Below are 43,348 nucleotides of genomic sequence, written 5' to 3'. Positions count from 1 at the left end.
CATCACCACGCGGGGCGTCGCACCGCGTAGGGACGACGCATGCGTCGTCCCTACCTTCAGCCCGCAGGGCTTCGCCCCTTCAGCCCGATGCTTTAGCGTCGGGCGGGGCACAGGCACACGTCGCCCCCGGCCTTCGGCCTCCCCTTCGCCCGCGGCGGTAGGGGCAACCTGCGGGTTGCCCCTACGAGCGAACCTGCACCCCGCAGGGCTTTGCCCCTTCAGCCCGATGCTTTAGCGTCGGGCGGGGCACAGGCACACGTCGCCCCCGGCCTTCGGCCGAGGGGGTGAGGTGCGTATCACCGCGTCCACCGCCGGCTGTCTACGCCCCGCCTTCCAGCAGGGGCACATCGGCCTCCTGGAAGTCGGGCACCAACTCCCGGAGCGTCCTGCGGATGGCCGCTTCGTCCATTCGTGCCGCGTGTTCGGCCAGCAGGTCAATCATGCGGTACAGGCGGTCGCCGTCCACCGGGGCCGACTGCGCGATGAAGATTTTATCATACACGGTGGCGGTGCGCTGCTCTTCGTGCGTGAACAGTTCTTCATGGAGTTTCTCGCCCGGGCGCAGGCCCGTGTACACGATCTCAATGTCGCGCCCCAGTTTCAGCCCCGACAGTTCCACCAGGTCTTTCGCCAAATCCACAATGCGCACCGGGTCGCCCATGTCCAGCGCGTAGATTTGGCCGGGCGTCGCCAGCGACGCCGCCTGGATCACGAGTTGGACGGCCTCGGGGATGGTCATGAAGAAGCGGGTCATCTCCGGGTGCGTGATGGTGATGGGGCCGCCGGCGGCAATCTGCTCGCGGAACAGGGGAACCACGCTGCCGCGACTGCCCAGCACGTTGCCAAACCGAACGGCCACGAAGGCGCGCCCGCTTCGCATCGCGGCATCCTGCACGATCATCTCGGCGATGCGCTTGGTGGCGCCCATGATGCTCGTGGGGCGGACGGCCTTGTCGGTGGAGATGAGCACGAATCGCTGCACGTCGGCGGCCAACGCAGCCCGCACCACGTTTCGGGTGCCCAGCACGTTGTTGGTGATCGCCTCGTCCACGTTCTGCTCCATCAGAGGCACGTGCTTGTGCGCCGCCGAGTGGAACACGATCTGCGGGCGATAGCGTTGAAGGACCGCCTGAATCTTGTTGCCATCGCGGATGTCGGCGATGATCACATCGCGGGCGAGTGAGGGGAATTTGCGCGCAAGTTCCTGCTCTATGACGTAGATGCTGTTCTCGCCGTGGCCCAGGAGGAGGAGCCGCCCAGGACGGAATCGCGCGATTTGGCGGCACAGTTCGGAGCCGATGGAGCCGCCCGCGCCTGTAACGAGGATCGTGGCCCCCGAGATGAAACCGGCGATCTCCTCCAGGTTGACGCTGGTCGGCTCGCGTCGGAGGAGGTCTTCCAACTGCACGTCGCGGATTTGGCTCAGCCACACCTTGCCGTTCAGGAGTTCAAACAGGCCGGGCAGCGTGCGGAATCGGAGCCCCGCGCTCTCGCAAATGCCCACAATCTCGCGGATGGCCTTGCCAGGGGCGGTGGGCATGGCGATAAGGGCCTCGTCCACATGCAGGCGCCGCGCCAGTTCGGGGATGTCCTTGCGCGCCCCGTACACCTTGACGCCGTGGATGTAGTTGCCGATTTTCCGCTCGTCGTCGTCCACGAACCCCACGGGCAGCATGTTGATGTCGGGGTTATTGTGCATCTCGCGGACGATCATGGCGCCCGCATCGCCCGCGCCGATGATCAGGATTCGGCGTGGCGCGCTGCCCTGGCCGATTTTGCCCTTGCGGCTGGTCGCGATGTCCCACGCGATCTTGGAGGAGAATCGGACGCCGCCGAGGAGAAGGACATTCAGCAGCCAGTCAATGATGAGCATGGGCCGGGAAAAGCCGGAGATGATCTTCAGGGGGCGCATGACGCCGTAGATAAGGATTGCCAGCAGCGCCGATGCGATGCCCGCCGCGGCGATGATGGCCAGCGCCTCGTGGCTGCCCGCGTACTGCCACATGCGCCGATACAGCCCAAACAGATGGAACGTGAGCGGGTAGATGATGAGCAGGGCAGGCGCCACAGGCCACCACCGTCGGAAGTAGTCCCAGGCGGTAAACGTGTCAAAGCGCAGGAAGTAACTCAGGATAAGCGCAAACAGCAGCAGAACCAGATCAGCGACAATCAAATACCGATTCCTGAGCCACATCTTTCTGCAAACGTCCTAACTCAGTGCTTTGCGAACGGCGGCGCTGTGCCGCTGGATACGGCGAATGGCCTCGCAAATGCGGTGCACCGTCTCAGGAAGCATGTGCGAGAAGATGGGAAGGCTCACGCATTCTGTTGCGAGGCGTTCCGTTACGGGCAGCCGACCGCGATATCGCTCGCCCACGTGCCGGTACGCCGTGTGCAGGTGAACGGGAGGGTCGTAGTAGTTGCGGGTGTCCACCCCTTCGGCCCGCAATGCTTTCACCAGCATGTCGCGCGAAAGGCCGAACTCGGCCTCCACGACGCGGATGGACAAATCCTTGTACGAGCAGCGATCCCTCGGGTCAACTTTCTGGAAATAAATGCCACCGATGTCCTGCAACTCCTGCCGATAAATCTGGACGAGTTGATTGCGGCGTCGGGCGTTGTCTTCCAGCATCTGGAGCGAATGGAGGCCCAGGATGGCGCTGAATTCCTGCATGCGGGCGTTGAGGCCGGGGAACTCCGTGTCGTAGTTGCCCGGGTTGCCGTACTCCCTGCCGACCTCTACCCTGCGCGCGATCTCGGCGTCGTTGGTGGCGACGATGCCCCCCTCGCCCGTTACAAGAAGTTTCGTGGGGCTGGAACTGAAGACCTCGGCCACGCCATGGCTGCCCACCGGCTTGCCGCGGTACAGCGCGCCAAAGCCGTGGGCGGCGTCAAACAGGAGTTTGACCCCCGCGCGGCGCGCCACCGCTTCCAGGCCTTCCACGTCGGCGGGGTTGCCGAACACGTGCGTGGCGACGATGGCCGACGTTCTCGGGGTGATGGCCGCCTCCGCGGACGCGGGGTCCAGGTTCCATGTGTCGGGGTCCACGTCGGCGAACACGGGGGTCAGCCCGCACCACGCCAGGGGATGCACCGTGGCCATGAAGGTGAAACTGGGGACGACCACCTCGCCCGTCAGGTCGGCGGCCTTGTAGGCGAGGGTCAGACCGGTGGTGCAACTGGAGACGCCGACGGCATGCGCGGTTCCCACATACTGGGCGACGGCGCGCTCAAAGGCGGCCAGGTACTTGCCTTTGGTTACCATGCCGGTCTGGAAGATTTCGCCGATTTCGTCTGCAACGTCGGAGAACGGGGGCAGCGTCGGCCTCATGAAGGGCACCGGCGACTCAAAAAGAGGGGCACCTCCCAATACCGCAGGCGTGGACATTCCATCTCCTTCAGGCGCAGAATCGTGTGCGTGCAGTATACTCCGCTCTATTCCAAACGTCAAGCACGCGCCGCGGTTACGGGGTATTATGTTAGGCTGCGCGCATGGCGTGCAGGATAGCCTCCAGCACGCCGCCCGCGATGGCCAGCGCCTTGTCCGAGATGGTGAAGCAGTGTTCGCGCTGGGCGCGCGGGTCTACGTCGCCCACCTTCATGTTGGGGAACACCTGCAACCCGTCGTGGAGCAGCCCGCGCAAGACGCCCTTCAGCCGTACACGCACTGGCTCGGCGTCCACATACGCGACGATGTCGCCTTCGTCCACCATGTCGCCGATTTCGCGAACGCCGCGGAATTCGCCCGCGCACGGGGCGCGCACCACCCGCAGTTCGGAGTGGCCCCCCACTTCGCCGGGGATTCCCGTGTTGGGCAAGGCCTGGCCCTTCCAGATGACTCGCCCCAGGGTGTGCCCGCGCATGGTCTCTACGACGGCGTGGGCGTCCTCGCCTGCGGTGAAGCCCGGCCCCAGGCCGATGACCAGCGGCGCGTCGGTGATGCGCGTGCCCAGGTTGCGCTTGGCCAGGATGGCGTCCACCACCACATCCGGGCGCAGTTCGCGCACGATGGCGGCTTCGGGATCCACGACGACGGGCAGAACCCCCTCGGCCCAGGCACGCCTCACGCCTTCCAGCCCCTCCACCCGTCGCGCCCGCACGCCGTCCACCACGGTCTCCCCCTCCCAGACCGCCGTCGCGAAGGCAACTTTGCGGCGGATGACGGTGGGCGCGGGGATTTCCGTAACCACGACCTGGAACCCGCACTGCCACAACCTCCAGGCGACGCCCGAAGCCAGGTCGCCGCCCCCCTTGACCACCACGGCGATGTTCCGGCCCAAGACGGCCATGGCTGCTGCCTCCTTGCGGTGCTACGGCTGGATGGTGGGCGTCGGCGGGAGCGCGGCGTTGTAGCGGGCGGCCAAAGCGGCCAGTTCCGGATCGTCGGCGTACTCCTCCGTGAGGGGAATCACGCCCGCCTTGGCCGAGACGATTTTGCCTTCGGCGTCAAAGTCCACGGTGATCTCGCCCAGCCATTCGCCGCCGTAGCCCGCCTGTCCGATGACCGTGTTGTTCAGTTGCAGCGTCTCCTGGAGCAGGTCGTAGGAGTGCCCGCCCACGATGGCGGTGATGCCGTCCACCTCCATTGCGATCTTGCGATCCATCACGTTGCCCGCGTGCGACAGGATGACGACGGCATCCACGTTCTCGGCGCGGGCCTTGCTCACGTACTCGCGGGCGGTCTCCACGGGGTCTTTGACCGTAACGTCCGACGGAGCGAAGGCCTTGAGCGAGTCGTCGGCCGGAGACAGGCCGATGATGGCGACTTTGTGCCCGCCGACGTCCTGCACGACGTAGGGCGTGAAGACCGGCTTGCCGGTGTTGGCGTAAACCAGGTTCGCCGACAGGAAGGCGAACTTCGCCTCGCGCGAGCGGGCCAGCAATTCGTCCCAATGGCCTGTGTCGCGTTCGCCGATGGCCATGGCGTTGTATCCCATGAGATCCATCGCCTCGGTGAGCGCCTTGCCCTGGCTGACGTCGGAGACGGGCTGGCCGAAGAGCGCGTCGCCCGCGTCCAAGACGAGCAGGTACGGGGTCTTGGCGCGGTAGTCCTTGATGACGGTGGCCCGACGGGCCACACCCCCCTTGGGCGGGCGTCAGCCGCAGGGGTCCAGGTACCCTTCCACGTCGGTGGTGTGCAGGATGGTGAGTGTCCAGGGGCCTGTGGGGCGCGCGGCGTTGCGGCGGATGAGGGCCTGGGCGGTGATGAGAGCCGCGACGACAACCAGCGCCAGCGCAACAGGCGCGATCCACCGCCGAATGGAGCTACGCTCGCCGGCCTTCGGCTTGGGTTTGGGCTCGGCTTTCTTCGCTGCCTGCGCCGTGCGCGGAGCCTGCTTGGGGACCTGTTTCTTCTTGCGTTTCTTCGCCACGACTCACCTCACAAAATCAGGTCATTTGCCCAGGGCGGCCAAGTTTCGCACCAGGCCGGCAAAGGTTCCGGCTGCAACGATATAATACCACGCTTGCCCATCAGCCCAAAATGCTCCCCATTGTAACCGCGAATAACGCCAATCCACGTGAATGGGGAACGGAGCGCAGCCCCCTGCCGCGGCTATGGAAAGCCGCCCTACGAAACTGTAACCGCGAATAACGCCAATCCACGCGAATAGGTTAGGCAATGCAACCGAGCGTAGGGCAGGTTTCCATACCTGCCGCGGCTGTGGAAAGCCACCCTACGAAACTGTAACCGCGAATAACGCCAATCCACGCGAATGGGGAACTACGTGCCTACATTTATTCTCCATTCGTGTAGGTTCGTGCCTACGTGTTCTACAGGAAGGTAATCATCCACGCCGCCAGGAGTGCAAAAAGCCCGGCGGTCGCCAACTTGATTGCGCCGGCGCGCCGACTCACGAATTGGCCCAGTCGCTCCGAGGATGTGCCCCAGTAGGCCAGCAGGAACACCACGACGAGCGGCACCACAAAGACGACGTTGTACAGCAGCAGGTAGACCAGCGCCCGAATCCTCATGGCCGGCACGCCCAGCACGAACAGAATCGTGGGCAGGTACACCTGGCCGGTGCACGCCAGTTCAATGAGCGAGACGACGATGCCCGTGGCGAAGGCCACGCCGGCGACGGCGCGGGCTTGCGCACCCTCGCGGATGACGCGGTTGATCTGGCGCCGCAGTCGGGTCGGCAGTTTCAGGCGCATCTCTTCAGGCCGCCCCCGCCGCGCCTGGTACCAGTCGTACAGGCTGCCCAGCGCCAGCGCCAGGCACAAGGCCGCCGTGAAGCCGTACAGATAGCGGCTGATGGCGGGCAAGAACGGCAGGCTCGCCAGGAACTTGAGAAAGCCCACCCCGACCCCCAGGTAGGTCAGGAAGACGCCGAGGGTAAACATCCCACCCACAAAAACAATGTCGCGGCCCTTGCGCCCCGTGAACGCAAGGTAGGAGATGAAGAACACGATGGTGGCGAAGGCGCACGGGTTGAGGCCGTCTATCAGCCCCGCCGCCGCCACGGTCAGCGCCCCGAAGGATCGGAACCGGCTGAGGATGCTTTCGGCGGCGCTGGCCACATCTTGCTGGCCCTCCCAGTAGGCCCCGCTTCCGCCAGCGAGGTACTTCTGGATGGCGCCCTCAAGCGTGCGGACGTTGACTCCGTCGCCCAGGAGCGCTTCCGAGCCGACAAACGCAACCGGGGCGGTGAGGCGCTTGTTCAGCGGCACGCCGTTGCGTTCGCCCAGCCATTCGGCCAGCGCGGCGTGCTCTTGGATGTCGTATTCGTGAATGCGCAACTGCGGGTACTTGCTCTGCAAATACTGGAGGTCGTAGCGGGCGCGGTCGCATTCGTGGCAGCCCACCTGGAAGAAGTAGGCCAGGTGGATGGCCGGCTGTTGGCCGCTGGGCGCGCCCGACGGCGCGGCGGGACCGGTGAGTTTCGGGAAGTCCACGCCACCCTCGTTCATGTAATATTCCACCAGCGCGGCCAGTTGCTCGCGGGCGGCCTGTTCCCCGTGGAGCACGTGGTCGCCGATGAAGATGACGGGCAGCGCCCCTTCGCCGGTGCCGAACTGCCGCTCCAGCGCCGTGAGCAGGTCGTAGTCGGCGGGCGACTTCTCCACGTCCCTGGCGTCCACCACCAACTGGCGGTCATACCGCTCCTGCAGCGGCTTCAGCACCTCATCCTGCACGCGGTGGCATTCCGGGCACAGGCTGCTCCAGAAGAAGTACATCCGGACCACGGGATCGCCCTCGTCGCAGATGTGGCACGCCTTTGGGGTGGGCCGGGCCGTGGGCAGGGGCCAGGCGGGTGTGGCGGGCGGCTCGGCGTATCCTTCGGGCCAGTCCACGCCGCCCGCCGCCAGGTACGCCTCAATCAGCGCGGGGAGTTGGGCGCGAATCTCGTCCAGGCCGAAAAGGACGCGATCGCCGATGAACATCTCGGGCACCGCGCCCTTGTCGGGCGGGACGTTGTGCACCTGCTCCATGCGCAGGAGGAGTTCGTAGTTCGCGGCGGGCGTGATCTCCACCCGCCTCACCTCAAGCCGATCCCCGTACTGGGCCGTGAGGGGAGGCAGAACTTCTTCCAGCACCTTGTGGCACAGAGGGCAGGTATCGGAATAGAACAGCACGGCGCGAACCCTGGGCTCTTGGGCCTGCACCGTCGCCGACAGCAGCGCCGCGACGACCACCAGCCCCAGTATCCATGCTCTGAGCGATTTTCGCATCCGCGCTAATTCGGGCAGGCACGCGGAGAAGTCCGTTGGAAACAGAATCCGCTCAAACAAGATTTCCCCCTAACGAACGGCCGTCGCCCAAGATGCCGGCGCACCGCGCGACGCTCCCGCTGCTGCAATTCGGAGCGCGCTCACTCCACCAGGCCAAGAATCTGCTCCAGGCGTTCCCGTTGGGCGGCAAATTCGGCCTCGTAGATGCGGACGCAACGGGTCAGGTCCGTCGTGCCCGCCACCAGTTTGCTCGCGAATACGAAACAGGTGGGATCGCCGCACTGCTTGCAATTCCCGCCCGGCAAGAGTTTGTAGATTTCCATCACCGTCGGCTGATGGCGCTTCTCGTAGGAAGGCACGATCTCATGCCGCCGATCCCACACCCTGTTGATCTCGTCCAGGATGCGCTCGGCCACGCGCTGGGCCTCTTCCCGATCTTCCAGGTTGCTGATGGCAACCTCATGGGGGCGGAGCGTGTACCGCCGCCCGCCACGCACCATCGTCAGGATGCGATTCTCGTGGTCGTAGATGGCGTTCTTCCAGATGGTGTTGAGATAGGGCATGACCTCGCTGATGTCCTCTTGGAGCCGCGCGAAGGCGCTCCAGCGCTCCGAACCCGGGTCGCACGGCGGCGAAATGACTTCCAGTTCGTACTCTTTGCACAGCATTGTGCATCCTCCCTCGGTGGCGGTCATGCGCGCAGCGTGGATCCCTCTGCGCGGCAGGTGCAGTATCCCACATCCAGTATACCCGACGTGGCCCTGCTGTCAACTATGCGCGGTTTTGAATATTACGCGGGTAGAGGGAAGGGGCGTCATCCCTTCGTAGAGCACGAGGGGCAGGAGCACCCTGGCAGCGGCCCTTCTTCCACAGGGGGGAATTGCGCCCGCTCGCCGTGCCTGGCCCTTGCCCAGCGACGGCTTGCGGCGATGAGTTCCATCACCTGCTCGTCGGCAAGGCGGTAGTAGATCAATGTGCCGTCGCGGCGCTCGGCGATGAGGTTCGCGTCGCGCAGAACGGCCAACTGCTGTGAGACGTAGGGCTGGCGCCGCCCCAGGGCCACGACGAGATGGCACACGCACGCTTCGCCGCACTGCGCCAGCAACTCCAGGATGCGCAGCCGCGCCGGATGAGATAGCACCTTGTGCAGTTTCGCCATTGCGGCGTAGCCGTTCTCGTGTTCCTGTGCGCTCACGTGCATTAGCATACACCGAGGCGCGGGTTTGTCAAGTCGGGCTGGCGTCAGCGTCATCCACGAATAACACGAATCTGCACGAAGGGCATTCCGCCCGCACGGCGGGCATACCAACCTTACCCCCTCGTTCCCCCTCTCCCCGCCGCGGGCTAGGGGAGGCCGAAGGCCGGGGGTGAGGTGCGCCACCCGACACCGACGAGTGGAACGGGCAAAGCCCGGCGGAGCGCCGGTTCGCTCGTAGGGGCAACCTGCAGGTTGCTCCTACCATTTTCCCCGCCGCGGGGTAGGGAAGGCCCAAGGGTGGGGGTGAGGTGTGCGGCCCGACGCCAGGCGGAACAAACGCGCACCGGGGCGCGTCTCAAACTCGCACACACCGCAAGAAACCTGTCGCAAGGAGGAGAATATGAGATACGCGCGTTGGTTCCGCATCCTGGGCGCCGTGGCGGCGCTGGCCCTGGCCGCATGCTCCGCGGGAAGCAACCTGGCGGCGTCCCTCTCGCCCACGCCCGCGCACGCCGAGTCGCCCGGCGTGGAGTTGACGGTGTACAACTCGGACCTGGGGCTGGTCAAAGAGCACCGTCAGATGACCCTGGAGAAAGGTCTGAACTTCGTCCGCTTCTCCGATGTGGCCGCGGGGATTGACCCCACATCGGTGCACTTCCGCTCGCTGACCGATCCCGAGGGGACCGCGGTGTTGGAGCAGAACTACGAGTACGACGTGGTCGGGTCGGCCAAACTCCTGCGCAAGTACGTGGACCAGCAGATCACGCTGGTTACCGACGACGGCAGTGTGTACACGGGCAAGTTGCTCAGCGGCGCCGATGACATCATCCTTCAGGCCACCGACGGCAAGGTAACCGTCGTCAAGGCGAGCCAGGTGCGCGAATTCCAATTCCCCGCCCTACCGGAAGGGCTCATCACGAAGCCCTCGCTGCTGTGGCAGTTGGAGGCCGCCAAGGCCGGCGCGCATGATGTGGAAGTTACGTACCTGACGAGCGGCATCACGTGGTCGGCCGACTACGTGGTGGTCCTGGCTCCCGACGACGCCTCTCTGGGCCTGAACGGCTGGGTTACCGTGGACAACCGCAGCGGGGCCACGTACAAGGACGCGCGGCTGAAACTCATCGCTGGCGACATCCATCGCGTGCAGCCTGCCCAGGAACTGATGGTTTACGATCTGGCGCGCAAGGGTGCGCCCGCGCCGACCGCCGAACAGGTGGCCGAACGCCAGTTCTTTGAGTACCACCTGTACGAGGTACAGCGGCCCGTTACGGTGAAGGAGCAGCAGACCAAGCAGATTGAGTTTGTGAGCGCCGAGGGCGTGAAGGCCGAGAAGATCTTCGTGTACGACGGCCTGGGCGGAGGCTCCTGGCGCTACTACGGGCCGATCACCGACCCAACCTACGGCCCCACCAGCAACAAGAAGGTCATGGTGCTGGTGGAGTTCAAGAACTCCCAGGCCGGCGGACTGGGCGTCCCACTGCCCAAGGGCCGGGTCCGCGTGTACAAGGAGGACACCGGCGGCGGAACGGAGTTCGTGGGCGAGGACGAGATTGACCACACGCCCAAGGACGAGCGCGTGCGCCTGTACCTGGGCGATGCCTTTGACATCGTAGGCGAGCGCAAGCAGACCGACTTCAAGCAACTGGGCGAGCGGACCATAGAGGAGAGTTTTGAGATCAGCGTCCGCAACCACAAGAGCGAAGCGGTGGAGGTGCGGGTCGTGGAGCACATGTTCCGCTGGAGCGAGTGGGAGATTACGGCCAAGAGCCAGGAGTACACGAAACTGGACTCCAGCAGCGTGGAGTTCCGCGTGAACGTGCCCAAGGATGGCGAGGCGAAGATCACCTACACCGTGCGGTATCGCTGGTAGGCGACGGTCAGCATTCAGCCGCCAGCAATTCGCAAGCCGACTGCCGAGGCACACGGAGCCAGCGCGCCTGTGTGCCTCGGCGTATGGGCGGGGTTGTGCGCGCCCTCGCGATTGGCGAAACCCGCGCCCGCGTGCTAAAATCTGTGCGGTCAAACCGGTTCCGTGAGGCACGCGATGCGACCCATCCGCAAACTCTTCGCCACGGACACGCCCGAACTCCTTGCCGTTCTCCGTGGCGACCCGCGCAACAACCTGTTTCTCATCGGCAACCTGCTGACCATGGGCATACGCGAGCCTGATTTGGAGTATTGGGGGTGCGACGCTCAAGGCCGCCTGGCGGGCGTGCTCATGCGCTACCGCGCCAACTGGGCGCTGTACGACGCGGGCGACGCGGACTTCGCGGCGATGGCGGCGGTGGTTGACCGGCACCCTGCCGGCGCGGGCGACGCGGACTTCGCGGCGATGGCGGCGGTGGTTGACCGGCACCCTGCCGGCGCGAGGGCGATCACGGGCGAGTACGGCCTTGTCAGCCGCCTCTGGGAGCACATCCGCAACTATGAGGCTTCCGAAGACCACCGTTCGCACTTCGCCGTAATGCAGGCGATGAGCGAGGCTCCCCACGCGCAACAAGCCCGCCGCGCCACAGAGCCAGACCTGCCCGGGCTGGCGGCGCTGTACGCCGAGGCGGGCGAGATGTCGCGCGACGAGGTCAGCCTGCGGCGGGTGCTGACCCACGGGCGGATCTTCGTCGCGGAAGACGGCGGCCGCATCGTGTCGGCGGCGCTCACCAACGCCGAGACGCCCGAGATGGCCATGATCGGCGGCGTGTTCACGCTGCCCGCATGGCGCAACCGAGGGCACGCCACGGCCTGCATGCGCGCCCTTTGCCGCGACCTGCTGCGCCAGAGGCTTCAGCCCTGCCTGTTCTACGACAATCCGCGCGCCGGAAGCGTCTACAGGCGGCTCGGATTCCAAGAGGTTGGCACATGGCGGCTGCTTCGGCTCCGTCGGAAACACATGTCATCGGGAGGCGACGATGAGTCATCGTGAGGGAACTTGGCAGCGTAGAGGGGCGATCAAGCCGGGCTTGGGATGGTGGCTCCTTGGCGGCATCCTGGCCATCAGCGCGCCGGTCGTCGTCCGCCGCAAGGTTCGGCCCAGGGTCCGGCCGAGGCGCGAGGTCGTGCGGCTGCGCTTTGACAATGGCGAGGGAATCGCGCTGGCGGCAGATCTCTACGCCTCAGGGCATGAGGATGTGGTCATCGTGGCGCACGGGTTCACCAGCAGCAAGAACGCCCCCGAAATCGTGGAAACGTGCGAATACCTGGCCCGCGACTGTGACGTGTTGGCGCTGGACCTGCGCGGCCACGGCGAGAGCGGGGGCCGCTACGACCTGGGGCTGGACCCGGTGGCCTGCGATGTTGCGGCGGCGGTGCGGCTGGCCCGCGCCCTGCGATACCGCCGCGTGGCCCTGATGGGGTTTTCGCTGGGCGCGGCCGCTTGCGTAGTGTGCGCCGCCGAGGCCGGGGGTGCCGACGCGGTGATCTCCGTCGCCTGTCCGGCGGCCCCGCTGTCCAACAGCCGCTGGGCGCGGTTCAGCGTGCCCTTGTGGCGCGGGTGGGCCCGTCTGATGGGGACGCGCGTCTCCACGGGCGGCACGTGGAGCCGCTTCCCCGCCGATGTGGTGGGGCAGGTGTCGGCCCCCATCCTCATCGTGCACAACGGCGACGACGCCCTGATCCCCAAGGAAATCTCCGAGGCATTCTTCGCGGCGGCGCGGGAGCCCAAGGATTACCTCTTTCTACCGAACACGCCCCATGCGCAGGTGAGCCGCGAGGGGCTGAACGCCATAGCCGAGTACCTGGCCCGGCACCTGCCGCAGCCTGCGCCTCGCACGGCGTGATGGGATTTTGCCCCCGCCGCATTCCCGTATATAATGAATTGTGAATACAGGCTCAAGGCCTTCTGGTGCAGGCACAGATGAGAACCATATTTCCATTCACGGCCATCGTAGATCAACAGACCATGAAGCGGGCGCTGATCCTCAACGCGGTGAACCCGCTTATCGGCGGCGTCCTCATCCGGGGCGAGCGCGGCACGGCCAAATCCACGGCAGCGCGCGCGCTGGCTGCCCTCCTGCCCGAGATTGACGTCGTCGCCGATTGCATATACCGCTGCGACCCGCATAGCCCGGAGGCCATGTGCGACTCCTGCCGCGAGCGGCTGGCGAGGGGCGAGACCTTGCCCATAGGCAGGGCGGTTACGCGCATGGTGGAACTGCCCGTCAGCGCCACCGAGGACAGGGTCGTTGGCACGCTGGACATTGAGCACGCGCTCAAGACGGGCGAGAAGCGCTTTGAGCCGGGAATCCTGGCGGCGGCCAATCGCGGGCTGCTGTACGTGGACGAGGTGAACCTCCTGGACGACCACGTGGTGGACCTGCTGCTGGACTCGGCGGCCATGGGCGTGAACTACGTGGAGCGCGAGGGGATTTCCTTCTCCCATCCGGCGCGCTTCATCCTCGTGGGCACCATGAACCCCGAAGAGGGCGAACTGCGGCCCCAACTGCTGGACCGCTTCGCCCTGTGCGTGGAGATCAAAGGGCTTACAGACCCGCGCCAGCGCATGGAGGTGCTGGAGCGGCGCATCCAGTTTGACGCCGACCCCGAGGGCTTCCGCGCCGAGTGGGAGCCGAGGGAGCGCAAACTCTCCGAGGACATCGCCAGGGCGCGCGTGCTCCTGCCTCGCGTGAGGTATGACGATACGGACCTCTTCACCATCGCGCAACTGACGGCGGCCATGAAGGTGGACGGCCACCGCAGCGACATCGTCATCCTCAAGACGGCCATCGCCAACGCGGCCTTCTCGGGCCGAGACCACATCACCGAGGAGGACATCCTGATGGCCGCCGAGTTGGCCCTGCCGCACCGCATGAAGCGCCAACCGTTCCAGGACGAGGAAATCCGCTTTGAGGAACTGAAGGCCAAACTGGAGAAAGTCCAGGCCGAGGCGTTTGCCCAGGAGCAGGCGAGCCGCCTGGATGCCGAAGCGGACGTAAAAAAAAAGACCAGGTAGCGGAGCCCTCGCCTAATGTCGGCGGCAGCGGCGTCGCCCTGAAAGGCCACGACGCCACCCCGCTGGGATTCAAGGGCGCGCAGGAAGCCATGCTCGCCGTGGACATCGGCCCAGTCTTCAAGCCCCGGCGACTGAGCACCCCCCTGGACCGCCTCACCCGCAGCACGGCGGGCAAGCGAAGCCTCACCAAGACCCGGCGCAAGCGCGGGCGCTACGTGCAAAGCGTGCCGGCCAACGGCAAGCCCGACGATCTGGCGCTGGACGCGACCCTGCGCCACGCCGCCCTGAACCGCACGCGCACCCACTCCGCCGAGCCTGGCATCCAGTTGAAGAAATCCGACTGGCAGAAGAAGGTGCGGGTACGCCGCGCCGCCAACCTCATCCTCTTCGTTGTGGACGCCAGTTGGTCCATGGCGGCCTCGGAGCGGATTGAGGCCACCAAGGGCGCCATCTTCTCCCTGCTCACCGACGCCTACAAGCGCCGCGACCAAGTGGGCCTGGTGGTGTTCCAGCGCGAGGAAGCGCGCCTGGAACTGGCCCCCACGTCCAGCGTGGAACTGGCGAAGGAAGCGCTGAAAGACATCCCTGTTGGTGGCAAGACCCCATTGAGCCACGGCCTGGTGTTGGCCTATCGCGTGATCCAGCAGGCGCGCCGCAAAGACCCGGAGGTCATGCCGCTGATGATCCTGCTGACCGACGGCGCGGGCAACGTCTCGCTCACGCGCTTGCCGCCCCAGGAGGAGGCGCTCCGCGTGGCCCGACTCATCGCCCGCAGCGGCATCCGCTCGGTCGTGATCAACATGGAACACCCCTCGTTTGACCGCGGCCTCACCCAGGAACTGGCGGAGGCGTTGAGGGGGCCCTGCTACACCCTGAAGGAACTCCGCGCCCAGGAACTGTACCAGACGGTGCGCGACGAACTCGCTTCCGAAAGGTAGCCGACGCCCAGGAGAATCCTATGTCCGCGCCATCCCACACATCTGCGCACTCACGCCTATCGGTCTCCGCGCTTCTGGCCGACGCCGGGCTTGCCCTAGTTACGCTCATCTGGGGGCTGACGTTCGTCATCGTGAAGGACGTCGTGGCCCAGGTGCCCGTCATGACCTTCCTGGCGTGGCGGTTTGGCGTGGGGGCGGTGGCGCTGCTGCCGTTGTCGTTCCGCGGGCTTCGGAAGGCCGGCCGGCGCGAATGGATTGCTGGCGCGCTCATCGGCGCGTCGTTGTTCGCGGGGTACGTGTTGCAGACGGCCGGCCTCCAGTGGACAACCGCCAGCAAGACCGGCTTCATCACGGGGCTGTACGTGCCGCTGGTGCCCCTGTTCGCCTGGCCCCTCATGCGCGAGAAGCCCAGCCGCAATGCCGTCGTGGGCCTGATCCTGGCCACCGTGGGGCTGGCGCTCTTATCGCTTCGCGGCGATTTGCGGGTTGAGAAGGGCGACCTTCTGGTGTTAGGGTGCGCGGTGGCCTTCGCGTGGCAGGTGGTGCTCATCGCCTATTTCGCGCCGCGCATGCCCGCGCTGACGCTGGCCCAGGTGCAGATTGCGGTGGTGGCGGTGGCTTCGGCGCTGGTGGCGGCCCTGGCGGGCGAGCAACTCGCGCCGCTGCCGCGCGCCGTGTGGGGCGCTGTGGCGTTCAACGGCGTCCTCGCCACGTCCGTCGCCCTTGCCCTGCAGAACTACCTGCAGGGCAAGACGAGTGCCACCCACGCGGCGCTGATCTTCGTGCTGGAGCCGGTCTTCGCCGCGATGTTCGGCTGGCTCCTCGCCGGCGAGACGCTGGATTTGCGGGGGTGGGTGGGTTCCGCTATGATTCTGGCGGGCATGATTGTGGGCCAGAAAAATCACCGCTCGGGCGATCCGCCTGAGCGACCGGAGGAAGGACTTGGAACTCCCCGATAGTTACGAAGCCATCCATAAACGCGCGGTGGAAATGATCAATCCAAGAGACCTCTCGCCGTCCATTGCGGAATTCAAGCGGCTGGTGGAACGTCTTCTGTCTCTCCCCCCGAAGGTTCGGGAGCGGAAACCCAGCCTGAACACGCTATTGGAATCGGCGGCTGTGGAGTATGTGGCGCTCCTGCGCTGGGCCGGGCGGAATGCGGAGGCTCTGGACGCGATACGCCGCTTCCGAGAGCACTTGCCGCGCATTGAGCCCGACTGGATACGGGAGGAGGCGCTCAACCGCATTGACAGCGGCGACGTGAGCGCGGGGCTGGATGCGCTGCGCGCGCTGCTCTTGAAGCATCCCGACCGGTCCGTTCGTGAGGCGCTGGCCTACGAACTGGTGGGCGCAGGGGAGTACGCCGAGGCCCTGCAGGTGGCGACGCCCCTGCTCCCAGGCGAAAACGTGGAAGCGCACGGGGCCGCGCTGGCCCTGCTCCTGGGGATCGCGGTGGAAAAGGACGATCGGAAAGCAGTAGCGCGCTATACCGAAGAATTGGGTCGGCTGGGAACCCCCACGCCGCTCCGCGTTTGCGAATGGTTGGCCGCCTGCGGCTACTGGGACGACTTGGAGCCCCTGTTGAAGGGCGTACAAGACCCGCATATCAAGCAGGTATATCGGGGTGAACGCCGCCGAGCGCAGGGCAAAGAGGCCGAGGCCAGGAAGATGTGGGAATCTGTTCGCAACGCCGGGGAGGAAGACGACGCCAAGGTGGATCTCTACGCCTATGTGCGGGCCAGCCTTATGCTGAACCAGGCAGACGAGGAAGTAATGAGATACATCAGGACGACCTTTGAGGAACGCCTGACCGACTCCACGGTGCTCTTGGCGCTCCTGGCGGCGCTGGCGCAGACAGGGCGCATTGAAGAAGCCCCACAGGCGATCCGGCAATACACGGAGCCAGGCAGGCTCACTCGCCCGTACTGGAAGCGCCTCCCCTACTCCTACTGGCTGCGGCTTCGGTGCCACCCGATGCCGGACGACGCCGTGGAGGCGCTGCGCCCATACTTTTTGACGGAGCCGGCGAGCCCCACGGCATAGGGCTTGCACCGTCCGTGATGTCGGCTATAATGGACTGGCAAACAGCAGGGGCAAGGTAAGGCTTGCTTTGCTCCGACGCCGGTGAGATTCTCGGAAGATGCGGGTGTGGTTGTCCCGAAGGAGGCGTAACATGAAGAGATCTTGGCTGCTGGCAAGTCTTGTGGTAGTGGCTTTGCTGACAGCGGGGTGCAGCCTGTTGCCGGGGCAGCAGGCGCCGGCCCAACCCACGACCGCGACCCAGGCGACGCAGCCCTCCGCGGGCGGAGATACGATGCCCACGGCGGTCATCCCGACGCCCGGGGCCGAGGTGGGGACCGTGGCCGCGCGCGTGAACGGCCAGGAGATCCCCATGGCCACGTTCCAGAAGCAGTTCTTCCAGTTCAAGGTGGCGCTGACGGATCAGAACGTGGACCTCACCACGGACGAAGGGAAGGCGGCCCTGGCCCAGGTGCGCATCCAGGTACTGAACTCGCTGATTGAACTGGCGCTCATCCAGCAAGCCGCGGCGCGCATGGGCATCTCTATCTCCGACGAGCAGTTGGAAGCCCGCGTGCAGGAGACCGTGGCGGCGGGCGGCGGCGAGGAAAAGTTCCAGGCGTGGCTCGCCGAGAGCGGCATCACGCCCGAGGAGTTCCGCGAACAACTGCGCGCCGAGTTGCTCACCGAGATGGTCATCCAGCAGGTAACCACGTCCGTGCCGGAAACGGCCGAACAGGTGCACGCGCGGCACATCCTATTGAGCACCGAACAGGCCGCCCAAGAGGCTCTACGCCGCATCCAGGCCGGCGAGGATTTCGCCAAAGTGGCCCGCGAGATGTCGCAGGATGAGGTTACGCGCGCCGACGGGGGCGACCTCGGCTTCTTCCCCAAGGGGATGTTGAGCGTGCCCAAGGAGATAGAGGACGCGGCCTTTGCGCTACAGCCCGGCCAGGTCAGCGGCATCGTCCGCAGCCCCTACGGGTATCACATCATCCAGGTGCTGGAGCGGCAGACGGGGAGGACGCTCCCGCCGGATGTGTACCAGGCGATGAAGCAGAAAGCCTTTGACGACTGGCTCCAGCAGCAGCGCGCCGCCGCCCAGGTGGAGATTCTGGTTCCGATGGAATAGACGCCCCTTCACGCGGAGCGCGCGGTTGAGATGGGGCTATCTACTCTCCGCGCGCTTCGCGGTCTCGGCGGTGAACCTTTGACTGAGGAGACTGCATGGCAGAAAAGAAACGAGTCGCCAAGATCGCCATAACCGGCAAGGGCGGCGTCGGCAAGACGACCCTGGCCGGTCTTCTTGCGTACATCTTCGCCGCCCAGGGCGAAAACGTCATCGCCATTGACGCCGACCCCGACGCGAATCTCGCCTCGGCGCTGGGGTTCCCGCCGGAACTGGTGGAGCAGATTACCCCCATCGCCGCCATGGACGACCTCATCTACGAGCGCACCGGCGCGCAGCGCGGCACCACCGGCGGCTTCTTCCAGATCAACCCGCGCGTGGACGACATCCCCGACCGCTTCAGCGCCGTGCATCGGGGCATTCGGCTGCTGGTGCTGGGCACGGTCAAGAAAGGCGGCGCGGGGTGCATCTGCCCCGAAAGCGCGCTCCTGCGCTCGCTGATGGTCAACCTGCTGCTCCACCGCAACGAGGTGGTCATCGCCGACATGGAAGCCGGCATTGAGCACCTGGGGCGCGCCACGGCCCAGGCGGTGGACGCCATGATCGTCGTTGTGGAGCCGGGCCGCCGCAGCCTCCAGACGGCGGAGACGATTCGTCGCCTGGCGGGAGATTTGGGCCTCGCGCGGGTCTTCGTGGTGGGCAACAAGGTGCGCAACGACGAGGATCGCCGCTTCATTGCCGAGAACCTGCCCGACTTCAAGGTGCTGGGGTACCTTCCGTTTTCGGCCGACGCCATCCGCTCGGATCTGGAAGGCAAAGCCGTGTACGACATCGCGCCCGGCCTGGTGGCCGAAGCCGAGAAGATCGCCGCGGCCCTGCGCGGGAACGGGAAGTAGGGCGGCTATCCCTAGCCGCCGGTCAGCATGGAAACCAGACCTACGGCGCGGCGGCGGGCGGCGGGACGCGCCCGGCCTGCTCCGAGGCCGAGAGGAGGTGAGCGATGCCGCGAATTGCCGTGCAAGGGATTTCGCTCCACTACGAAGAGGCTGGCGCCGGCGAGCCTCTGCTCTTCATCCACGGTCTGGGTTCCAGCGGGCGCGACTGGGAGATGCAAATCCCCTTTTTCGCCCAGAACTACCGCGTGGTCGTGTTTGACCTGCGCGGGCATGGCAAGTCCGACAAGCCCCGCGGCCCCTACACCATGTCCCAATTCGCCGCAGACGCCGCCGGCCTGATGCAGGCCCTGGGCATCGCGCCGGCGCACGTGGTGGGCATCTCGCTGGGCGGCATGATCGCGCTGCAACTGGCGGTGGACCGGCCCGATATGGTCAAGAGCCTGGTGATCGTGAACAGCGGCCCCGAGTTCGTGGCGCGGACGCTGAAGGAACGCCTGGCCGTGCTCCAGCGCTTCCTTATCGTGCGCCTGGTCGGGATGCGCAGGATGGGCGAAATCCTGGCGGCACGGCTCTTCCCCAAGCCGGAACAAGAGGCGCTGCGGGCGATGCTGGTGGCACGTTGGGCCGAAAACGACCCCCGCGCCTACCGCGACGCCATGCGGGCGATCGTGGGCTGGAGCGTGGCCGACCGCCTGGGCCAAATCGCCGTCCCCACCCTCGTGGTGGCGGCAGACCAGGATTACACGCCCGTGTCGGCCAAGCAGGCCTACGTCGCCAAGATGCCGCGCGCGGAACTGGCGGTGATTCACGACGCGCGGCACGCCCTGCCCGTGGAGCGCCCCGACGAGTTCAACGCCGTTGTGGCGGCATTCCTCGCCCGTCAGCGCGCGTAGCGCACGGGCAGCCGCCGATTCGGTCCCGACGCATCGCAGGTACGGGAGGCGAGGTGATGAACGTGGCGGTTGGGATCGTGTTCATCGGCTACGTGCTCGGTTCCATCCCGACGGCCGTCATCGTGTCGCGGCGCGTGGCAGGGGTGGACATTCGCACGCTGGGCGACGCCAACATGGGCGCCCGCAACGTTTCGCGGACGTTGGGCTGGAAGCCGGCGGTGGTCGTGGCGGTGGTGGACTTCGCCAAAGGGTTCGCGCCGGTGGTGCTGGCAAAGGCGCTCGGGTTGAGCCTGACCTGGCAGATCGCCGCCGGAGTCGCCGCGCTCTTGGGGCACGACTTCCCGCTGTTCGCAGGGTTCAGCGGGGGGCAGGGCCTGGCCACCACGTTGGGCGTGCTGATGACGCTGGCACCCAGGGAGATGGTCATCGGCCTCATCGTGTACGGCTTGCTCTACCTGCTCACGCGCAATTCGGACCTGGGCGCGGGCGTGGGCATCGGGCTGACCGTGCTGCTGATGGTGCTGGGCGGGCAACCCACGGGCCTTGTGCTCGCCAGCCTGGCGATGATCCTCTCCATTCCGGCGAAGCAGGCGCTGGACCGGCCTCGGCGCATGCGGCTGCAAAAGATGTAGGCGGCGCGCCCATCAGGACCGCGTGATCGTCCCCAACACCTCCCAGCCGCTTTTCTGCGCGTGAGCCGCCAGCGCCCTGTCGGGGTACACGGCCACGGGATGCCCGACCGCTTCCAGCAGCGGGATGTCGGTGCGATTGTCGGCGTAGGAGTAGGAGTGCGGCCAATCCAGGTCCATGCCCTCGCGGGCGGCAAGGCGACGGATGCCCTCCACCTTGCCCCGGCCGGTGATGGCCAGCCCGGTGGGGCGGCCGGTGTACCTACCGTCGCGCACCTCGGCCTCCGTGCCCACCACGTGGGCGATGGACAACTCCGACGCCAGCATCTCCAGGAGTCGGCGGAACCCGCCCGACACCAGCATCACGATGTGGCCTTGCGCCTGGTGCTGGCGCAGGCGCTCCAGCACGTCGGGGCGCAGGCCGGGCAGAATGCGCCACTCCAGGATGAAGCGGAAGAGCGCGTCGCCCTCTTCCAGCGACAACCCTCGCAGAATCCAGGTCAGGTCGCGCGCCCACGAGCCGTAGAACCGTTCGTCGCTGAGGACGCGCATCAGGTTCAGCGGCCACAGGGCCATGTGCGCCAGCAGGTAGGTCCAGATCAGCCCCGTGCGCTCGCGGCGCTCGCGGAAGTAGTCGGACATGTCCTTCCACAGATGCCCCGCATACAGGGTGCCGTCAAAGTCAAAGAACGCCGCAACTTGCATAGCCCTCCCTCCGTTTCCAGCACGCTGACCGCGAGTGGGTGAGGTCAAGAGCACCATCGCTGTTCGCCTTGCCACCGTTGCGCCCGCGTATTATAATATCAACACACCGGAGAAGGAAACTTGGGCGCATGGCGGACTACACGGTACATCCCATCGGGCGCGTGGAGAACGGCATTACCGAACTGGACGGCGTGGTCTGGGAGGATTTGGAGTCCAGGGTTGTGCTTGACCCGGAGTTTGCCGACGGCCTGGACGGGATGGAGGGGTTCTCGCACATCCTCGTGGTCGGCTACTTGCACCGCCAGGGGGACCTGCGCGAGCGTCGCCTGCACGTGCACCCGCAAGGGCGCGAAGACTTGCCGCTGGTGGGCGTGTTCGCAACCCGAAGCCCGAAGCGACCCAACCCCATCGCCATCACAGTGGTGCCCCTTCTCCGGCGAGAGGGCAATGTGCTGTACGTCAGGGGTCTGGACATGGCCGACGGCACCCCCGTGCTGGACATCAAGCCATACCTGACCCGAGGGGACCGGGTGGAGGATGCCCGAGTGGCCGAATGGCTGCACCGCCTGTGGGAGGCGAACGATAGGGAACGCGCGGATTCTCGGAAGAAGGGAGGCAACCCATGCTGATCCGAGACTTTGAGGTCAAAGACTGCGACCGACTTGTGGAAATCCTCAAGGCGAACCAACAGTACGGGCACCCCGAGATGGACGGCCCCGAAGCGATGAAGCGGGTGGCCGAGTGCCAGGCGGCCGAGTTCCTGGTGGCCGAGGAGGACGGCCAGGTTGTGGGCATGATTCGCGGCGTGTTTGACGGCTCGCGCGCCATCATCTACATCGCCTCGGTGCACCCGGACTATCAGCGGCGGGGCATCGGGCGCGCCCTGGTTCGCGCCATTGCCGAACGATTCAAGGCGCGGGGCGCCCAGACCCTGTCGGTGGTGATTCCGGGCGAGGTGGGGTTCTGGGCCAAGATGCACTTCCGCCAGACGACCCGCATCATGACCGCCCACCCGATAGACTCGGTCTTTGAAAAGTGAGGCCGACGCGGGCGCGCCTACGGCAAAGGCAAGCCCCTTTGCACCCGCCGACAGCGCCGGTCGCCGAAGATGAGCCACCTGCCTGTCTTTGGCGTTCTCCCGACAGGCGGATATAATCACGCCGGCAGCCTCCCCGATGCTGCCCTAGAAATGAGACGAGATGCACCGAACCTACGTCGCCCTGGATCTGGAGACCACCGGGCTGGACGCGGAACGGGATTCCATCATAGAGGTCGGCGCGGTGAAGTTCCGGGGCAAGGAAGTCCTCGGCACCTGGTCATCGCTGGTCAACCCCTCGCGCCCGATTCCCTACAGGATCACCCAATTGACGGGCCTCCGCGACGAGGACGTGCAGAATGCGCCCGCCCTGAAGTCGGTCCTGCCCGACCTGGTGCGGTTCGTGGGGAATGGGCCCATCGTGGGGCACAGCGTGCAGTTTGACCTGGAGTTCCTCGCCAAACAGGACGTCCTGACCAACGCGGACGCCATAGACACCTTTGAACTGGCCAGCATCCTGGTGCCCCACGCCCCGCGCTACAGCCTGGAGATTCTGGCGCAGACATTGGGCGTGCCGGCGACGGTGCACCACCGCGCCCTGGACGATGCCAAGACAGCGATGGATTTGTTCAACATGTTGGTGGAGCGCGCCTTGTCGCTGGACACGCGCCTGCTTGAGGAGATCGTCGGGCTGACGCAGCGCAGTGGATGGGCGCTCCGAGACCTGTTCCGCGACATCTTGTCCTACAAGGGGCGGTCGGCATTCGTTACGGGCAGCCTGGGGCAGCAGGTGCAGTCCAAGGTCGGCGACGACGCCTACGGCCTGGGCATTCTCCTCCTACAAGAGGACGAGGAGCCGCCCCTGCGCCCCACCGCGCGCAAGGTTCCCGTGGATGTGGAGCGCGTGGCGCGGATGCTGGAGGAGGACGGAGCCTTTGCGCGGCGCTTCCCGCATTTTGAGCATCGCCCCCAGCAGGTGGAGATGCTCCGCGCCGTTGCCCGTAGCCTGAACGAAGGGCATCACCTCATGGTGGAGGCTGGCACCGGCACGGGCAAGTCGCTGGCCTACCTCCTGCCGGCCATGCACTTCGCCCTTGAAAACGAGCGCCCCGTCGTGATCTCCACCAACACCATCAACCTGCAAGAGCAACTGTACCTGAAGGACATTCCGGACATCCAGAAGGTGCTGTCGCTTGACGTGCGGGTGGCGCTGCTCAAGGGGCGCAGCAACTACCTGTGCCTGCGCCGCCTGGCGGCCATGCGCGCCCGCGACAACCTGAACGGGGACGAACTCCGCGTCCTGGCCAAGGTCCTCATCTGGCAGCAAACCACGGCCACCGGCGACGTTACCGAGTTGTTCCTGCCCAGCCAGCAAGAGCGGGCCGTCTGGTCGCAGATTTCGTCCGAGCAGGAGAGTTGCCTGGCCGAGGACTGCCCCCATCGGCAGAAGGGCCGCTGCTTCTTCCACCGCGCGCGTCGCCGCGCCGAGCGCGCCCACATCCTCATCGTCAACCATGCGCTCCTGGTGTCGGATGTGGCCGTGGAGAATCGCGTCCTCCCCGAATACAAGTACCTGATCGTGGACGAGGCGCACCACTTTGAGGACGCCATCACCCGGCAACTCAGTTTCCAGGCCGACCGCATGGGGCTGGACCGCCAACTGGGGGAAATCAGCCAGAAGACAGCCCCGGGCCGGCATCGGGGGCTCCTCACCGACGTGGCCATGCGGTGCCGCAATGCGATCCCTGGGCCCAACCTGCGCGACCTGGAGGCGCTCCTGGCAGACGCACGCAACGACGTGGACCTGGCCCAGCGGGCCTTGGGGGACTTCTTCGCCATCGCCGACGACTTCCTGCGCGAGCATTCCAACGACGCCGACAACTCGGGCTACAGCCAGCGCCTGCGCATCACGCCTGGGGTGCGGGCGCAACCGGCCTGGAATCTCGTGGAGACGGCCTGGCAGGACTGCGCCACAATCCTCGCCAGGGTAGAGCGAGACCTCCAGCAAGTGGGCCAGACTCTGGAGGGCATGGAAGCCTACGACGTGCCCGAACTGGACGATATGCTCCAGGATTTGGCTGCGCAAATCCTGCGGTTGCGCACCGTCCGCGATCAAATCGGGCAGGTCATCTTCAAGCCCTCCGAGAATCAGGTCTGCTGGTTTGAGCGGAACACGGAGCGGAACATCCTGTCGCTGAACGCGGCCCCGTTGCAGGTGGGCGACCTGGTGCGCCAGCATATCTTCAGCCAGAAGGAGGCGGTCATCCTCACGTCGGCGACCCTGTGCGTCAGCGGGAAGTTTGACTACATGCGCAACCGACTGGGGGCGTGGGAAGCCGAAGAACTGGCGGTGGGTTCGCCGTTTGACTACAAGGCGTCTACCCTGGTCTATGTGCCGATGGACATGCCCGAGCCGCACGCACCTTTCTACCAGCGCACCGTGGAGGATGCGCTTATCCAGTTGTGTAAGGCGATGGGCGGGCGAACGCTCGCGCTGTTCACCTCGTACAGCCAGTTGAAGGCCACCGCGCGGGCCATCACCAAGCCCCTGGCCGAAGAGGACATCCTGGTGCTGGAACACGGCGACGGCGCGTCGCGCCAGCAGTTGCTCACAACCTTCCGCGAGACGCCGCGCGCCGTGCTCTTGGGCACGCGCTCCTTCTGGGAAGGGATTGACGTCATGGGCGAAGCGTTGAGTTGCCTGGTCATCGCCCGCCTGCCCTTCGCCGTGCCCACCGAGCCGATTTTCGCCGCCCGCAGCGAGACGTTTGAGGACCCGTTCAACCAGTACGCGGTCCCCGAGAGCGTCCTGCGGTTTCGCCAGGGGTTCGGCAGGCTCATCCGCAGCCGCACCGACCGAGGCGTGTTCGTGGTGCTGGACAAGCGCATCATCAGCAAGGCGTATGGCCGTATGTTCCTGGACTCCCTGCCGCCGTGCACCGTGCGCAAGGGCGCACTGGCCGAGTTGCCAGAAGCGGCGCGGCGCTGGGTGGACGGCCCCGCGCAGCCTCGGAGCGGCCCGCAACAAGCGGACGCATGACGGCGCGGAGGGCCTGCGTGACCAAACGGGTGTGGAGAATCGTGCGGCTCGGCATCATCTTGGCCCTGGCGGTCGCGGCGGCCGCCCTTGTGGCGCTGTGGAATATCCTCGGCGCGGCGCGGGCGGAGAAGAAAGCCCCCGCCGACGTGATCCTGGTCCTGGGCGCGCCGGTCTGGCCCGGCGAGCAGCCCAGCCCCATCCTGCGCAGCCGCATTGAAGCCGGCGTGGCGCTCTACATGCAAGGCTACGCGCCGCGCATCATCGTGAGCGGGGGCCTGGGGAAACTCCCGCCCTCCGAGGCCGAGGCCATGCGGCGGGTGGCCGTCGGCATGGGCGTGCCGCCGGAGGCCATTCTGTTGGAAGATCGGTCGCACTCCACGCTGGACAACATCCGCAACACCGCGCAAATCATGGCGGCGCACGGCTGGCGCTCGGTCCTGGTGGTGTCCGATCCCTACCACATGTTCCGCGCATGTCGCATGGCCGCCGACGCGGGGCTTGAAGCCTACCCGGTCCCCGTCGCCGACAGCCCAGGCTGGACGATTCCCAGGCTGCGCGCGTACTTCACGTTTCGCGAGACCTTCGCCGTGATGGCATATGAAATCACCCGCGTCGGGAGATGGCTACGTGGACACGTATTCTGATGCCCTGCGTTATCTGTACGGACTCCCCAGTTGGCAGTATTGGGTAACGGATCGTGAGGTTGTGCCTCCGAACTTGGACCGGTTCCGCACCCTGCTCAAGCGCCTGGGTTCGCCGCATCGCGCCTTCCAGTCGGTGCACGTCGCCGGCACCAAGGGCAAAGGCTCCACCAGCGCCATGATCGCCTCCATCCTGGCCCAGGCGGGATACCGGACGGGGCTGTACACGTCGCCGCACTTGCACACGTTCCGCGAGCGCATCCAGGTGAATGGCGAGATGATCTCCGAGGCGGAGGTCGTGGAACTGGCGAACTGGATTCGCCCCACGTTGGAGCGCACCCCCGGCACGACCTTTGAGGCCATCACGGCGATTGCGTTTGAGCATTTTCGTCGCCGTGGCGTCCAGATCGCGGTGTTGGAGGTGGGGCTGGGCGGCAGGTTTGACGCCACCAATGTAGTGCGGCCCCTAATCTCGGTCATCACGTCCATCGGCATGGACCACATGAACGTGCTGGGCAACACCCTGGATCGCATCGCCGCCGAAAAGGCCGGCATCATCAAGCGGGGTGTGCCCGTCGTCTTCACGCCGCAGAAGGCGTCGGCGGCGGCGGTCCTGGCCGAGCGGGCGCGGCAGCGGCGGGCGCGGCAGGTCTGGGTGGGCCGAGACTGGCGCTGGCAGTTGGAGGGCCAGACCCACGAGGGGCAGCATTTCCTCGCGTCTTCCGCGCGCGGGCCGCGGGCCGGATGGCCGGTGCCTCTGGCGGATTTGTTCATCCCGCTCATCGGGCGACACCAACTGGACAACGCCACCGCCGCCATCGCCGCCGTGGCCGAGTTGGAGCCGCGGGGGTTCCCGGTGTCCGAGGACGCGCTGCGGCGCGGGCTGGCCGAGGTGCGGTGGCCCGCACGGCTGGAGGTGATGCAGTCCTCGCCGTGGCTCATCGTGGATTCGGCGCACACGGTGGAATCCGTGGAAGCGGCCCTCGCGACGGTTCGGGAGATTCTGGGCCGCGCGCCCGACGTGGTGATCTTCGGCGCGTCCGCCGACAAGGACGTGGCGAGCATGTTGCGTCTCATTCCGTCCGCGACGCGCCTGGTGTTCGCGCAGGCCCCCCACGAGAGGGCCATGGACGTGGCCGAGTTGCAGCGCACCGCGCGCGCCCTTGGGCGAGAGTCGGCGGGCGTTCGCTCGCCGCGCCAGGCGCTGGACCATGCGCTCACGGACGTTGGTCAAGGCGGCATGGTCCTGGCGCTTGGTTCCATCTTCCTGGCGGCCGCCGTGCGCGAGGCGTGGCTGGAACGGGAAGGTCGCCCGCTGCCGCCGAAGGATCCGGTGTAGGGCCGCGCGGGCCTACTCCACGCCCACCTCGCTCTCGGGCGGGCGTTTGCGGCGCAGGCGGTACAGCAGGTGGCGCAGCCTGGGCCACAACATCATGCCCGCCACGTACACCAGCGGCGCGTAGGCGAAGTCGTAAGCGCCCAGGTAGCGCACCACCCGCCCGCCAAAACCCTCCTTGAACCGATACACGCCCCAAAGGCCATCGCTGCGCTGCGCGGCGAGGGCTGCCGACGCGGGATCCTGCCCCACCTCGTCGGGGATGCCCCAGAAGTCGTACACCTTGCACCCGCGCGCCCGCGCCCACTGGATGGCGCGCCACTGGAGCAGATGATTGGGCATCAGGTTGCGGTAGCGGTTGGACGACGCGCCGTACATGTACCAGGCCGACGCGCCGAACGCGAAGACCATCAGGCCGGCGATGACCTCGCCATCGTACTCGGCCAGCAGGAGCCGCGCCATGTCCGCGGGCACGAACGTGCGATACGCGTCGCGGTAGTACTTCTCGGCGTGGATGGGGAAATCGTCGCGCAGGCTGGTGATCTGCGACAGGCGGTAGAAGACGGCCACATCGGCCTCCGTGCCCTCGCGCACCCGCACGCCCTTGCGCTCGGCCAGTCGGATGTTGTAGCGGGTCTTGGGCTTCATGCCCGCGAGAATCTCCTCGGGGTCGCGGTCAATGTCCAGATGCAGGGTGCTCAACGGCTGCACCTTGCCTGCGAACCGAAAGCGCATGGCGGCCAACTGCCGCGCCAAATCCGGGCTGTAGGGCAGGTCAGGCTCCAGGCGCAGGAAGACGGCCCGCCGCCGACGACACAGGTCGTGAAGCCCGCCCACCACGGCCTCAACGAGGGCCGCATTCTCCCAGTCCACAACCGGGCCTTTTGGCACGTAGGCCACGGAGACGGGGCCCACCTGTCGGAACAGGACCTGCGCCCCGGCCACCGGCTCGCGCCCCTCGCGCACGATGACCCTGCACGCCGACCACGCGTGCCGCGACTTGAACTGCGCCCACTGGCAGGATTGCAGCAAGTGGCCGTGCCTGTGGCGCTCCACGAAGCGGTTCCATTCTTCGTCCAGCCAGGGAGCCGGAGCCTGGATGTCAACGGCGATCGTCATGTTTGCGGGTTCCCTCGGTGGTTTGCTTGCGCCATTATATCACAATAGCGGCGAGAAACGGGAATCGCGAACACAACAGGCTCGGTGCGGTTTGCGTTTGTGAGCAAGGCGCGACGCGCTTCGGAAGGTGTGCTTCCGAAGGTGGGTCGCACCTGCTCACGCTCGCTTTTTCATAAGAACGCACGATGTGGTAGCATAGCGCCAGGAGGCCCATGGGGAGGTCGCACATTCGGTTGGCGCTGCTCTCTCGGCGGCCATCGTAGGGCAAATTGGCAATTTGCCCTACGTCTAGCGGCTCCCTGTTCTGACGGGCCGAACTGAAGATGCGAGTGTTCTATTGGAGTAGCGAGATTCAATAACAGGAATCGTGAACAAAACAACAAGGCTTTGACAAGGGGGCTGTTCTGGGGTAAAATGCACGCGAAACCTGCGAATCTTGGGACAGGATGTTTGGTGAGTACAATGGTTGGGCACGTTGCGCTCTTCGCTTCCTATTGAGATGCCCCGAGCAGGGCCAGCCGCCGACAGGCGAACTGCCCTTATTTTTGTGCCTTTCGCATTGACCATCCAAACACAACATCATGGCTTGCCGTGCGCAGCGACAGGCAAGAGGAGGAACTATGAGCAAGTTGGTTGAAGTACGTTGGCATGGCCGTGGCGGCCAGGGCGCGGTTACGGCAGGCAAGGTCCTCGCCGAGGCCGCGCTGGATGCAGGGCTGTACTTCCAGGCCTTCCCCGAGTACGGTCCGGAGCGCATGGGCGCGCCGATTCAGGCGTTCACCCGCATCAGCGATCACCCCGTTGACCTCCACTGCCAGATTCAGGAGCCCGACGTGGTCGTGGTGCTGGACCCCACGCTCCTGGGCACGGTGAAGGTAACCGAGGGCCTGAAGCCCGACGGGATTCTGCTCGTCAACACGAGCGCGTCGCCCGCCGAAATCCGCGAGCAACTCAACCTTCGCACCGGGCGCGTGTTCACGGTGGACGCCAGCCGCATCGCCATTGAGACGCTGGGGCGCGAAATCACCAATACGCCCATGCTCGGCGCGCTGGTCAAGGCCACCGGCCTGTTTGAGGTGGACGCCATTGTGGAGCAGACGCGCCAGCGGTTCGCCAAGAAGCACATGAAGGCGGACATCGTAGAGGCCAACGTCGCCGCGATTCGTCGCGCAGCCGAAGAAGTCAAAGAGGGCTAGCCCTCGTCGGAAAGGAGGACACTGTGGCTAAGGGTTGGAAAGACCTCCCCATCGGAGGCATGATTGTGGAAGCGGGTAACTCCGCGCAGTACAATACAGGCGCGTGGCGAGCCTTCCGCCCCGTGCGCGATGTCAGCCGTTGCACCAACTGCATGTTCTGCTGGGTCTATTGCCCCGATTCCAGCATTCGGGTCAAGGACCAGAAGATGGTGGGCTTTGACCTGCTCCACTGCAAGGGCTGCGGCATCTGCGCCAACGTGTGCCCCGTCAAGTGCATTGAGATGCACGACGAAGCCGAGTTCGGGGGCTCCATAGAGATGGTGGATGAGCCTGGCCGCGCGGGAGGTGCCAAATGAGCGAGTTCAAAGCATTGGATGGGACCGGCGCCGTCGCCGAGGCGATGCGCCAGATCAATCCGGATGTCGTTGCAGCGTACCCCATCACGCCCCAGACCGCGATTGTGCAGACGTTCTCGGAGTTCGTCGCCGACGGGCTGGTGGACACCGAATTCATCACCGTGGAAAGCGAGCACAGCGCCATGAGCGCGTGCGTGGGCGCTTCGGCTGCGGGCGCGCGCGTGATGACGGCCACCTCGTCGGCGGGCCTGGCGTTCATGTGGGAAATCCTGTACGTGGCCGCGTCCAACCGCCTGCCGATTGTGATGACCAACGTGAACCGCGCCCTGTCCGCGCCCATCAACATCCACTGCGACCATTCCGATTCCATGGGCGCGCGGGATGCGGGCTGGATTCACCTCTTCTGCGAGAACGCCCAGGAAGCCTACGACACGGTAATCCAGGCCGTGCGCATCGCCGAGCACCCCGACGTGCTCCTGCCGGTCATGATCCTGTTTGACGGCTTCATCACGTCCCACGCCGAGGAGCGCGTGGAAATCTTTGACGACGCCAAGGTCAAGGCATTCGTCGGCGAGTATCGGCCCAAGTACTCGCTGCTGGACCTGGATCACCCGGTAACCTACGGGCCGCTGGACTTCACCGACTACTACTTTGAGCACAAGCGCCAGCAGGTGGAAGCCATGCGCCACGCCCAGAAGGTCATCCTGGATGTGGCCGATGAATTCGCCAAGACGTTTGGCCGCAAGTACGGCCTGTTTGAGACGTACCGCCTGGACGACGCCGAGGCGGCGATTGTGGTGTCGTCGTCCACCGCAGGGACGGCGCGCGCGGCCGTGGACAAACTGCGGGCGCAGGGGGCCAAGGTGGGCCTGCTGAAGCCTCGCGTCTTCCGCCCGTTCCCGGCCCAGGAGATGGTGTCCGCCCTACGGCATGTCAAAGCCGTGGGCGTGATGGACCGCGCCATCTCCTTCGGCTCCATGGGGAACGCCGGGCCGCTGTTCCTGGAACTGGCCGCGGCGATGAAGATTTACGACGCCAACGTGCCCATGGCCGACTTCGTCTTCGGCCTGGGCGGGCGCGACATCGTCCCCTCCCAGATTGAGGGCGTATTCCACGACCTGCTCCAAATCGCCAAGACCGGCAAGGTAACCGACCTGGTCTCCTATGTCGGCGTGCGCGAGTAGGCGGGAAAGGAGAGCATCATGGCAACGAAACTGAACCTTAAAGAACTGTCCAAGCGCGAAGATCGGCTGGCCCCAGGACACCGCCTGTGCGCGGGGTGCGGCGCGGGCATCGTCGTGCGCCAGATTCTGGCCGCCATTGACGAGCCTGTGGTCCTGGCCAACGCCACCGGCTGCCTGGAGGTCTCCACCACCATCTTCCCCTACACTTCCTGGCGCGTGCCCTGGATTCACAACGCCTTTGAGAACGCCGCCTCTACCATGAGCGGCGTGGAGACGGCCTATCGCGCGCTGGTCAAGCGAGGCAAGATCCCCGAGCAGAACGTGAAGTTCATCGCTTTCGGCGGCGACGGCGGCACCTACGACATCGGCATCCAGGCGCTGTCGGGCGCGTTGGAGCGCGGGCACAAGATGATGTACGTCTGCTACAACAACGAGGCGTACATGAACACCGGCATCCAGCGTTCCAGCGCCACGCCCATGGGCGCCAACACGACGACATCGCCCGCGGGCAAGGTCATCCCGGGCAAGATGCAGCCCCGCAAGGACCTGACGGCCATCTGCGCGGCGCACAACATCCCCTACGTGGCCCAGGCGTCGCCCCACAACTGGCGCGACCTGATGGAGAAGGCCCGCAAGGGCGTGGCCGCCGACGGCCCGGCGTTCCTCAACGTCCTGTCCTCGTGCAACCGCGGCTGGCGGCACGATACGGACACCACCGTGGAGGTCATGAAATTGGCGACCGAGACGTGTGTCTGGCCGCTGTACGAGGTGGAAAACGGCGTCTGGCGCCTGACCTACAAGCCCAAGGTCAAGAAGCCGGTTACCGAATGGCTCCAGGCCCAGGGCCGATTCCGCCACCTGTTCCGCCCGGAGAACCAATACATGATTGAGCGCATCCAGCAGGATGTGGACGAAAGATGGGAGCGCCTGCTGAAACTCTGCGGCGAGGCCTAGCCGACGCCGCGCAACCCCTGACCGAAAAGCCTGCGCACCTCGGGTGTGCAGGCTTTTTCTTGTGCTTGACAGGAGCACCCCAGGGCCTTATAGTGGGCCATGCAGGCGATAGGCAATTCGGGGCAGGCTAGGATGGCGTTCGTATTCGTGTTTGCGGCTTCGTTCCTGGTGTCGCTGGTACTGACGCCGCTTGCGGGACGGCTTGGCCTGCGCCTGGCCATCGCCGACGAGCCGGGCGGTCGGCGCCGCCATACGGGCCGCGTGTCTCGCCTGGGGGGCGTGGCGCTGTTCGCGGCCTTCATGGCGGGACTCGCCGTGATGCAACTTCTGCCCGCGCCCATCCGGCCCGCCACCAACGACCCCAACGAGGCCACGCGGCTGCTCGGCGTCGCCCTCGGGTGCGTGTTCGTGTTCGCGGCCGGGATTTGGGACGACGCCCGCGAACTCCCCTCGTGGCCGCAGTTCGCCGTGCAGGTCATCGCGGCGGGCATCGCCATGCTGTTCCTCATCTTCATTGAGGTCATCAACAACCCGCTGACCAACCGACAAATCTGGTTCCCCTGGTACGTAACAATTCCCGTTACGCTGTTCTGGATCATGGGCGCGATGAACACGGTCAACTTCCTGGACGGCCTGGACGGCCTGGCGGCGGGGGTAACGGCCATTGCCGCGTTGCTCCTCACCGTGCACATGGTGCGCGAAGGCCAGCACAGCGTGGCGCTGCTGCCGCTGGCGCTGCTGGGGAGCACGCTGGGCTTTCTGCCGTACAACTTCCATCCGGCGCGGGTGTTCATGGGCAGCGGAGGGTCGTACTTCCTGGGGTTCGCGCTGGGCACGCTGTCCATCGTGGCGGGGGGCAAGGTGGCGACGCTCCTGCTGGTGCTGGGGATTCCCATCATGGACGTGGCCTGGCAGATGGTGGCGCGCATCCGCAGGGGCCAACCCATCGGCCAGGGCGACCGCGGGCATCTGCACTTCCGCCTGGCCGATATGGGGTGGTCGCAGCGACGCATCGTGCTGGCGTACTACGCCTTCTGCGCGCTGTTCGGCGGCCTGGCGCTACTCATCTCCACGCGGCTGTACAAACTCATCGCGCTGCTCGTGCTGGCAGGGCTGGCGACGGCGGTGTTCGTGTGGGCATCAAGGCGGGGCGGGCCGGCGGGCGTGGGCCGGATGGAGGGGCAAGCGGACGCCGATGAGCGCGAAGGATGACCCCAACGCCCACCGTCGCCGATCCGTTCGGTTGGCTCGCTGGGATTACAGCAGCGCGGGAGCGTATTTCGTAACGATTTGCGTGCGGCAGGGCGAGTCGGTTTTCGGCCAGGTTGTGGGCGAAGAGATGCATCGGAACGCCTGGGGCGACATCCTTGCGGAATATTGGCAAGACTTGCCGCGACATTTCCCGACCGTGCGGTTGGGCGCGTTTATAGTGATGCCCAACCACGTGCATTTCATCGTGTGGTTGAATCCTCCGGCCGAACCCGTAGGGGCGCAATTCAATTGCGCCCCTACGGGGATGGCGGACGCCGGCGTCCTTGTTCCTTTGCGGGGTCGCGAATCGCCTATCGGCAGATCATTCGTGGTGGACAAACAACGTCCCACATTGGGGCAGGTGGTGCGCGCGTTCAATGCGGGGACCGCGCGATTGATCCGCCTGGCCGGGGGTGAAGGGTTTGTGTGGCAGCGCAACTACTATGAACACATCATTCGCGATGAGGCAGACTTGAATCGCATCACCCAGTACATCCTTGACAACCCCACGAAGTGGGCGTTGGACGAACAGAACCCCGACAACCGGCGGCGTTAGGTGCACAATCCGCAGGGGGCGCGATTCGGCGGCGCGCAATCCGGCGGGGTGCAATTCAATTGCGCCCCTACGGCCGCGGCAGGGCGCACACATACAGCGCATCGCCCGCGACGAAATACAGGCGGGCGTTCGCCTCGTCCACGCGCAGGTCGGCGATGCGCGCGAACAAATCCCCCTCCCGAAGGCGGAACTGGCGCACGAACTTGCCGTCCTTGGCGAACTGCACCACGCGCTGGCCGCCGGGGTCGGCCACGTACACGTGCCTGGCCTCATCGTCCACGTCGGTGTAAAGGGCCACCGGCTGCTGGAGTGGCTGGGTCAGGCCCTCCAGGGAGAAGGTCTGCCTGTCGCCCTGCCTGAACTTCTCCAATCGGCCAGTGCCGTAGAGCACGTAGATGGCCCCGTCAATGGCCATGTCCACCGCGCCGCGCAGGTCGCGAGGCTGCGACAGCGCGAACCAATCATCGGGTGGGCTTTCGTAGCCACCTGCCGTGGGTGTATAGCGGAGGATTTGATTGGCGCCCGCGTCCAGGATGTAGAGGTTGCCGCTGTAGGCCGCCATCGCGGCGGGCTGCTGCCAGCGGGCCACGTCTGCCAGCGCGAGCAGGCTTAGCCCCCGCCGCATGTTGTACTCCAGAAGGCGACGGTCGTCGGTCAGGACGAGTAGGGCGCTGAAGGTGCGATTGCCGGCTGCGGCGGCCCACGCCATGCGCCACAGTCCCCCGACGGTGTAGGCCCCGACCGTCGCGCCCCGACTCACGACCGCAGGCGCGCCCTGTTCCGCCTGGAGTCGGACGCCCGTCTCGTCCAGCACCTTGCGGATCACGCGGCCGTTCTTGCCGTCCAGGAGATACAGGTCGGTGCCCGCGATGACCAGCCGTTGCCAGGTCGCCTGCTCGGCGGTAGGCGCCTGGTACAGCAGGACAGGCGCGTCCAGGCGGATCGTCCCCTCCACCTGATCCAGCGTCGCCTGCACCTGCGCGGCCAGTTGCGCCGCGCGCGTGTCCCGCCCGCCTAACGGTCGCGCCTGCTCCAGCAGCGCCAGCGACTCGGTCAGCAGCGCCTGCTTGTCTTGGACGGTCGGCGCGCTCTGGGCCAGGCCGGCCTTGCTCTCGGCCAGGCGCACCAGTTCGTCGTACCGCTGGAGCCGCTGCCGCGACTGGAGGAGTTGCATCACCAGGACAAGTGCGACGATGATCGGGATGGCGATGGCGAGGAGCAGCCAAAGTCGCCGCACCGCGGGCCTGGCGCGTGGGACGTGCGCGGGACGCGGGCCGGCGACGGGGCGTGGCCTTCGGCGGAAAAGCGCCGCCAGCCAGCCCGCGACAACCGCGCCCCCCAGCGCCACATCCGAGAAAAACGCGCCGATGCCCCTGCGCAGCGCGCGGGCCAGGCCCAAGAGGGAGATGCCGCGTCGCGAGGGGCGCCTTGCCGCCACAGGTCGGCCTGTGGGCACCGGTTGCGGCGCTTCTTCGGGCGCGGGGGCCACAGGCTCCGGATAGACCTCGGCCTCGGCGGGTGGGAGCGGCGCCAGGGCCTCCGCGGCGGCTTCCCAATCGGTGACGAGCGCCTCTTCCTCCACCGCGGACGGCGCGGCCTCGCCCACTTCCGCCTCCACGGGCGCTTCCTCCACGACCGGGGGCGGTGCGGCTTCCGCAGCGGGAGCAGGCGGCGCGGGCGCGGCGGGACGCTCGCCTTTGGCGTGGATCAGGATCACCATGCAGGCCACCTCGGCGTCGCCGCACAGGCGCACCATGTTGTAGAGCGCGTCGTCAATGGACTGGAACAGGACCGCATGCTCCACGTCCTTCGTCGCCACCGCATGCGCTAGAGAGGTGGTCCCAAGCACCAGGGCGTCCCCGGGCTGCACCGAGGCGTGGAAGAGGTTCGCGTGGACGGTGGGGTGGACGCCGAGGGGCGCAGGGTACAGCCGTTCGGGAGGACCGGGGAGCGGCCTCTCCAGCCACGGCGAGGATTCGGGGAAGCGGCGCAGCGCCCCCTTCTGCCCCAGGTAAACGACGGCTGGCCCCGCCTGCCCGATGTACACGTCCTGGCCCATGTGGAACACGCAGGTAACGCCCCCGATGAGGCGCTCTTCGGGGAGAAGCGCGGCGTTGGCGTGCGCCAGGAGCGCGTTGGCTTCCTGGATGGCTTCCTGAAGGCGCGCGGTGATGCTCCCAGGGTGGCGGAAATAGGCGTCGCTGATGGCCTGGAGGAGTTCCTCGTACATCTCCTCCTCGCCCAGGGACCGGCCGACCAGTTCCACGGCGATGGCCAGTTGGCCCGCCTCGCGGCTTTGAGGATCCAGCGGCCCGCGCGTTACCAGTAGGTTCGGGGCTTCGTCCTGGACGGCGCCGTCCACGATGCTGAACAGGCCCACAGTTGAGGTGAGGTCCACGGCCATATTTCCGCCTCCTCCATCATCGCGAGTGATGCGAGGCAATCCCGCGCCTGCGCGGAGATGGCTTCGCCCCCACGACGGTGGGCGCCAACAAACTTCGGACCCGAATCCGCATCCGCATCCGCGGAAACCCGTTCCTGTTTCGCCCTACGATACCTGGTGCAATCCCTGTGCCCCGCTCGCGCACCGCGACTCAATCCTGTTGCGAGGCTGCCTGATTCAGGATTTCGCTCCCCTTCTGCAGCAGTCGGTCAAAACGCTCCTTGGGCTCGCCCCTCTGCTCCAGGTAGCGGGCGAGAATCTCCACCGGCGTCAGTTGCTCCAGCGCGCCGACGCCCAGGCGGGTCCGAACCTGGCGCTCCCGCTCAATGTTCACGGCGGCCACGTAGAACGCATCGGCCAGCGCCTCATTCAGGGCCTTCTGGTCCAGGCGTAGGGCCTGATCCTCGCGCGCGCGGATGAAGACGCGGACGATGGCGTCTCGGGTTCTGGCCCGCGCGATGGCGTTCAGCGCCTCTTGGGTGGGGTCGTCGCCCTGGATGTCCACGCTCACGGTTACCATGCGGCGCGCGGGTACGGCGTGAAACTCAAAGCGGGCGCGGCCCTTCTCCACCTCGGCCACGACGAATCCCTTGTCCTCTTTCTCCTCGCCGAAGTCCACGCGTTCCAGGCTCCCCGCGTACACGACCGGCGGGTACTCGCGCAGCACCTGATGCTTGTGGATGTGGCCCAGCGCGACGTAGTCAAACACCGGGTCTGCGATGTCGCCCGCGGGCAGGATCAAATCCTGGCCCAGCATGATGTTGCGCTCCGAGCCGAACGAAGCGCCCTGGATGCTGGCATGGGCCGCCAGAATCGCGGGAACGTCCGGGGACAGGGCCTGCTTCTCCTGGTTCAGGAACGTGAGGATGGCCCCGATGAGCATCTCGTCCGCTTCCCTGACCGACTTTCCCCGCGTGGCATCTTTGGTGAGGTAGCGGCTGCGCAGGACCCAGGGGAGCGTAACGACCTGCACGGGGCCGGCCTTCGTGTCTATGCGGAGCGTCTCAATGGTGCGGCCCACGTACACATTGTCAGCGCTGAACGTGGTGAACACATCCAACGTGCTGGCGCGGCCTTCGGCGGGGGCCAGGTCGTGGTTGCCCACCACCAGGACCACCGGAATGCCCGCCCGCGCCAGTTTCAGGATGCGGGTGTTGAACTCGCGCTGGTAGGTGGGGTTGGGGTCGCGGGTCTTGTAGGCGTCGCCCGCGAAGACGACCAGGTGGACGTCGCCGGCCAGCGCGTAGTCCACCATCGCGTCCAGCGCGGCCAGGAAATCCACCACACGGCTGGGCAGGCCCGTCGTCGCGTCCATGCGGCCGTAGGCTTCGGTCCCCAGGTGAAAGTCCGCAAAATGCACAAGGCGTATCATCTCACTCCCACTCTATGGTTGCCGGCGGCTTGCTGGAAATGTCGTACACGACGCGGTTGACGCCGGGGACTTCGTTCACGATGCGGTTGGAAATCCGCGCCAGGACCGTGTAGGGCAGGCGCGCCCAGTCGGCCGTCATGCCGTCCACGCTGGACACGGCGCGCACGGCCACGGTGTTGAGGTAGGTGCGGCCGTCGCCCATGACGCCCACGGAGCGCACGGGCGTTAGGACGGCGAAGTACTGCCAGACCTCGCGGGCCAGCCCTGCCGACTCAATCTCCTCGCGCACGATGGCATCGGCCTTGCGCAGGGTCGCCAGCCGCTCGGCGGTTACCTCGCCGATGATGCGCACGGCCAGCCCCGGCCCCGGGAACGGCTGGCGATGCACGATCTCCGGCGGCAACCCCAGCGCCAGCCCCACCTCGCGCACCTCGTCCTTGAACAGGTACTTGAGCGGCTCCACGAGTTCAAATCGCAGGTCGGCAGGAAGCCCGCCCACGTTGTGATGGGTCTTGATGCGGGCGGCGGCTTTGGTGTCTCGCGTCGTGCTCTCAATAACATCCGGGTACAGCGTGCCCTGGAGCAGGAACCGCGCGTGCCCGATCTTGGCCGCCTCGTCCTCAAACACGCGGATGAACGTCTCGCCGATGATGCGGCGCTTCGCTTCGGGGTCCGCCACGCCCGACAGCGCCGCGAGGAACCGCGCCGAGGCGTCCACGGCGATGATGTTCAGCCCCACCTGCTGGCGCAACTGGCGCAGGATGGCCTCGGCCTCGCCTTCGCGCAGCAGGCCGTGATCCACGAAAATGCACGTCAGGCGGTCGCCGACGGCCCGCTGGACCAGCGTGGCCGCCACCGTGGAGTCCACGCCCCCCGACAGCGCCCCGATGACGCGCTCGTCGCCCACCTGCCGGCGGATGGATTCCACCGCAGACGCGATGAACGATTCCGGCGTCCACGTGCCCAGGCACCCGCATACGCCGTACAAGAAGTTGCGGATGATGTCCTTGCCCAGCGGCGTGTGGACGACCTCCGGGTGGAATTGCACGCCGTAGATGCGGCGCTCTGCATGGCCCATGGCGGCGATGGGCGAGTTGTCGGTGGACGCCAGCGCCTGGAATCCGGGCGGGAGTTCGGTGATGGCGTCGCCGTGACTCATCCAAACCTGAAGGGAGAAAGGCAGCCCTTCCCACAGGGGCGACTCCAGGTCGTTGATGTACAGTTCGGCGGGGCCGTACTCGCGGCGGGCCGACGGGGCGACCTTGCCGCCCAGGGCGTGCGCCAGCAGTTGCATGCCGTAGCAGATGCCCAGCACCGGCAGGCCGCTGCGGAGCACGTAGGGCGGGAGTTGCGGCGCGCCTGGGTCGTACACGCTGGCCGGCCCGCCGGACAGGATAAACCCCACGGGCCGCAGGGCCATGACCTCATCCTCGGGCGCGTCGTGGGGCACGAGCACGGAGTACACATGCTGTTCGCGCACGCGGCGCACGATGAGTTGCGCGTACTGCGACCCGAAGTCCAGCACGACGATGGTTTCGCCGCTTCTCCCCTCTCCGGCATGGAGAGAGGCCGAGGATGCGGTTGGGTTCCCGCTGCTCACTGTCCCACCCCGTTGGCGAAGGTGATCTTACCGTTTTCCATGCTGGTGATGGTAACGAGCGCGTAGATGGGGACGCCGTAGCGCTCCAGCACAGCGCGCCCGCCCTCAAAGGTCTTCTCAATCACCGCGCCGATGCCCACCAGTTCCGCGCCCGCGTCCCGCACGATTTGGACGAGCGCATCTATGGTCTTGCCCGTGGCCAGGAAGTCGTCCACTATGAGGACGCGGTCGCCGGGGCCGAGGAATTCGGGCGACACCATCAGCGCCACCTCGTGCCCCTTGGTGTGCGACGGCGCCGTGCGCACGTAGATTTGCTCGGGCATGGTGATGGGCTTGGTCTTGCGGGCGTAGACGATGGGGACGCCCAGGGCCAGGGCGGTCATCAGGGCGGGGGCGATGCCCGAAATCTCGGCGGTGAGGACTTTGGTAACGCCTTGGTCGACGAAACGCCGGGCCAGCGCCTGCCCCGCCTGGTACATCAGCGCGGCGTCCACTTGGTGGTTGACGAAACTGTCCACCTTCAGGATGCCGCGGCCCATGTTGCGACCTTCCGCCAGGATACGCGCTTTGAGGGATTCCATGGAGAACACCTCCCCGGAGTTTGGCCTATTGTAGCAGAATGCGGCGCGGCGCGCAAGGCGCGGGGCATCGGGTCGTGTACACATTTCGGTGGAAATCGGCCCCTTGCTCCGGCGGCCGCGGAAAGCCGCCTACGTGTCTGTAACCGCGAATGACGCCAATTCACGCGAATGGGCAACGGGGTGTAGCACTATTCTCCATTCGTGTGGATTCGTGTTATTCGTGGATGCCAACAGCCCGCGCGGGTTCAGCGGCGGGCGCAACATGGCCTGCCAATTGCCGCCGTGCTATAATGGGGCAGCGAACATCCGACAGCGGCCTTGCGCCGCAAGGGAGACATGCCATGACCCGAACGAAGATCGTGTGCACGCTGGGGCCGGCCACCGATGCGCCCGAGACGCTGCGCGGGATTCTGGCGGCAGGCGCGCGCGTCCTGCGCCTGAACTACTCGCACGGGACGCAGGCCCAGCAGGCGGCCCGCGCCGAGATGGCCCGCAGCATCGCCCGCGAACTCGGCATTCCCATCGGCATCCTTGCCGACCTGCAAGGGCCCAAGATGCGCATCGGCGACCTGGCGGGGGGAAGCGTCGTCCTGCGCGAAGGGACGACCCTCACGTTGACCGCGCGCCCTGTGCCGGGGAGCGAGCGGGAGATCCCCTTCGCCGAACCCGACGTTCTGGCCGACATCCGACCGGGCGCGCGCATCCTGCTGGACGACGGCCTGCTGGAACTGCGGGCGGTGGGGACGGACGGCGCCGACGTGGTGGCCGAGGTGGTCGTGGGCGGGGAACTGTCCTCGCGCAAGGGGGTTACGCTGCCCGACACCGAGGTGCGCATGGCGTCCATGACGGACAAGGACAGAGGGGATGCCCGCGCGGCCGTGGCTGCGGGCGCCGACTTCATCGCGCTGTCGTTTGTGCGGTCGCCCGAGCACGTGGCAGACCTGCGCCGACTCCTGCGGAGCCTGGGCGCCGAGGATACGCCCATCATCGCCAAGATTGAGAAGCGCGAGGCGCTGGAACGCTTCCCGGAAATCCTGGAGGCCGCCGACGGCATCATGGTGGCGCGCGGCGACCTGGGAGTAGAGATCCCGCCCGAGGACGTGCCCATCCATCAGAAAGCCATCGTGAGGCAGTGCAACACGGTGGGCAAGCCGGTGATCATTGCCACGCAGATGCTCCAGTCCATGATAGACAACCCGCGTCCCACCCGCGCCGAGGCCAGCGACGTGGCCAACGCCATCCTGGACGGGGCCGACGCGATCATGCTGTCGGGCGAGACGGCGGTGGGGCGCTATCCGGTGGAGAGCGTGGCGATGATGGGCAAGATCGCGCGGGCCACCGAGGCGCATTTCCCCTACGGGGCGCGCTTGCGGGAAGCCGCCGACGCCCGCGCCGCGAGCATCACCGACGCCATCAGCCAGGCGACGTGCGAAATCGCCCAGGAGTTGGGCGCGACGGCGATTCTGGCGTCCACGCGCTCGGGCCACACGGCGCGCATGGTGGCCAAGTACCGTCCGGCGACGCCCATCCTCGCGCCGACGCCTGACCCCAAGGTGGCGGCGCGCCTGTCGCTGGTCTGGGGCGTGGAGCCGCTCCTGGTGCCGCAGTTTGACACCACCGACGAGATGATCGCCAAGGCGGTGGACGCGGCCAGGGGCCAGGGGCTGGTACGCGCGGGCGATGTGGTGATCATCACCGCCGGCGTGCCCATCGGCGGCCCAGGGCGCACCAACATGCTGAAGGTGCACGTGGTGGAGCAGGCGGGATAGCCGCGGGGTATCGGCTACTGGGTATCCTCCGCGCCCGCCGGTGCCTCGCCGGCCGGGACGGGGATGGGCGGCGCGATCTGGGACGTGCCGCAGTAGGGGCAGATGTTCCATTTCAGGTGCAGCAGCCGCCCGCAGTGGACGCAGGGCTTGCGCAGCTTGGTGTGGCAGTTGGGGCAGACCATGTAGTCGGGCTGGATGGGTTGCTTGCAGCCCGGGCACGCCTGCTTCTCCTCAATGTCCTGCAAGAGCGCCTCTTCTTCCAGCGCCCGCTCGTAGGCTTCGGCCAGGGTCTCCTTGGGGCGCAGGATGAGGTAAATGACGAGGCCCGGCACGTTGAACAGCAGGACGATGAGCGCAGCCAGGATGTGCGCGAAAACGTCCCGCGAACGCGAGCGGATGTCGCGATATGTCCACACGACCAGGCTCAGGGTGAATGCCACGAAAAAGCCGCTGATCACGGCGACGAGAATCTGCACGATGGTGATGAGGTTTGTCATCAGATTGGACATGTCAGGGATTCTTCCTCCTGCCGGAACGCTTCACGGGGCGCATTATAGCATCCTTTGGCGAAGTTGTCATTTTCGGGGCGGCGGCCGCGGTTCCATCGTGCAGTGCGCCGGCTACGCGCTTGTAGGCCACTCGCACCCGACGAAGTACGCTTCCGCCGCATCATGCCGCTGGGCGATTCGGCTCTGTCTTGTGTTGGCAACCAGGGTGCGACGCGCTTTCGGGGCCGGCGTGGGGGCCTCCAAACCCTTGATTCGCGGGCGAGGGGTGTGGTATAATGATTGTGGCTGGCATACGGCAGGTGGCCTGCCGGGGAGGTTTGCGCGATGACAAGGGACGACATTTTGCGCGCACTGGCACGATTTCGGGACACGAGACGGGATGAATATGGCATCGTGCGCATTGGTGTCTTCGGCTCGGTCGCCAGAGGCGAATTCACCGAGACCAGCGACGTGGACGTGGTGGTGGAACTTGCCCATCCGGACTTGCTCCTCCTCGTGGGCATCAAGCAGGAACTGGAGGAACTGCTGCACCGCCCCGTGGACGTGGTACGGCATCGGGAGCGGATGAACCCGCACCTCAAGGAGCGGATTCAGAAGGAAGCTGTATATGTATGACGTAGCGGTGGTCGGGGATGTCCTCCGCGAGATACTGGCTGCCATACGAACGGTGGCCAAGCGATTTGCGCCGGTACGCTCGGTTGACGATTTTGTGCAGTCCGAGGCAGGATTGGAGAAACTGGACGCCATCTGCATGCAGTTGATCGCCATCGGGGAGAGCATCAAGCGCCTTGACAAGATCACCGGAGGCACGCTGCTGCCTCGGTACCCGCAAGTGGAGTGGAAGCGCGTCATGGGCATGCGGGACGTGCTAACGCATCACTACTTTGACCTGGATGCCGAGGTGGTGTACTCCGTCTGTGCGCACCACATCGGTACGTTGGAGCAGACGGTCGCCCAGATGCTTGCGGACTTGGACAACCCCTAGGGCGGCCAACCCCGGTGGGAGTTGCTGTTTGACGTTACCTTCTGGCCCGTGTACGCCTACTGGAACACCTACCACTTCGGCTCGCACCTGTTTTCTAACCGCGGAGAGCGCCGAGGACGCGGAGATTTCAAGGCAAATCTCCGTGGTCTCTGCGCGCTCCGCGGTGAATCCGAGTTCGTAGGGCGGCTTTCCATAGCCGCCGGAGGCAGAGGGCAGGTATGGAACCTGCCCTACGGCCTCGCGCCTGCCATAGAGTTCGTAGGGTGGCTTTCCATAGCCGCCGAAGGCAGAGGGCAGGTATGGAAACCCGCCCTACGGCCTGCGCTCTCCGCGGTGACTGCGAGTTCGGAGGGCGTATTTCCAAAGCCGCCGCAGACAGTGGGCAGGTAAGGAA

Annotated in this window: 40 protein-coding genes; 25 read left to right on the top strand and 15 right to left on the bottom strand. The window is 66.1% G+C overall.

Annotated elements, in window-relative coordinates; translation table 11 throughout:
- Nucleotides 1-319 precede the first annotated feature (319 nt).
- From H5T65_05300 to H5T65_05265, 8 genes are all read right to left on the bottom strand, one after another.
- Entirely contained in the window at nt 320-2,194 is a 1,875-nt protein-coding gene (locus tag H5T65_05300) for a polysaccharide biosynthesis protein (GenBank protein MBC7258642.1), read from the bottom strand.
- Nucleotides 2,195-2,209: 15 nt separating this feature from the next.
- Nucleotides 2,210-3,388, bottom strand: a complete 1,179-nt coding sequence (locus tag H5T65_05295; GenBank protein MBC7258641.1) for a DegT/DnrJ/EryC1/StrS family aminotransferase — start codon at nt 3,386-3,388, stop codon at nt 2,210-2,212.
- Nucleotides 3,389-3,479: 91 nt separating this feature from the next.
- Nucleotides 3,480-4,289, bottom strand: coding sequence for an EF2563 family selenium-dependent molybdenum hydroxylase system protein (locus H5T65_05290; GenBank protein MBC7258640.1), 810 nt, complete (start codon nt 4,287-4,289; stop codon nt 3,480-3,482).
- A 21-nt stretch (nt 4,290-4,310) separates the two neighbouring features.
- Nucleotides 4,311-5,078 carry a metallophosphatase gene (locus tag H5T65_05285; protein MBC7258639.1) on the bottom strand — a complete coding sequence of 256 codons (768 nt, stop codon included), beginning with the start codon at nt 5,076-5,078 and terminating at the stop codon, nt 4,311-4,313.
- Between the two features lie 18 nt (nt 5,079-5,096).
- A complete protein-coding gene (locus H5T65_05280; protein ID MBC7258638.1) occupies nt 5,097-5,372 on the bottom strand; it encodes a hypothetical protein in 276 nt (91 codons plus the stop codon).
- A 400-nt stretch (nt 5,373-5,772) separates the two neighbouring features.
- Nucleotides 5,773-7,674 carry a hypothetical protein gene (locus tag H5T65_05275; protein ID MBC7258637.1) on the bottom strand — a complete coding sequence of 634 codons (1,902 nt, stop codon included), beginning with the start codon at nt 7,672-7,674 and terminating at the stop codon, nt 5,773-5,775.
- Between the two features lie 140 nt (nt 7,675-7,814).
- Nucleotides 7,815-8,342, bottom strand: coding sequence for a Fe-S cluster protein (locus tag H5T65_05270; protein ID MBC7258636.1), 528 nt, complete (start codon nt 8,340-8,342; stop codon nt 7,815-7,817).
- Nucleotides 8,343-8,488: 146 nt separating this feature from the next.
- The gene (locus tag H5T65_05265) at nt 8,489-8,833 is read right to left on the bottom strand and encodes a helix-turn-helix transcriptional regulator (protein ID MBC7258635.1); all 345 of its coding nucleotides are present in this window, start codon (nt 8,831-8,833) and stop codon (nt 8,489-8,491) included.
- A 439-nt stretch (nt 8,834-9,272) separates the two neighbouring features.
- Here H5T65_05265 and H5T65_05260 point away from each other — a divergent pair, with 439 nt between their 5' ends.
- The 11 genes from H5T65_05260 to H5T65_05210 all read left to right on the top strand — a co-directional run bounded on the left by H5T65_05260 (nt 9,273) and on the right by H5T65_05210 (nt 20,324).
- Entirely contained in the window at nt 9,273-10,742 is a 1,470-nt protein-coding gene (locus H5T65_05260) for a DUF4139 domain-containing protein (protein ID MBC7258634.1), read from the top strand.
- Nucleotides 10,743-10,916: 174 nt separating this feature from the next.
- A complete protein-coding gene (locus H5T65_05255; protein MBC7258633.1) occupies nt 10,917-11,792 on the top strand; it encodes a GNAT family N-acetyltransferase in 876 nt (291 codons plus the stop codon).
- Complete coding sequence (locus tag H5T65_05250) at nt 11,779-12,645, top strand: alpha/beta hydrolase (GenBank protein MBC7258632.1); 867 nt, start codon at nt 11,779-11,781, stop codon at nt 12,643-12,645. The genes H5T65_05255 and H5T65_05250 overlap by 14 nt, the downstream gene beginning before the upstream one ends.
- Nucleotides 12,646-12,722: 77 nt before the next feature.
- Nucleotides 12,723-13,817, top strand: coding sequence for an ATP-binding protein (locus tag H5T65_05245; protein MBC7258631.1), 1,095 nt, complete (start codon nt 12,723-12,725; stop codon nt 13,815-13,817).
- An 89-nt stretch (nt 13,818-13,906) separates the two neighbouring features.
- The gene (locus H5T65_05240) at nt 13,907-14,755 is read left to right on the top strand and encodes a VWA domain-containing protein (GenBank protein MBC7258630.1); all 849 of its coding nucleotides are present in this window, start codon (nt 13,907-13,909) and stop codon (nt 14,753-14,755) included.
- A gap of 20 nt (nt 14,756-14,775) precedes the next feature.
- Nucleotides 14,776-15,714 (top strand): DMT family transporter, encoded by a 939-nt coding sequence (locus H5T65_05235; protein MBC7258629.1) that lies wholly within the window; start codon nt 14,776-14,778, stop codon nt 15,712-15,714.
- A gap of 31 nt (nt 15,715-15,745) precedes the next feature.
- The gene (locus tag H5T65_05230) at nt 15,746-16,798 is read left to right on the top strand and encodes a hypothetical protein (GenBank protein MBC7258628.1); all 1,053 of its coding nucleotides are present in this window, start codon (nt 15,746-15,748) and stop codon (nt 16,796-16,798) included.
- A gap of 130 nt (nt 16,799-16,928) precedes the next feature.
- Entirely contained in the window at nt 16,929-17,906 is a 978-nt protein-coding gene (locus tag H5T65_05225) for a peptidylprolyl isomerase (protein ID MBC7258627.1), read from the top strand.
- A gap of 95 nt (nt 17,907-18,001) precedes the next feature.
- On the top strand, nt 18,002-18,799 hold the full coding sequence (locus H5T65_05220) for an AAA family ATPase (protein MBC7258626.1): 798 nt from the start codon (nt 18,002-18,004) through the stop codon (nt 18,797-18,799).
- A 104-nt stretch (nt 18,800-18,903) separates the two neighbouring features.
- The gene (locus H5T65_05215) at nt 18,904-19,692 is read left to right on the top strand and encodes an alpha/beta fold hydrolase (protein MBC7258625.1); all 789 of its coding nucleotides are present in this window, start codon (nt 18,904-18,906) and stop codon (nt 19,690-19,692) included.
- A 56-nt stretch (nt 19,693-19,748) separates the two neighbouring features.
- Nucleotides 19,749-20,324 (top strand): glycerol-3-phosphate acyltransferase, encoded by a 576-nt coding sequence (locus H5T65_05210; GenBank protein MBC7258624.1) that lies wholly within the window; start codon nt 19,749-19,751, stop codon nt 20,322-20,324.
- A gap of 12 nt (nt 20,325-20,336) precedes the next feature.
- Here H5T65_05210 and H5T65_05205 read toward each other — a convergent pair whose 3' ends face one another.
- Nucleotides 20,337-21,026, bottom strand: coding sequence for an HAD family hydrolase (locus tag H5T65_05205; GenBank protein ID MBC7258623.1), 690 nt, complete (start codon nt 21,024-21,026; stop codon nt 20,337-20,339).
- 128 nt (nt 21,027-21,154) lie between these two features.
- Between H5T65_05205 and tsaA the strand changes: the two genes are divergently transcribed.
- From tsaA to H5T65_05180, 5 genes are all read left to right on the top strand, one after another.
- The gene (tsaA, locus tag H5T65_05200) at nt 21,155-21,655 is read left to right on the top strand and encodes a tRNA (N6-threonylcarbamoyladenosine(37)-N6)-methyltransferase TrmO (protein MBC7258622.1); all 501 of its coding nucleotides are present in this window, start codon (nt 21,155-21,157) and stop codon (nt 21,653-21,655) included.
- The gene (locus H5T65_05195) at nt 21,649-22,065 is read left to right on the top strand and encodes a GNAT family N-acetyltransferase (GenBank protein ID MBC7258621.1); all 417 of its coding nucleotides are present in this window, start codon (nt 21,649-21,651) and stop codon (nt 22,063-22,065) included. The genes tsaA and H5T65_05195 overlap by 7 nt, the downstream gene beginning before the upstream one ends.
- 160 nt (nt 22,066-22,225) lie before the next feature.
- Nucleotides 22,226-25,102 (top strand): DEAD/DEAH box helicase family protein, encoded by a 2,877-nt coding sequence (locus H5T65_05190; GenBank protein ID MBC7258620.1) that lies wholly within the window; start codon nt 22,226-22,228, stop codon nt 25,100-25,102.
- 17 nt (nt 25,103-25,119) lie between these two features.
- Nucleotides 25,120-25,746 carry a YdcF family protein gene (locus tag H5T65_05185; GenBank protein ID MBC7258619.1) on the top strand — a complete coding sequence of 209 codons (627 nt, stop codon included), beginning with the start codon at nt 25,120-25,122 and terminating at the stop codon, nt 25,744-25,746.
- Nucleotides 25,730-27,082, top strand: a complete 1,353-nt coding sequence (locus H5T65_05180; protein MBC7258618.1) for a bifunctional folylpolyglutamate synthase/dihydrofolate synthase — start codon at nt 25,730-25,732, stop codon at nt 27,080-27,082. The genes H5T65_05185 and H5T65_05180 overlap by 17 nt, the downstream gene beginning before the upstream one ends.
- 12 nt (nt 27,083-27,094) lie before the next feature.
- Here H5T65_05180 and H5T65_05175 read toward each other — a convergent pair whose 3' ends face one another.
- Complete coding sequence (locus H5T65_05175; GenBank protein MBC7258617.1) at nt 27,095-28,198, bottom strand: peptidoglycan bridge formation glycyltransferase FemA/FemB family protein; 1,104 nt, start codon at nt 28,196-28,198, stop codon at nt 27,095-27,097.
- Nucleotides 28,199-28,818: 620 nt separating this feature from the next.
- On the opposite strand from H5T65_05175, the gene H5T65_05170 reads away from it, so the two are divergent.
- From H5T65_05170 to H5T65_05145, 6 genes are all read left to right on the top strand, one after another.
- Entirely contained in the window at nt 28,819-29,394 is a 576-nt protein-coding gene (locus H5T65_05170; protein ID MBC7258616.1) for a 2-oxoacid:acceptor oxidoreductase family protein, read from the top strand.
- A 59-nt stretch (nt 29,395-29,453) separates the two neighbouring features.
- Nucleotides 29,454-29,750, top strand: coding sequence for a 4Fe-4S binding protein (locus H5T65_05165; protein MBC7258615.1), 297 nt, complete (start codon nt 29,454-29,456; stop codon nt 29,748-29,750).
- Complete coding sequence (gene porA, locus H5T65_05160) at nt 29,747-30,934, top strand: pyruvate ferredoxin oxidoreductase (protein ID MBC7258614.1); 1,188 nt, start codon at nt 29,747-29,749, stop codon at nt 30,932-30,934. Before H5T65_05165 ends, porA begins: the two co-directional genes overlap by 4 nt.
- Nucleotides 30,935-30,952: 18 nt before the next feature.
- Entirely contained in the window at nt 30,953-31,888 is a 936-nt protein-coding gene (locus H5T65_05155) for a pyruvate ferredoxin oxidoreductase (protein MBC7258613.1), read from the top strand.
- A 132-nt stretch (nt 31,889-32,020) separates the two neighbouring features.
- Nucleotides 32,021-33,100 (top strand): undecaprenyl/decaprenyl-phosphate alpha-N-acetylglucosaminyl 1-phosphate transferase, encoded by a 1,080-nt coding sequence (locus H5T65_05150; GenBank protein MBC7258612.1) that lies wholly within the window; start codon nt 32,021-32,023, stop codon nt 33,098-33,100.
- Nucleotides 33,084-33,695: a transposase gene (locus H5T65_05145; protein ID MBC7258611.1), complete on the top strand. Its 612-nt coding sequence runs from the start codon at nt 33,084-33,086 to the stop codon at nt 33,693-33,695. The genes H5T65_05150 and H5T65_05145 overlap by 17 nt, the downstream gene beginning before the upstream one ends.
- Nucleotides 33,696-33,762: 67 nt before the next feature.
- On the opposite strand, the gene H5T65_05140 is transcribed toward H5T65_05145, so the two are convergent.
- From H5T65_05140 to xpt, 4 genes are all read right to left on the bottom strand, one after another.
- Complete coding sequence (locus H5T65_05140; GenBank protein MBC7258610.1) at nt 33,763-36,099, bottom strand: hypothetical protein; 2,337 nt, start codon at nt 36,097-36,099, stop codon at nt 33,763-33,765.
- 190 nt (nt 36,100-36,289) lie between these two features.
- Nucleotides 36,290-37,510 carry an exonuclease SbcCD subunit D gene (locus H5T65_05135; GenBank protein ID MBC7258609.1) on the bottom strand — a complete coding sequence of 407 codons (1,221 nt, stop codon included), beginning with the start codon at nt 37,508-37,510 and terminating at the stop codon, nt 36,290-36,292.
- A 1-nt stretch (nt 37,511) separates the two neighbouring features.
- Nucleotides 37,512-39,110, bottom strand: a complete 1,599-nt coding sequence (guaA, locus tag H5T65_05130) for a glutamine-hydrolyzing GMP synthase (GenBank protein MBC7258608.1) — start codon at nt 39,108-39,110, stop codon at nt 37,512-37,514.
- The gene (xpt, locus tag H5T65_05125; protein ID MBC7258607.1) at nt 39,107-39,691 is read right to left on the bottom strand and encodes a xanthine phosphoribosyltransferase; all 585 of its coding nucleotides are present in this window, start codon (nt 39,689-39,691) and stop codon (nt 39,107-39,109) included. Before xpt ends, guaA begins: the two co-directional genes overlap by 4 nt.
- A gap of 341 nt (nt 39,692-40,032) precedes the next feature.
- On the opposite strand from xpt, the gene pyk reads away from it, so the two are divergent.
- Entirely contained in the window at nt 40,033-41,460 is a 1,428-nt protein-coding gene (gene pyk / locus H5T65_05120) for a pyruvate kinase (GenBank protein MBC7258606.1), read from the top strand.
- 14 nt (nt 41,461-41,474) lie between these two features.
- Here pyk and H5T65_05115 read toward each other — a convergent pair whose 3' ends face one another.
- Nucleotides 41,475-41,969 carry a zinc ribbon domain-containing protein gene (locus H5T65_05115; GenBank protein ID MBC7258605.1) on the bottom strand — a complete coding sequence of 165 codons (495 nt, stop codon included), beginning with the start codon at nt 41,967-41,969 and terminating at the stop codon, nt 41,475-41,477.
- 324 nt (nt 41,970-42,293) lie between these two features.
- On the opposite strand from H5T65_05115, the gene H5T65_05110 reads away from it, so the two are divergent.
- Complete coding sequence (locus tag H5T65_05110; protein MBC7258604.1) at nt 42,294-42,584, top strand: nucleotidyltransferase family protein; 291 nt, start codon at nt 42,294-42,296, stop codon at nt 42,582-42,584.
- Entirely contained in the window at nt 42,577-42,954 is a 378-nt protein-coding gene (locus H5T65_05105; protein MBC7258603.1) for a DUF86 domain-containing protein, read from the top strand. Before H5T65_05110 ends, H5T65_05105 begins: the two co-directional genes overlap by 8 nt.
- The last annotated feature ends 394 nt before the right edge of the window (nt 42,955-43,348 follow it).

Source organism: Chloroflexota bacterium (assembly GCA_014360805.1).
Classification (GTDB): Bacteria; Chloroflexota; Anaerolineae; order DTLA01; family DTLA01; genus DTLA01.
Note: the sequence above shows the minus strand (reverse complement) of the source record. Positions and strands in the feature narration are given on the sequence as shown.

What these genes read in the sequence shown, in the direction of transcription:
- H5T65_05175 (MBC7258617.1), bottom strand. Translation starts at nt 28,198, where the DNA reads ATGACGATCGCCGTTGACATCCAGGCTCCGGCTCCCTGGCTGGACGAA.
- H5T65_05195 (MBC7258621.1), top strand. Translation starts at nt 21,649, where the DNA reads ATGCTGATCCGAGACTTTGAGGTCAAAGACTGCGACCGACTTGTGGAA.
- tsaA (MBC7258622.1), top strand. Translation starts at nt 21,155, where the DNA reads ATGGCGGACTACACGGTACATCCCATCGGGCGCGTGGAGAACGGCATT.
- xpt (MBC7258607.1), bottom strand. Translation starts at nt 39,691, where the DNA reads ATGGAATCCCTCAAAGCGCGTATCCTGGCGGAAGGTCGCAACATGGGC.
- H5T65_05110 (MBC7258604.1), top strand. Translation starts at nt 42,294, where the DNA reads ATGACAAGGGACGACATTTTGCGCGCACTGGCACGATTTCGGGACACG.
- H5T65_05275 (MBC7258637.1), bottom strand. Translation starts at nt 7,674, where the DNA reads ATGCGAAAATCGCTCAGAGCATGGATACTGGGGCTGGTGGTCGTCGCG.
- H5T65_05165 (MBC7258615.1), top strand. Translation starts at nt 29,454, where the DNA reads ATGATTGTGGAAGCGGGTAACTCCGCGCAGTACAATACAGGCGCGTGG.
- H5T65_05135 (MBC7258609.1), bottom strand. Translation starts at nt 37,510, where the DNA reads ATGATACGCCTTGTGCATTTTGCGGACTTTCACCTGGGGACCGAAGCC.
- pyk (MBC7258606.1), top strand. Translation starts at nt 40,033, where the DNA reads ATGACCCGAACGAAGATCGTGTGCACGCTGGGGCCGGCCACCGATGCG.
- H5T65_05140 (MBC7258610.1), bottom strand. Translation starts at nt 36,099, where the DNA reads ATGGCCGTGGACCTCACCTCAACTGTGGGCCTGTTCAGCATCGTGGAC.
- H5T65_05265 (MBC7258635.1), bottom strand. Translation starts at nt 8,833, where the DNA reads ATGGCGAAACTGCACAAGGTGCTATCTCATCCGGCGCGGCTGCGCATC.
- H5T65_05215 (MBC7258625.1), top strand. Translation starts at nt 18,904, where the DNA reads ATGCCGCGAATTGCCGTGCAAGGGATTTCGCTCCACTACGAAGAGGCT.
- H5T65_05235 (MBC7258629.1), top strand. Translation starts at nt 14,776, where the DNA reads ATGTCCGCGCCATCCCACACATCTGCGCACTCACGCCTATCGGTCTCC.
- H5T65_05250 (MBC7258632.1), top strand. Translation starts at nt 11,779, where the DNA reads ATGAGTCATCGTGAGGGAACTTGGCAGCGTAGAGGGGCGATCAAGCCG.
- H5T65_05240 (MBC7258630.1), top strand. Translation starts at nt 13,907, where the DNA reads ATGCTCGCCGTGGACATCGGCCCAGTCTTCAAGCCCCGGCGACTGAGC.
- H5T65_05115 (MBC7258605.1), bottom strand. Translation starts at nt 41,969, where the DNA reads ATGTCCAATCTGATGACAAACCTCATCACCATCGTGCAGATTCTCGTC.
- H5T65_05190 (MBC7258620.1), top strand. Translation starts at nt 22,226, where the DNA reads ATGCACCGAACCTACGTCGCCCTGGATCTGGAGACCACCGGGCTGGAC.
- H5T65_05255 (MBC7258633.1), top strand. Translation starts at nt 10,917, where the DNA reads ATGCGACCCATCCGCAAACTCTTCGCCACGGACACGCCCGAACTCCTT.
- H5T65_05225 (MBC7258627.1), top strand. Translation starts at nt 16,929, where the DNA reads ATGAAGAGATCTTGGCTGCTGGCAAGTCTTGTGGTAGTGGCTTTGCTG.
- H5T65_05150 (MBC7258612.1), top strand. Translation starts at nt 32,021, where the DNA reads ATGGCGTTCGTATTCGTGTTTGCGGCTTCGTTCCTGGTGTCGCTGGTA.
- H5T65_05260 (MBC7258634.1), top strand. Translation starts at nt 9,273, where the DNA reads ATGAGATACGCGCGTTGGTTCCGCATCCTGGGCGCCGTGGCGGCGCTG.
- H5T65_05210 (MBC7258624.1), top strand. Translation starts at nt 19,749, where the DNA reads ATGAACGTGGCGGTTGGGATCGTGTTCATCGGCTACGTGCTCGGTTCC.
- H5T65_05155 (MBC7258613.1), top strand. Translation starts at nt 30,953, where the DNA reads ATGGCAACGAAACTGAACCTTAAAGAACTGTCCAAGCGCGAAGATCGG.
- H5T65_05300 (MBC7258642.1), bottom strand. Translation starts at nt 2,194, where the DNA reads ATGTGGCTCAGGAATCGGTATTTGATTGTCGCTGATCTGGTTCTGCTG.
- H5T65_05170 (MBC7258616.1), top strand. Translation starts at nt 28,819, where the DNA reads ATGAGCAAGTTGGTTGAAGTACGTTGGCATGGCCGTGGCGGCCAGGGC.
- H5T65_05295 (MBC7258641.1), bottom strand. Translation starts at nt 3,388, where the DNA reads ATGTCCACGCCTGCGGTATTGGGAGGTGCCCCTCTTTTTGAGTCGCCG.
- H5T65_05205 (MBC7258623.1), bottom strand. Translation starts at nt 21,026, where the DNA reads ATGCAAGTTGCGGCGTTCTTTGACTTTGACGGCACCCTGTATGCGGGG.
- H5T65_05145 (MBC7258611.1), top strand. Translation starts at nt 33,084, where the DNA reads ATGAGCGCGAAGGATGACCCCAACGCCCACCGTCGCCGATCCGTTCGG.
- H5T65_05105 (MBC7258603.1), top strand. Translation starts at nt 42,577, where the DNA reads ATGTATGACGTAGCGGTGGTCGGGGATGTCCTCCGCGAGATACTGGCT.
- H5T65_05220 (MBC7258626.1), top strand. Translation starts at nt 18,002, where the DNA reads ATGGCAGAAAAGAAACGAGTCGCCAAGATCGCCATAACCGGCAAGGGC.
- porA (MBC7258614.1), top strand. Translation starts at nt 29,747, where the DNA reads ATGAGCGAGTTCAAAGCATTGGATGGGACCGGCGCCGTCGCCGAGGCG.
- H5T65_05270 (MBC7258636.1), bottom strand. Translation starts at nt 8,342, where the DNA reads ATGCTGTGCAAAGAGTACGAACTGGAAGTCATTTCGCCGCCGTGCGAC.
- H5T65_05245 (MBC7258631.1), top strand. Translation starts at nt 12,723, where the DNA reads ATGAGAACCATATTTCCATTCACGGCCATCGTAGATCAACAGACCATG.
- H5T65_05290 (MBC7258640.1), bottom strand. Translation starts at nt 4,289, where the DNA reads ATGGCCGTCTTGGGCCGGAACATCGCCGTGGTGGTCAAGGGGGGCGGC.
- H5T65_05230 (MBC7258628.1), top strand. Translation starts at nt 15,746, where the DNA reads ATGATCAATCCAAGAGACCTCTCGCCGTCCATTGCGGAATTCAAGCGG.